The sequence below is a fragment of the Streptosporangium sp. H13245 genome, from assembly GCF_055690525.1.
Genome location: NZ_JBSZKT010000018.1, coordinates 57,672 through 115,342 on the forward strand (window position 1 = coordinate 57,672; position 57,671 = coordinate 115,342).

At 71.4% G+C, this 57,671-nt stretch carries 47 protein-coding genes; 26 read left to right on the forward strand and 21 right to left on the reverse strand.

The features are described 5' to 3' along the window. Nucleotides 1-2 precede the first annotated feature (2 nt). Nucleotides 3-1,037 (reverse strand): aldo/keto reductase, encoded by a 1,035-nt coding sequence (locus ACW9TB_RS23890; RefSeq protein WP_472750282.1) that lies wholly within the window; start codon nt 1,035-1,037, stop codon nt 3-5. 159 nt (nt 1,038-1,196) lie between these two features. Between ACW9TB_RS23890 and ACW9TB_RS23895 the strand changes: the two genes are divergently transcribed. Next, nucleotides 1,197-1,787: a phosphoribosylanthranilate isomerase gene (locus ACW9TB_RS23895; protein ID WP_472750283.1), complete on the forward strand. Its 591-nt coding sequence runs from the start codon at nt 1,197-1,199 to the stop codon at nt 1,785-1,787. Nucleotides 1,788-1,807: 20 nt separating this feature from the next. Here ACW9TB_RS23895 and ACW9TB_RS23900 read toward each other — a convergent pair whose 3' ends face one another. Beyond that, nucleotides 1,808-2,518, reverse strand: coding sequence for an SDR family oxidoreductase (locus tag ACW9TB_RS23900; RefSeq protein WP_472750284.1), 711 nt, complete (start codon nt 2,516-2,518; stop codon nt 1,808-1,810). 131 nt (nt 2,519-2,649) lie between these two features. Between ACW9TB_RS23900 and ACW9TB_RS23905 the strand changes: the two genes are divergently transcribed. From ACW9TB_RS23905 to ACW9TB_RS23915, 3 genes are all read left to right on the forward strand, one after another. Continuing rightward, nucleotides 2,650-3,105, forward strand: coding sequence for a winged helix-turn-helix transcriptional regulator (locus ACW9TB_RS23905; protein ID WP_472750285.1), 456 nt, complete (start codon nt 2,650-2,652; stop codon nt 3,103-3,105). 242 nt (nt 3,106-3,347) lie between these two features. Then, a complete protein-coding gene (locus ACW9TB_RS23910; RefSeq protein WP_472750286.1) occupies nt 3,348-3,920 on the forward strand; it encodes a carboxymuconolactone decarboxylase family protein in 573 nt (190 codons plus the stop codon). A gap of 283 nt (nt 3,921-4,203) precedes the next feature. Continuing rightward, a complete protein-coding gene (locus tag ACW9TB_RS23915) occupies nt 4,204-4,998 on the forward strand; it encodes an SDR family NAD(P)-dependent oxidoreductase (protein ID WP_472750287.1) in 795 nt (264 codons plus the stop codon). An 85-nt stretch (nt 4,999-5,083) separates the two neighbouring features. Here ACW9TB_RS23915 and ACW9TB_RS23920 read toward each other — a convergent pair whose 3' ends face one another. From ACW9TB_RS23920 to ACW9TB_RS23930, 3 genes are all read right to left on the reverse strand, one after another. Continuing rightward, complete coding sequence (locus tag ACW9TB_RS23920; protein WP_472750288.1) at nt 5,084-6,457, reverse strand: GntP family permease; 1,374 nt, start codon at nt 6,455-6,457, stop codon at nt 5,084-5,086. Beyond that, nucleotides 6,454-7,020 (reverse strand): gluconokinase, encoded by a 567-nt coding sequence (locus ACW9TB_RS23925; protein WP_472750289.1) that lies wholly within the window; start codon nt 7,018-7,020, stop codon nt 6,454-6,456. The genes ACW9TB_RS23920 and ACW9TB_RS23925 overlap by 4 nt, the downstream gene beginning before the upstream one ends. A gap of 611 nt (nt 7,021-7,631) precedes the next feature. After that, nucleotides 7,632-8,447: an SAM-dependent methyltransferase gene (locus ACW9TB_RS23930; RefSeq protein ID WP_472750290.1), complete on the reverse strand. Its 816-nt coding sequence runs from the start codon at nt 8,445-8,447 to the stop codon at nt 7,632-7,634. A 594-nt stretch (nt 8,448-9,041) separates the two neighbouring features. Between ACW9TB_RS23930 and ACW9TB_RS23935 the strand changes: the two genes are divergently transcribed. Continuing rightward, entirely contained in the window at nt 9,042-9,677 is a 636-nt protein-coding gene (locus tag ACW9TB_RS23935) for a DUF998 domain-containing protein (protein ID WP_472750291.1), read from the forward strand. Nucleotides 9,678-9,780: 103 nt separating this feature from the next. Here ACW9TB_RS23935 and ACW9TB_RS23940 read toward each other — a convergent pair whose 3' ends face one another. Next, nucleotides 9,781-10,452 (reverse strand): DUF998 domain-containing protein, encoded by a 672-nt coding sequence (locus ACW9TB_RS23940; protein ID WP_472750292.1) that lies wholly within the window; start codon nt 10,450-10,452, stop codon nt 9,781-9,783. Between the two features lie 287 nt (nt 10,453-10,739). On the opposite strand from ACW9TB_RS23940, the gene ACW9TB_RS23945 reads away from it, so the two are divergent. After that, nucleotides 10,740-11,072 carry a YciI family protein gene (locus ACW9TB_RS23945; RefSeq protein WP_472750293.1) on the forward strand — a complete coding sequence of 111 codons (333 nt, stop codon included), beginning with the start codon at nt 10,740-10,742 and terminating at the stop codon, nt 11,070-11,072. Between the two features lie 48 nt (nt 11,073-11,120). Beyond that, nucleotides 11,121-13,337 (forward strand): sigma-70 family RNA polymerase sigma factor, encoded by a 2,217-nt coding sequence (locus tag ACW9TB_RS23950; RefSeq protein ID WP_472750294.1) that lies wholly within the window; start codon nt 11,121-11,123, stop codon nt 13,335-13,337. Nucleotides 13,338-13,367: 30 nt separating this feature from the next. Here the strand turns inward: ACW9TB_RS23950 and ACW9TB_RS23955 are convergent, their stop codons facing one another. Next, nucleotides 13,368-14,450, reverse strand: a complete 1,083-nt coding sequence (locus ACW9TB_RS23955; protein ID WP_472750295.1) for a methyltransferase domain-containing protein — start codon at nt 14,448-14,450, stop codon at nt 13,368-13,370. Between the two features lie 659 nt (nt 14,451-15,109). Beyond that, on the reverse strand, nt 15,110-15,811 hold the full coding sequence (locus ACW9TB_RS23960; protein WP_472750296.1) for an SDR family oxidoreductase: 702 nt from the start codon (nt 15,809-15,811) through the stop codon (nt 15,110-15,112). 499 nt (nt 15,812-16,310) lie between these two features. Here ACW9TB_RS23960 and ACW9TB_RS23965 point away from each other — a divergent pair, with 499 nt between their 5' ends. Beyond that, nucleotides 16,311-17,624: a YncE family protein gene (locus ACW9TB_RS23965; protein ID WP_472750297.1), complete on the forward strand. Its 1,314-nt coding sequence runs from the start codon at nt 16,311-16,313 to the stop codon at nt 17,622-17,624. Nucleotides 17,625-17,833: 209 nt separating this feature from the next. On the opposite strand, the gene ACW9TB_RS23970 is transcribed toward ACW9TB_RS23965, so the two are convergent. Next, on the reverse strand, nt 17,834-19,063 hold the full coding sequence (locus ACW9TB_RS23970; RefSeq protein ID WP_472750298.1) for an alginate lyase family protein: 1,230 nt from the start codon (nt 19,061-19,063) through the stop codon (nt 17,834-17,836). Between the two features lie 193 nt (nt 19,064-19,256). Beyond that, a complete protein-coding gene (locus ACW9TB_RS23975) occupies nt 19,257-19,688 on the reverse strand; it encodes a MerR family transcriptional regulator (RefSeq protein ID WP_472750299.1) in 432 nt (143 codons plus the stop codon). Between the two features lie 100 nt (nt 19,689-19,788). Between ACW9TB_RS23975 and ACW9TB_RS23980 the strand changes: the two genes are divergently transcribed. From ACW9TB_RS23980 to ACW9TB_RS24010, 7 genes are all read left to right on the forward strand, one after another. Then, a complete protein-coding gene (locus ACW9TB_RS23980) occupies nt 19,789-20,838 on the forward strand; it encodes an aldo/keto reductase (RefSeq protein WP_472750300.1) in 1,050 nt (349 codons plus the stop codon). Between the two features lie 242 nt (nt 20,839-21,080). Beyond that, the gene (locus ACW9TB_RS23985; RefSeq protein WP_472750301.1) at nt 21,081-21,965 is read left to right on the forward strand and encodes an NAD-dependent epimerase/dehydratase family protein; all 885 of its coding nucleotides are present in this window, start codon (nt 21,081-21,083) and stop codon (nt 21,963-21,965) included. 25 nt (nt 21,966-21,990) lie between these two features. Next, nucleotides 21,991-23,256, forward strand: coding sequence for an enolase C-terminal domain-like protein (locus tag ACW9TB_RS23990; protein WP_472750302.1), 1,266 nt, complete (start codon nt 21,991-21,993; stop codon nt 23,254-23,256). 106 nt (nt 23,257-23,362) lie between these two features. Then, complete coding sequence (locus ACW9TB_RS23995; protein ID WP_472750303.1) at nt 23,363-25,276, forward strand: substrate-binding domain-containing protein; 1,914 nt, start codon at nt 23,363-23,365, stop codon at nt 25,274-25,276. Between the two features lie 514 nt (nt 25,277-25,790). Beyond that, on the forward strand, nt 25,791-27,182 hold the full coding sequence (locus ACW9TB_RS24000) for an ABC transporter substrate-binding protein (RefSeq protein ID WP_472750304.1): 1,392 nt from the start codon (nt 25,791-25,793) through the stop codon (nt 27,180-27,182). Further along, entirely contained in the window at nt 27,179-28,153 is a 975-nt protein-coding gene (locus ACW9TB_RS24005) for a carbohydrate ABC transporter permease (protein WP_472750305.1), read from the forward strand. Before ACW9TB_RS24000 ends, ACW9TB_RS24005 begins: the two co-directional genes overlap by 4 nt. Next, a complete protein-coding gene (locus tag ACW9TB_RS24010; protein WP_472750306.1) occupies nt 28,150-28,974 on the forward strand; it encodes a carbohydrate ABC transporter permease in 825 nt (274 codons plus the stop codon). Before ACW9TB_RS24005 ends, ACW9TB_RS24010 begins: the two co-directional genes overlap by 4 nt. 70 nt (nt 28,975-29,044) lie before the next feature. On the opposite strand, the gene ACW9TB_RS24015 is transcribed toward ACW9TB_RS24010, so the two are convergent. Both ACW9TB_RS24015 and ACW9TB_RS24020 read right to left on the reverse strand, forming a co-directional pair. Further along, nucleotides 29,045-30,574: a golvesin C-terminal-like domain-containing protein gene (locus ACW9TB_RS24015; protein WP_472750307.1), complete on the reverse strand. Its 1,530-nt coding sequence runs from the start codon at nt 30,572-30,574 to the stop codon at nt 29,045-29,047. A 599-nt stretch (nt 30,575-31,173) separates the two neighbouring features. Further along, nucleotides 31,174-31,974, reverse strand: a complete 801-nt coding sequence (locus ACW9TB_RS24020) for a collagen-like domain-containing protein (protein ID WP_472750308.1) — start codon at nt 31,972-31,974, stop codon at nt 31,174-31,176. Between the two features lie 2,299 nt (nt 31,975-34,273). Between ACW9TB_RS24020 and ACW9TB_RS24025 the strand changes: the two genes are divergently transcribed. Next, the gene (locus ACW9TB_RS24025; protein WP_472750309.1) at nt 34,274-34,414 is read left to right on the forward strand and encodes a hypothetical protein; all 141 of its coding nucleotides are present in this window, start codon (nt 34,274-34,276) and stop codon (nt 34,412-34,414) included. 203 nt (nt 34,415-34,617) lie between these two features. On the opposite strand, the gene ACW9TB_RS24030 is transcribed toward ACW9TB_RS24025, so the two are convergent. From ACW9TB_RS24030 to ACW9TB_RS24050, 5 genes are all read right to left on the reverse strand, one after another. Next, a complete protein-coding gene (locus tag ACW9TB_RS24030) occupies nt 34,618-34,848 on the reverse strand; it encodes a zinc-ribbon domain-containing protein (protein ID WP_472750310.1) in 231 nt (76 codons plus the stop codon). 44 nt (nt 34,849-34,892) lie between these two features. Then, nucleotides 34,893-35,780 carry a carbohydrate ABC transporter permease gene (locus ACW9TB_RS24035; RefSeq protein WP_472750311.1) on the reverse strand — a complete coding sequence of 296 codons (888 nt, stop codon included), beginning with the start codon at nt 35,778-35,780 and terminating at the stop codon, nt 34,893-34,895. Next, nucleotides 35,780-36,889, reverse strand: a complete 1,110-nt coding sequence (locus ACW9TB_RS24040; RefSeq protein WP_472750312.1) for a carbohydrate ABC transporter permease — start codon at nt 36,887-36,889, stop codon at nt 35,780-35,782. The genes ACW9TB_RS24035 and ACW9TB_RS24040 overlap by 1 nt, the downstream gene beginning before the upstream one ends. 65 nt (nt 36,890-36,954) lie before the next feature. Then, complete coding sequence (locus ACW9TB_RS24045) at nt 36,955-38,226, reverse strand: sugar ABC transporter substrate-binding protein (protein ID WP_472750313.1); 1,272 nt, start codon at nt 38,224-38,226, stop codon at nt 36,955-36,957. A gap of 73 nt (nt 38,227-38,299) precedes the next feature. Then, nucleotides 38,300-39,457, reverse strand: coding sequence for a LacI family DNA-binding transcriptional regulator (locus ACW9TB_RS24050; RefSeq protein WP_472750314.1), 1,158 nt, complete (start codon nt 39,455-39,457; stop codon nt 38,300-38,302). Between the two features lie 188 nt (nt 39,458-39,645). Here ACW9TB_RS24050 and ACW9TB_RS24055 point away from each other — a divergent pair, with 188 nt between their 5' ends. Next, nucleotides 39,646-41,784, forward strand: coding sequence for an amylo-alpha-1,6-glucosidase (locus tag ACW9TB_RS24055; RefSeq protein WP_472750315.1), 2,139 nt, complete (start codon nt 39,646-39,648; stop codon nt 41,782-41,784). 206 nt (nt 41,785-41,990) lie between these two features. On the opposite strand, the gene ACW9TB_RS24060 is transcribed toward ACW9TB_RS24055, so the two are convergent. Then, on the reverse strand, nt 41,991-43,040 hold the full coding sequence (locus ACW9TB_RS24060; RefSeq protein WP_472750316.1) for a dienelactone hydrolase family protein: 1,050 nt from the start codon (nt 43,038-43,040) through the stop codon (nt 41,991-41,993). A gap of 342 nt (nt 43,041-43,382) precedes the next feature. On the opposite strand from ACW9TB_RS24060, the gene ACW9TB_RS24065 reads away from it, so the two are divergent. The 9 genes from ACW9TB_RS24065 (at nt 43,383) to nrfD (ending at nt 56,047) form a co-directional block, all read left to right on the forward strand. After that, a complete protein-coding gene (locus ACW9TB_RS24065; protein ID WP_472750317.1) occupies nt 43,383-43,736 on the forward strand; it encodes a CU044_2847 family protein in 354 nt (117 codons plus the stop codon). Then, nucleotides 43,733-44,677 carry an AAA family ATPase gene (locus ACW9TB_RS24070; protein ID WP_472750318.1) on the forward strand — a complete coding sequence of 315 codons (945 nt, stop codon included), beginning with the start codon at nt 43,733-43,735 and terminating at the stop codon, nt 44,675-44,677. The genes ACW9TB_RS24065 and ACW9TB_RS24070 overlap by 4 nt, the downstream gene beginning before the upstream one ends. 2 nt (nt 44,678-44,679) lie before the next feature. Beyond that, nucleotides 44,680-46,452: a hypothetical protein gene (locus tag ACW9TB_RS24075; RefSeq protein ID WP_472750319.1), complete on the forward strand. Its 1,773-nt coding sequence runs from the start codon at nt 44,680-44,682 to the stop codon at nt 46,450-46,452. Beyond that, nucleotides 46,445-47,728, forward strand: a complete 1,284-nt coding sequence (locus tag ACW9TB_RS24080; protein WP_472750320.1) for a CHAT domain-containing protein — start codon at nt 46,445-46,447, stop codon at nt 47,726-47,728. Before ACW9TB_RS24075 ends, ACW9TB_RS24080 begins: the two co-directional genes overlap by 8 nt. Then, on the forward strand, nt 47,725-49,221 hold the full coding sequence (locus ACW9TB_RS24085) for a helix-turn-helix transcriptional regulator (protein ID WP_472750321.1): 1,497 nt from the start codon (nt 47,725-47,727) through the stop codon (nt 49,219-49,221). The genes ACW9TB_RS24080 and ACW9TB_RS24085 overlap by 4 nt, the downstream gene beginning before the upstream one ends. A gap of 36 nt (nt 49,222-49,257) precedes the next feature. Next, nucleotides 49,258-52,476 carry a formate dehydrogenase gene (fdh, locus tag ACW9TB_RS24090; RefSeq protein ID WP_472750322.1) on the forward strand — a complete coding sequence of 1,073 codons (3,219 nt, stop codon included), beginning with the start codon at nt 49,258-49,260 and terminating at the stop codon, nt 52,474-52,476. 232 nt (nt 52,477-52,708) lie between these two features. Beyond that, nucleotides 52,709-53,779: an alpha/beta fold hydrolase gene (locus ACW9TB_RS24095; protein WP_472750323.1), complete on the forward strand. Its 1,071-nt coding sequence runs from the start codon at nt 52,709-52,711 to the stop codon at nt 53,777-53,779. 281 nt (nt 53,780-54,060) lie between these two features. Continuing rightward, a complete protein-coding gene (locus ACW9TB_RS24100; protein WP_472750324.1) occupies nt 54,061-54,858 on the forward strand; it encodes a 4Fe-4S dicluster domain-containing protein in 798 nt (265 codons plus the stop codon). A gap of 49 nt (nt 54,859-54,907) precedes the next feature. Further along, nucleotides 54,908-56,047, forward strand: a complete 1,140-nt coding sequence (nrfD, locus tag ACW9TB_RS24105; protein ID WP_472750325.1) for an NrfD/PsrC family molybdoenzyme membrane anchor subunit — start codon at nt 54,908-54,910, stop codon at nt 56,045-56,047. 25 nt (nt 56,048-56,072) lie between these two features. Here nrfD and ACW9TB_RS24110 read toward each other — a convergent pair whose 3' ends face one another. The 3 genes from ACW9TB_RS24110 to ACW9TB_RS24120 are packed head-to-tail and all read right to left on the reverse strand — an operon-like array spanning nt 56,073 to nt 57,670. Then, complete coding sequence (locus ACW9TB_RS24110) at nt 56,073-56,375, reverse strand: hypothetical protein (protein ID WP_472750326.1); 303 nt, start codon at nt 56,373-56,375, stop codon at nt 56,073-56,075. Continuing rightward, nucleotides 56,362-56,763: a hypothetical protein gene (locus ACW9TB_RS24115; RefSeq protein ID WP_472750327.1), complete on the reverse strand. Its 402-nt coding sequence runs from the start codon at nt 56,761-56,763 to the stop codon at nt 56,362-56,364. The genes ACW9TB_RS24110 and ACW9TB_RS24115 overlap by 14 nt, the downstream gene beginning before the upstream one ends. Nucleotides 56,764-56,818: 55 nt before the next feature. Next, a complete protein-coding gene (locus ACW9TB_RS24120; RefSeq protein WP_472750328.1) occupies nt 56,819-57,670 on the reverse strand; it encodes a helix-turn-helix domain-containing protein in 852 nt (283 codons plus the stop codon). Between the last annotated feature and the right edge of the window lies 1 nt (nt 57,671).

Sequence of the window (57,671 nt, forward strand, 5' to 3'; positions counted from 1 at the left end):
GCTCAGGCGTCCGGGGAGGGCTCCTCGGCGAGGGGTTTCGCGTCGGGGGTGGTCCGCAGGTCCTTCAGCACCTCCTCCAGCTGGGCGAACTCGTCCGGGCTGAGCGGCCCGTACCGGAGCGCGCCCGCGTTCTCCTCGACCTGCGCGACGGTACGGCACCCGGGGATCGGGATCGTCGTCTCGCTGCGCGTCCACAGCCAGGCGAGGGCGCCCTGGGCGAGCGTACGGCCGCCGGAGGTGAGCAGCTCGCGCGCGGCCTCGATGCGGGGGAACCACTCCGGCACGGCGGCGCCGTCCCGCCCGAAGTAGATCTGCCAGTCGAAGCCCTGGCTGCGCACGTCGTCGCGGCCCACCGTACGGCCGTCGTTGTACTTGCCGCTGAGCAGGCCCATCGCCAGCGGCCCCCGGTTGACGCTCGCCTGGCCGGTCGCCTCGCACACCGCGATCACGTCGGCCGCGTCCCGCAGCACCGAGATGTCGTGCTGGATGGCGGTGCAGTGCGGGCCCGCGATCGCGAACGCCCTGGCGTGCTCGGCGTTGTCGGTGCTCCAGCCGTACGACCGGATCCGTCCGTCGGCCACCAGGTCCTCAAGTGTGTCGATCAGGTCGAGCGCCTCGGTAACCGGCAGCTCGTTGATGTGGAGCTGGTAGAGGTCGATGTAGTCGGTGCCGAGCCGCCGTAGCGATCCCTCAAGGCAGTCGCGCAGGTAGGCGGCGCTGCTGTCCGAGCCCCCGGCCTCGCGTGTCCGCTCGTCGAAGGTCCATCCCCACTTGCTGGCCACGACGACCTCCTCGCGGCGCCCGGCCAGCGCCCGGCCCAGTACCGACTCGCTGTGCCCGGCCCCGTAGTTGCTCGCGGTGTCGAAGAAGGTCACCCCGAGGTCGAGGGCCCGGTGGACGGTGCGGATCGACTCGTCGTCGTCCACCGGGCCCCAGCCGAACTGGTCGTCGCCGCCCTTCCACGGGCCGCCGATCGCCCAGCACCCCATGCCGAGCGCGCTGGTCTCGATACCGCTGCGACCGATGATCCGCCTCATAGTCCGCTCTCCAAGCTCGTCGGGATTCACGGCTCCCACTGTTCCCGCTGGAGTGGACTCCAGGTCAACCCCGTACCGGCAACAGGAGGGCGCGAAGGGGTCCGGGGGCGGGCCGTGACCGATGTCGCGCGGGCGGGGGAACCGGCTACCGTACACAGGGTGTACGTGAAGATCTGCGGGCTGCGCGAGCCCGGCCATGTGACGGCCGCCGTCGAGGCGGGAGCCGACGCCATCGGGTTCGTCCTCACCAGGAGCTCGCGGCGGGTCACCCCCGCGCGGGCGCGGGAGCTGGCCTCGGCGGTGCCCCCGCACGTGCTGACCGTGGGGGTGTTCGCCGGAGAGTCCTCCGACGAGGTCAGGGCGGTCACGCTGGAGGCGGGGCTGCGCGCCGTCCAGCTGCACGGCGACCACCCGCACGAGGACTTCACCGCGCTGAAGGACCTCGGTGTCACGCTGGTCCGCGCCGGGGCCGCGAGCACCGACCTGCGCTGCGGCGCCTTCGACGAGGACCTGCTCATCGTCGACGCGCCCAGGCCGGGCTCGGGGGAGCCGTGGGACTGGGCGGCCGTACGCGGGCGCCCGGCGGGCCGCTGGATGCTGGCCGGAGGGCTGGACCCGTCGAACGTGGCCGAGGCGATCGCCGCCGCCCGGCCGTGGGGGGTCGACGTGTCGAGCGGTGTGGAGGTCGCGCCCGGGGTGAAGGACTCCGGCCTCATCGGGGACTTCGTCACCGCCGCCCGTAACGCCTGAGCGGGGCGAACCGGCGCGGTTCAGCGGCTCCCGGATAGCTGAGGGTAGAGCGCGGTGAGATCGCCGGAGAGCGCGGCCCTGGCGCCCCTGCTGGTCCCGTCGGCGAGGACCTCGTACAGCCCGGCCTCCACACCGTCGAGGGCGGTGCGGGCGACGACCGCGGGATCGCTCTTGGGCGCGTCGACGTGCGCGGCCATGTCGGTGTCCATGTACCCGACGTGCAGGGCGGTGACCAGCGTCCTCTGCTCGGCGAGCTGCAGGCGCAGCGCGTTGGTCAGCGACCAGGCCGCCGACTTGGCCGCGGAGTAGGCCGCGGCGCCGGGGAAGGCGACCCAGGACAGCGCGGACAGGACGTTGAGGACGGCTCCGCCGCCGTTGCGGGCAAGGACGGGGGCGAAGGCCCTGCTCATGGCGAGCGTGCCGAAGTAGTGGGTCTCCATCTCAAGCCGGAAGGCGTCGACGTCCCCGTCGGGGAGCCCGGCCCCGGTGGAGCTTCCGGCGTTGTTGACCAGCAGGGTGACGTCCCGCGCCAGATCGGCCGCCGCGCGTACGGCCGCCGGGTCGGTGACGTCCAGCGCGATGGGCACCACGCCGGGAGTGGTGATCGCGCCGGGGTTGCGCGCGGCGGCGTAGACCTTCGACGCGCCGCCTTCGAGCAGCGCCTGGACGAACCGCTCGCCGAGCCCGCGATTGGCGCCGGTGACGAGGGCCACAGAACCGTTGATCCGCATGATGTTCCTTACGTGGTCGGTGGCGAGGACGCCGCGAGACGGTTTCCCCGTCACGGGTCGCCGGGGTCTGGGTTGTTATTTCAAACCTAGCACTCTGAGTTGGAAAACCCAACCTCGCATAGGATGGAACCATGCGTACGAAGACAGACCGCGACCTCGAACCGCGCTGCTCCATCGCCCGGAGCCTGCAGGTGCTGGGTGAGCGGTGGACGCTGCTGATCGTCCGGGACGCCCACCTCGGCCTGACCCGGTTCGCCGACTTCCGCGATTCCCTGGGGATCGCCTCCGACCTGCTCACCAGTCGGCTGAACACGCTGGTCGAGGCGGGCGTCATGGAGCGTCGCCCCTATCGCGAGCCAGGGGCCAGGGCCCGTCACAGCTACCACCTGACCCCGGCCGGAGAGGAGTTGACGACGGTGCTCGCCTCGCTCCAGCAGTGGGGTGACGCCAACCGGCCCCACGAGGCCGGGCCCTCGGTGCTGCGCCGCAGCCGGTCCTCCGGGCGCCCGCTGCGCGTCGCGTTCGTCGACGACGCCGGTACGCCCATTCCCCGGGAGGACGTCGCCTTCGTCGTCGCCGACACCTGAACCCATCGACGCCTGAGCCTTGCTGCCACCTGAGCCCGCTGGAGCCTGGGTCTGCTGGAGCCTGAGCCCGTCGACATCTGGGTCCGCCGATATCTGAGCCGCCGCTGAGGGGGGTCGTTGCCAAAGTCGTCAATCATGTTTACTATATAGACAACCTCATTGACGACATCGCCGTGACGCGCGACCGTCGAGCCCGCGTTCCGAGGGCTCCGAGGGCTCCCAGAACTCAGAGAGAAGGCCCCGTGTCCATCGACGTCCATGCCCTTTTCGTCACCCACACCGCGGAGAGCGCTCCGCCCGAGGCCCGCCCCACCGTCGAGGGCGTGGAGCGGAAGTTCGGCTACGTCCCCTCGGCGGTCGGCCGGATGGCCACCTCCCCGCAACTGCTCAAGGGGTTCCTGGCGGCCAGTGCCACCTTCGAGCAGAGCAGCCTCGACCCGGTCGACCGCGAGATCGTCGTCATGACGGTCGCCACCCGCAACGGCTGCCACGTCTGCGTGGCGATGCACACCGCCACGCTGGTCAGGCTGGAGGCCCCGTCCGAGGTCGTCGAGGCGCTCCGGGCGCGGAAGCCCCTCCCTGACGTGCGCGCGGAGGCGCTCCGGTCGTTCACCCTCGCCGTCATGGACCATCGCGGCGCGGTCGGCGACGAGGAGACGCGGGCGTTCCTCGAAGCGGGCTACAGCGTACGGAACGCCCTCGACGTCGTCCTCGGCGTCGGCGCGTACACGATCTCGACCTTCGCCAACCGGCTGATCGACGCCCCCCTCGACCCGCCGTTCCACGCCTTCGCCTGGGACGGTGACGACAGCTAGGCCCCGATCGTCGCCGGACACCCCCGTGAAGGAGTGAGGCGGCCCCGTTCCAGGAGGTGGGAGGCCGGTTTCGTCCCGGTACGCGTCGACGCTGACCGGGGACACGGGCGCGTTGCCGGGAAAACCGTCGTCCGGGCCCGTTCCCCAAAAAATGATCACCGCGTGTTCCACACCGGCGGGCGCGGGAACGAACACCTGATCAGCTGGACGACATATCACCAGGTCGTGAAGGGCTCGCCCGCACCGGCGGGCGGCTCCACGCCGGGTTCCAAGGACGTGACGCATGCACATCGATCTCACCGGCAAGACGGCGCTGGTCACCGGATCCACTCAGGGCATCGGGGCGGCCATCGCCACCGGCCTCGCGCGGGCGGGCGCGACGGTGGCCGTCAACGGCCGTAATCCCGACAAGGTCCAGGCCGCCGGAGACGCGCTGCGCGCGGAGGTCCCCGGCGCTCAGGTCGTCCCGCTCGCCGCCGACCTCGCCACCCAGGAGGGCGCGGACCGCGCCGTGGACCTCCTGCCGGAGGTCGACATCCTGGTCAACAACCTCGGGATCTTCGAGGCGAAGGACGCCCTGGAGGTCACCGACGACGAGTGGCGCCGCTACTTCGAGGTGAACGTCCTGTCGGCGGTCCGCCTCACCCGCGCCTACCTGCCGGGGATGGTGGCGCGCTCCTGGGGCCGCGTCCAGTACATCGCCAGTGACTCCGCGATCGTCACCCCCATCGAGATGATCCAGTACGGCATGTCCAAGACCGCGCTCCTGGCCGTCTCGCGCGGCTTCGCCAAGAAGGCCGCGGGCAGCGGCGTCACCGTGAACTCCGTCATCGCCGGGCCCACCCACACCGGCGGTGTGGAGGAGTTCGTCTACGAGCTCGTCGACCGGAACCTGCCCTGGGAGGAGGCCCAGCGCGCCTTCATGCGGGAGCACCGCCCGCAGTCGCTCCTGCAACGGCTGATCGAACCTGAGGAGATCGCCAACATGGTCGTCTACCTCAGCTCACCGCAGGCCTCCGCCACCACGGGGGGCGCCCTGCGCGTCGACGGGGGATACGTCGACGCCATCGTCCCCTGAGGCGCCGTTTTTTCCTGAGGCGCCGCCGTTTCCTGAGCGGTACGGCGGCGCCTCCCGGGTCGCGCGGAGGTCGAGAGGCCAGAGGCTATAGGAAGAGGCTCAGGATCAGGACGAAGACCAGGCCGGTCACCGAGATGATCGTCTCCATCACCGACCAGGTCTTGATGTTCTGGCCCACGGTGAGCCCGAAGTACTCCTTGACCAGCCAGAAGCCCGCGTCGTTGACGTGGGAGAAGAACAGCGAGCCCGCGCCGATGGCGAGCACGAGCAGCGAGGTCTCCCCGACGCTGAGGTTGGCGACCAGCGGGGCCAGGATCCCCGAGGCCGTGACGGTCGCGACGGTCGCCGAGCCCGTGGCCAGCCGGATGAGCACGGCGACCAGCCAGGCGAGCAGCAGCACCGACAGGCCGCTGTTCTCCACCCACGTGGCGATGAGGTCGCCGATCCCGGTGTCGATCAGCGTCTGCTTGAAACCGCCTCCGGCGGCCACGATCAGCAGGATGCCCGCGATCGGCGGCAACGACTGCTCCAGGGACTTCGCGATCGCCTTCCTGTCCATCCCGGCGCCGAGGCCCAGGGTGAACATCGCCACGATGACGGCGATGAGCAGCGCCACCAGCGGCGTACCGAGGAAGTCGAGCACGGTGCGCAGGACGTTGCCCTCGGGGGCGAGGATGTCGGCGAGGGCCTTGCCCATCATCAGCACGACCGGCAGCAGCACGGTGGCGAGGGTGACGCCGAACGACGGCCGCCGGGTGTCCTCCGCCGGGGGCCGGGTCTCGTAGAGCTCCGGTGCCGGTACGTCCACCCAGCGGGCCGCGTACTTGGAGAACAGCGGTCCGGCGATGGCGACCGTCGGGATGGCGACGAGCACGCCCAGGCCCAGCGTGATGCCGAGATCGGCCTTGAGGGCGTCGATGGCGACCAGCGGGCCCGGGTGCGGAGGGACGAGCCCGTGCATCACGGAAAGGCCCGCGAGCGCGGGGATGCCCACCCGGATCAGGGAGACGCCGGAGCGGCGCGAGACCAGGAAGATGACCGGCATCAGCAGTACGAGGCCGATCTCGAAGAACATCGGCAGGCCGATCAGCGCGCCCACGGCGGCCATCGCCCAGGGCAGGGACCGGGGGCTGGACCGGCCGACGATCGTGTCCACGATCTCGTCGGCCCCGCCGGAGTCGGCGAGCAGCTTGCCGAACATCGCACCGAGCGCGATGAGTGTGCCGACCCCGGCCGCGGTGCTGCCGAACCCGTCGGTGAAGGCGGCGATGGTGTCGGTCATCGCCAGCCCCGCGACGGCTCCGACCGCCAGCGAGCCGAGGGTCAGGCTCAGGAAGGGGTGCAGCCTGAAGTACGTGATCAGTACGACGATCAGCGCGATGCCGACGAGCGCCGCCGGGACGAGCCTGCCGGGGGAGGTGGCGGCGGGCTCGGCGAGGGCGGTCAGGAGGGGGCTCACCTCGCGCTCCCGGCCTCGCCCGCGGCCTGGTCCTCGGGTGCCGTCGCGGCGAGGTAGGCGTCCACGAGTTCGTCCACGGACATGGAGAAGTCGAGGACGATCCCTTGCTCGTCGGGCTCCAAGGGCTCCAGGGTCTTGTACTGCGACTCGACCAGCGAGGCGGGCATGAAGTGCCCCGGGCGGTCGGACACTCTCCGGCGTACGGCGTCCATCTCACCGTGAAGATGGACGAAGGTCACCGTCGGCGCGGACTCGCGCAGGATGTCGCGGTAGTTCCGTTTGAGCGCCGAGCAACTCGCCACGCCACCGGTAGTGGCATGTTCGCCGAGCCAGGCGCCGATCGCGCGCAGCCAGGGCAGCCGGTCCTCGTCGTCGAGGGGGATCCCGTCCGACATCTTGGCGATGTTGGCCTCGCTGTGGAAGTCGTCGGCGTCGGCGAACGGCACCCGTAACCGCTGGCTGAGGGCGGTGCCCACGGTGGTCTTGCCGGAACCGGTCACACCCATGACGACGAGCAGCGCGGCGCCGGGGGGCGGTGGGACGGGATCCTGAGCGGGGTTCATGGAGACGACCTCCCATGTCGATCTTCGCGGCAGCCTGACCGGATCAGTGACGCGCAACCCAGAGTTGATATTGAGGAATCATACTTTTGTGAAGATATGTCACTGTTTGTGGTGGTTTGCCGCTGTGGGCAGTCGGCAACCGGACGACTATGGGACTGCACCGGAGCGTCCTGAATAAACCCGGTTCGGGGACCGGATGGGGGTTCGCGGACCTGCTGGGGGTGCGGGGACCGAGTGGGGTTCGGGGACCGGGCGGGGTGGGTGCGCCGCCGGTCAGGTGCTGGAAGCCGGGGAGTTCGGCTCCGCTCGGGGGTGCCCCGGGCGACGACCGGTGCCCCGAGGCCGACGGGACCGGGCCGGTGGCGGCAGTGGTCGCGTCGGCGTCATCGTGGCGACGTCATCGTGGCGGCGCGGAGCGTTCGCGCGGCAGGGAGGCGGGGCGGCAGGGAGCCTGGGAGGCTCTGTGCCCCGCCGGGTGGGTACGGGGCTCGTCGCCCGCTCGGCGCGGTGATACGGGGTGGTTACCCCGGAGGAGCCGGATCGTGAGATCCGGAGGTCGTTTCGGGGAACCGGGCCGAGGGGAGTTCGGGGAGTTCGGGGAACTCGGGGTGTCAGGGTTTGCGGGCGATGCCGCAGAACTGGGACACCTCCGCCGCCTCGCCCCACGGGGTGTGCTCCGAACGCCAGCGGGAGCAGGAGACCACGCCGGGCTCCAGGAGTTCCAGGCCGTCGAAGAACGAGGTGAGGTGGTGGCGGTCGCGGGCCACGATCGGGGTGCCGCCCCGCTCCATGAACTGCCGCATCGCCTCGTGCATGGCGTCGCCGTGAACCTCGGCGGTGGCGTGCGCGATCACCAGGTAGCTGCCCGAGGGGACGGCGTCGACCAGTTCCCGTACGACCTTCCCGGCTTCCTCGTCATCGGTGATGTGGTGCAGGATGCCCAGCAGCATCAGCGCGACGGGCTTGGTGAAGTCGAGGGTCTCCGAGGCCGCCCGCAGGATGTGATGGGGATCTCGCAGGTCGGCGTCGATGTAGTTGGTGGCGCCCTGCGGGCTGCTGACGAGCAGGGCACGGGCGTGAACCAGGACCAGCGGGTCGTTGTCGACGTAGACGACCCGGGACTCCGGGGCGATCCGCTGCGCGACCTCGTGCGTGTTGTCGGCGGTGGGCAGGCCCGTGCCGATGTCGAGGAACTGGCGGATCCCGACCTCGGCGACGAGATGCTGGATGCAGCGACCGAGGAACGCCCGGTCGGCGCGGGCCGAGTCGACGATGCCCGGGATGAGATGCTCGACCATGTCCCCGGCCGCGCGGTCGGCGGGGTAGTTGTCCTTCCCGCCCAGCCAGTAGTTCCAGATGCGGGCCGAATGCGGCCGATCGGCATCGAGCTCCACGGGCTGCCAGTCGGATTCGCGAGGGGTGCTCATGGGGGTGAGGTCCGTTCATGAGGTATTCGCATCAAATGGGACAGGAGGTAGTTGATCACAACTGCGATGTTCACGGCAAATCATCTCGACACCCGTAGTGGTCGTTAAAACGATCCATGCGCGCGCTTCCGGGCGGTGGGCGATCCGGAGGCGGCCGGTGCCCCCGGGGTCACGGAAACGCGGCGAACGGGGCGGGAATTCGCTCGCCGTGGGACGTGCGTACCCGCTTCTCCTCCCGCCCGCTCCGCGATCCCGTGCCTCGCGCGGCGGGGGTGACGGGGTATCGAGGGGACGCTTTTTGGCGTTACGGGCATCCTGAAAATTACGCTTTTATGCTGATATTTCTGCTATTTCCGCTGAAAATAAATGCACGATTCAGGGGCGGGGAATCCCGATCACGGGAGGGACATTCGACTGGTGGCGTTCCGCGACGCGTGAAGGTGGCAAACCGGCGTTCTCCGAGGCCCCGGCTGAGCGCGTACGGCGGGTGGTGGCGTCCCGCGACCCGGGAAGGAGAGATGTCTGGAACAGGCCGGTGGCTTCGACGTCTCCGCTGAGGGGCGCCGCAGGGGTGTCCGGTGAGGAGACAGAGCCGTGAAGTACAAGTTGCTGGCGTGTGGCATCGTCGCGGGCCCGCTGTTCGTCGCGGTGGTGCTGATCCAGGCGTTCACCCGCGAGGGGTACGACCTGAGCCACCATCCGATCAGCCTGTTGAGCCTCGGGGACCGGGGGTGGATCCAGATCGCCAACTTCACCGTGACCGGTGTGCTGTACGTGGCCTGCGCCGTCGGCATGTGGCGGGCGCTACGTCCCGGCCGGAGCGGTACCTGGGGCCCGTTGCTGGTCGGCCTTCTCGGGGCCGGGCTGATCGTGGGCGGGGTCTTCGTCACCGACGCGGGCGCCGGGTTCCCGCCGGGCGCACCGGCCGGGGCACCCGAGATCAGCTGGCACGGTGCCCTGCACAGCCTCGGGCCCATGCTGGCGGTCGGCGGGATGACCGTGGGATGTCTGGTGTTCGCGCGCCGGTTCGCCGCGCTCAGGCGGTGGGGCTGGGTCGCGGTGTGCGTCGCGACCGCCGTGGCGGCCGTGGTGCTCACCGCGTGGCCCGACCCGGAGGGCCTCAGCGTGCGTCTGCTGCTCGCGTCGGCGGTCCTGTTCGCGTTCGTGGCGGCTCTGGCGGCCCGCGTGATGCGCGGCCTCCCGGACGCGGCCGTCGCCGCCCGTACCTAGATCCTGAGATCCCGCCCGTTACCCGATCACCCGTCACCCGGAACGGGACAGGCCGGGGCTCCCTCGCATTGCGAGGGAGCCCCGGCCTGCGCGGTACGTGGCCTTAGCCGAGTGTGGCCCGCTTGTCCGCCGCCACCACGGAGACCCACACCATCGCGGTGATCGCGCCGACGGCCAGGGTCAGGGAACCGGCGTGCCCGCCCGACATCGCCCAGCCGTTGCCGACGGCGAGGACCAGGCCGCTGAGCCGCGAGGCTGTGGCGAAACCGGGGCGACCGGCACGGGAGAAGTGGCGGCCCAGGACGAAGCAGGCGACGATGAGCGCGGTGAACGCGACGGACCCGGCGGCCATGTGCATGATGCCGTGCCAGCTCATCGTGGTCGGCTGGCCCAGCGGGGTACCCACGGGGAAGCCGTCGCCCGGGTCCATCACGAGGACACCGGCCGCCGCCGTCGCGACGCCGTTGACCAGGATCAGCCGGGGTGCCCACGTACCGCCGGGTGTGCCGCGCAGGACGCGGCGCAGGCCGACCGCCCCGGCGACCGTGAGGGCGCCGCTGAGCAGGAAGTTGGCGATCTGGAGCCAGCCGAGGTCGCCGGTGCTCAGCATGCTCAGGGGATGGCGCATCAGGTCGAAGCCCTCGCGGGTGAAGGCCTGCGTCAGCGACACGATCGCGAAGAGGGGCCCGGCGGCGACGGAGCAGGCGAGCAGGACGCGCGTCGCGGGGGTGACGGAGCCACTGACGGAAGCGGTGGCGGGCTGGATGGCGGTCATGTCTGTTTCCTCTCGGTGCGACGGGGGCCGTCGCCGTTCTCGGTCCGCCGGTTCGTCCGGCCTCGCTGACGCGTCGAACGAGAGGAGCGGGAATCGACGCCTCCCTCCTCAAGTCCCTGAGCTGCGAAAACCTGGAGCAGGTACGCATTCCCTGTCACATGCATTCCCTGTCGCATTGGGCTATCGTGCTGGTCAGGCGGTACGTGTCGATTTCCGCCCGCCTCATTCGACGCGTAACCGAGGACCGGCGAGGATCGGTCACCTGACCACCCGAAGGAGATATGGCGATGCGATTCCTGATGACGACCAAGGGCGGCGACACGGCACCCCCGAGCGAGACGATGCACGCCGAGATGGCCGCCCTCGTCGAGGAGATGACCCGGGCGGGAGTGCTGCTGGCGACCGGCGGCCTGGACCTGGCCGGTACTCACATCTCCTCCTCCGGAGGCAAGATCACCGTCACCGACGGGCCGTTCACCGAGGCGAAGGAGGCGATCGTCAGCTTCGCGCTCGTCGAGGCGCGCTCGAAGGAGGAGGTCGTCGAGCTGGCCCGGCGCTTCTGGGCGATCGTCGGTGACGGCGAGGGCGACATCCAGCAGGTCTTCGGCCCGGAGAGCTGACCGGATGTCCGCTCACCCGGCCGGGCGGGTGCTCCGATCGAGCACGTGATGTCCGGGGACGTCCACCGCGCGGTCGACGCGGTCTGGAAGATGGAGTCGGCGAGGATCGTCGCCGGGCTCGTCCGGATGGTGGGCGACGTGGGGCTGGCCGAGGAGCTCGCGCAGGACGCGCTCCTGGCCGCCCTCGAACAGTGGCCGGGGTCAGGTGTCCCGGACAATCCGGGCGCCTGGCTCATGGCCGTCGCCAAGCGCCGCGCCATCGACCACCTGCGCCGTGAGGAGCGGCTCGACCTCAGGCACGAGCAGCTCGCCCACGACCTCGCCACCCGGCAGGACACCGCCGGGGCCACCGAGGCCGAGATCGACGCGGCCCTCGACGACGAGGTGGGCGACGACGTTTTGCGCCTGATGTTCGTCTCCTGCCACCCGGCGCTGCCCGCCGAGTCCCGGGTGGCCCTGACGCTGCGCCTGCTCGGCGGCCTGCGTACCGATGAGATCGCGCGCGCGTTCCTCGTCTCCGAGCCGACCGTCGCGCAGCGCGTCGTCCGCGCCAAGCGCACCCTCGCCGCCCTCCGGATCCCGTTCGAGGTCCCGGAGGGCCCGGACCGGGCGGCCCGCCTGTCGTCGGTCCTCGGGGTCATCTACCTGGTGTTCAACGAGGGGTACGCGGCGAGCGCGGGCGGCGACCTGACGCGCCAGGATCTCTGCCAGGAGGCGCTGCGCCTGGGCCGCCTGCTGGCCGGGCTCGTGCCCGGCGAGGCCGAGGTGCACGGCCTGGTCGCGCTGATGGAGCTCCAGGCGTCGCGGCTGGCCGCCAGGACGGGGCCGTCGGGAGAGCCCGTCGCGCTGCACGAGCAGAACCGCGGGCGCTGGGACCAGCTCCTCATCCGCCGGGGCTTCGCGGCCCTGCTGAGCGCCGGGCGGTGCGGCGCGCCTCTGGGGCCGTACGTGCTGCAGGCCGCCATCGCCGCGTGCCACGCGCGGGCCCGTACGGCGGAGGAGACCGACTGGACGCAGATCACCGCCCTGTACGGGGCGCTCGCCCAGGTGCTGCCCACCCCGGTCGTGCAGCTCAACCGCGCGGTCGCGCTGGCCATGGCCAACGGCCCGGAGGCGGGCCTGGCGCTCGTCGACACCCTGCTCGGCGAACCGGCGCTCAAGGATTACCACCGCCTGCCCAGCGTACGAGGTGACCTGCTGGCCAGGCTCGGCCGCCACGGGGAGGCCAGGCGGGAGTTCGAACGCGCCGCGGCCCTCACTCTCAACGTGCCGGAACGCACGATCCTCATGGAACGCGCCGCGGCCTCCGCCGACATCGCCGCGCGAAGAACAGCCGTTCCCGGAGCAGTTGGTCCTGGGACAGCCGGGCCGGAGACGGTTGCGTCGGAAAGGGCCACATCCGGAAAGGTCGCACCGGGAAAGGACACACCGGCAAGGACCACGCCAGGAAAAGCCACGCTGGGGAAGGCCACACCCGGAAAGGCCACACCGGGAAGGGCCACGCCAGGAAAGGTGGTTGTCACTCTGGCCGAGGCCGCGACGGCCTTCCTCGCCCGTGACGACCTGGACGCCGCGACCGTCCGCTCCTACCGCCAGACAATGAACCGGCTGCGCCGCGATCTCGGAGACGACACGCCGCTGCCGGACGTGAGCGCCGCGCGGGTCGCGGAGGTGTTCGCCGCCGCGTGGGGAGACGCGGCCCCCGCCACGTGGAACCGCCACCGAGGGGCCGTCCGCTCCCTCTGCGCCTGGATCGCCGCCCAGGACCCGCCGCGGGGGCCGGTGGGCGGCCTGACCTGGGACGTGTCCCGTGACCTGGCCGCCGGGCTCGGGCGCAGGCCCGAGCCCAGGGGACGTACCCGCCCCATCGACCGGCCGTACGTCGAGGCGCTCTGGGAGCGCCCGGACATCGCCCCGCGCGAGCGAGCCCTGTGGCTGCTGCTCCACGAGAGCGCGGCCGGGGTGGGTTCGGCGCTCTCGCTCAACGTCGAGGATCTCGACCTGGCCGGGATGCGCGGGAGGGTGGCCGGTGGGTCCGGCTGGATCCACTGGCGCTCCGGTACCGCCGAGCTCATCCCGCACCTCGTCGCGGGCCGTGGCCGGGGCCCGCTGTTCCTGTCCGACCGCAGGCCCGGCCCCGGCCGACCTCCCGCACCCGCCGACCTGTGCCCGGAGACCGGCCGTCGCAGGCTCTCCTACGAACGGGCCGAATACCTGTTCAAACGGGCCACCGGCTACACCCTCAACCAGCTCAGGACCCGGTAGGGCCCCGTATGACCGGCGCGACCCGCGTCCTCATCTCGCGCGCCCCACTTGCTCGCCGGGCGCCGCGAACTGGACAAGGAACGGCTGCGCGCCGGAGACCCGGACACGCTGGACGCGCAGCGGGACGAACCGCCGCCGGATCCCGGCCGCGATGTCACCGGCGTCGGGAAGCAGGACCACGGCCATGCCGCCGGGCGCCAGGACGCGGCGCAGTTCCGTCCACCAGTGCGAGGAGGAGGCGGAGAGCCGACCCTGGGCGGCGACCTGACCACCCCAGGGAGGATTGCACAGGACGCGGTCGACGCCACCGCCCGGTAGCGGCAGGTGACCGGCGTCGGCCTGGTCGATGGAGATCGGCAGCCCGGCCGCGTTCTCCTTCGCCGCCCGTAACGACTCCGAGGCCAGGTCGAAGCCGTGGAAACGGGCCCGAGGCTGGTGGAGCCCGGCTTCGATCAGCAGGGTTCCGGCGCCACAGCAGGGGTCGAGGACCGTGTGGCCGGGGTGGATGTCGGCCATCCGCGCCATCGCGGCGGCCAGCGGAGGATGCAGGGTCCCCGGGATGGAGCGCCGTTTGTAGGCGCGCCGGTGCAGGGGCCGGTCGGTGATCCTCAGCATGAGGGTGGCCCGCGTGCCGTCGAGGGTCAGCCGCCACCCGCTGTGGGCGGGCGGGGGTCCGGCACCCGCCCGCCGCGAGTGGTAGCCGATCCCCAGCCGCCGCGCCAGGACCTGTCCGACGGCGTCCTCGGCGTCGTACCGGTTGAAGGTGCGCCTTCCGAGGAAGGACGCCGACACCTCGACGCCGGTGACCGCGCCGGAACCTCCCTGCTCCTCCCGTAGCCGCATCAGCGTGCCGATGTCGGCGGTGTCGGCGAGCTGGGCGAGTACGGCGAGATCCCTCCTGGTCGTGCCGATGTCGGGCCGTTGCGCGGCGAGCAGGAACACGTCGTCCGCAGTGCTCAGCCCGACGGCTCGCGGTCCCGTTCGAGACGAATGGAAGTGGACTTCGCGATGCCCCAGATGGGTGACCGTTCCGAGTCCGAGCTGGAGGATCTCGGCCGCGACCGTCGACTCCAGCCCGTGAACGCACCGCGCCACCAGGCGCGCCGCCGTCACGAGACGGCGAGAGCGCTGGGACGCGGTGCGGTGAGAAAACTCGCGCGAATGCGCATAGTGATCGTTCTTCTCCCACGTCAGCCCGGGACGGCGCCACGCCGCCCCGCGTCGTCGACGACGGGGTGTGCCTCGCTTCGCCGACGGGGGCTTAGCGCAGGTTGAAGAAGAACGAATACGTCATAACCGAGGATCATAGCGACCGAAGTCGCGTACGCAACCGGCGGGGAACGCCACAGGCCACGGGTGCTTCGGGAGGTGGTCTCGTGCTGTGGGGGCTGTTGCCGGATCCCGGCGTTGGAGTCTGGCGGGAGAGAACCGTCGGCGCGCCGGTGCCGGGGTCCGCCCCGTCGGGTCGCCGCGAAGTGCGCGGCGGGTGGCGAGGTCATCCAGCGTTCGCGCGACGTCGACTACGAAAAGATCGTGTTCACCGTTCCCCGGACAATCGTCTTTCTTGTTTCTCGCATGACGAGTGGGCCGTCAAGAAGCGGGCTCCCGGCGTATCGAGGATGTGACCTGATCAGATCGTCGCGTTCACGGGGCGGACATCGTGTCGGCTCGTGACGCGGATCGCGGAAAGGGCCGCCGGGAGTGCCCGGAAATCGACGATGGATGGAAAAGCTGTCATCACATTATTTTTGGATATTTACGACTTTTAGTGATTAAAGGGGTGACCCGATGGGGCGGACGGTCACGGTGTTGACGTCGACGCCGCTTGGCTGGTTGATCGCCCACGCGACGCAGTCGGCGAGCTGGTCGGCGGTCAGCATGGCGCGATCGGGGAGGCCCCCGCCGGCGTCGAAGAAATTGGTCTCCGTGGCTCCCGGGTTGATCAGGGTCACCCCGACGCCGTCGCCGGTCACCATGCGCCGCGTGTTCTCGGCGAGCCCGGTCACCGCCCATTTGGTCGCCCCGTAGATGTTGCCCGGACTGTAGACGACACCCGCGACGCTGCCGACGAGGACGATCCGCCCGCGTGTCTCCCTCAGGGCGGGCAGGGCGGCCCTGATGAGCAGCGCGGGGCCGAGAACGTTGGTGAGCACCATGTCGCGCCATCCGGCGGGGTCTCCGTCGGTGATGGTGTCAAAGGTGGCGAAACCGGCGTTGGCCACGACCGTGTCCAGCCGCCCGAACCTCGTGACGGTGGATTCGACGGCCGACCGGACGGTGTCGTCATCGGCCGCGTCCCCGGCGAGCGTCAACAGGCCGTCGGGTTCGCCGAGGGACTCGGCGAACCGGCGAAGGCGGTCGCCGCCCCGCCCGGTGACGGTCACCCGGTGCCCTTGGTCCAGCAACCGCCGGGCCGTCGCAGCCCCGATGCCGCTACCGCCGCCGGTGATCAATGTGACAGGAGAATCGATCATGCGTGGCATCGTAAATTCTAGAGTCGGCTCTAGGTCAAGTACGAACACCCCGCCAGGCGGGGCTGGGTCGAGCCGCCACAGAGCCGCTTGCCGAGGGCCGTGATGTGGAGGGGCCCGGCACCGTCAGCTCCGGTCGAACGGCTCCGGCCGAGCCCGCGGGGCGCGGCGACGACGACGCGGCCCGAGTTTGAGGGGGATCCCGGCTCGGCATCTGTGCCCCCGCCCCCGCCCCCGCCCCCGTCGTGTCGCCGGTCGCTACCACCGCTGGGGCTGCTTATCGCTTTATATATCGAAATGGTGTCATATCTTCTTTTCGCTCCCGCCGAGGTTTGGCCGCTTCCCGAAACCCGTTCACCGCTCTCGCGTGAGTGAAATTGACCTGCTTTCTTTACAAATTATACAATTCCTGGACTTATGGCGTCATAGGACTAAAAGTAGGAAACAGCTGCTCCGCAGGGATACGGGGAGACACTCCGGACGGAGCGGTTTGGGAGGGCTCATGGGGAAGTGGCGGGCCGTGGTCGTCGCGGTGCTGGCGCTGTTCGTGCTGGGTGCGGGAGTGTCGTCCGAGGTGGCGGCCAAGAAGTCGTACGAGGTGTGGCTGGTCGACCAGTCCAATACCAACGGGCTCGCCCACGGCGGCACCGTCAGCGTGTACTCCGGCCGTGACGTCACCCGCCGGTTGTCGGCCGCGCAACCCACCGACGTCATCGACCTGGGCGCCGCGACCTCGTCCCTGTGCCTGGCGAGGACCGGCAGTGTGCCCGTACGCCCCCATATGATCGTTTTCAACAAGGCCGACACCCACGCCGCGCTCGCCTTCGTCGCCAGCGGCCACGTGGTCGTCTTCGACGCCCGCACCCGGCAGCCGCTCACCTGCCTCATCACCGAGGCCGGGGTGGGAGGGGTACGGCAGGCCCACGCCCTCTGGCCCACCGAGGACGACAGGTACCTGATCATCTCCAACCAGAACGGCAAGAGGCTGGAGCGCATCAGCACCGACTACGCCTCGAACACCTTCGTCCAGCAGCCCTCGGCGACGATCGACCTGGCCGGGTGCACCACCCCGAACGGCGCACCGTGTCAGTCACCCCAGCTCCGCCCGGACAACGCGCCGATCTGCCCGTTCATCGCCTCGGACAACGGCCCGGTCTTCGTCAGCCTGCGGGGCGGCGGGATGCTCGTGGTCGACTGGCACACGACGCCGATGTCGATCGTGGCGGAGTACGACACGACCAGGATTCCCGCGAACGGGTGCGGGTTCATCGAGGCCAAGGGTGCCGTCTTCGGCAACGGGGGCGGGGGCACGCCCGCCAACCTCGACCAGTTCACCGTCTTCCGGCTGCCGATGGGCGGCTACTCGCCCGCCAACCCGCCGAACACACCGGCGGTCCAGCAGCTCTTCAACGACGACTCGCCGGAACGCGACGCCCACGGCGTCCTCGCGTCCGTCGGGGAGCGGTACGTGTGGGCCGGTGACCGTGACGCCAACGTCGCCGAGGTCTTCGACGGGACGAGCGGCGCCCGCGTCGGCACCGTCGACCTCGTCTCGCCGTTCAGCGCGGACCCGACGGTCGACCTCTTCGCCGTCTCCCCGGACCACAGATGGGCCTTCGCCTCGACGCGGGGGCCGAACCCGCTCTCCGGCGACCCGCACTCCTCCCACGGCAGCGACCCGGGGATGCTCATCCTCAAGCTGACCGGCAACGGCAAGAAGGGCAAGGTCGAGGGCCTGGTCCGGATCTCCAACGTGGACGCGGGCGGCGTCCAGCGGGCCGACGCCCACGGCATCCGCGTGCGACGTACGAACTGACCGAACAAGACGGCCGTGCGACGTACGAACTGACCGGACGAGACGGTGGTGCGGCGGCCCGCCTGGTGCACCGCCGTCTCGTCCGGTGGCGATCCTCCGGACATCCCCGAGTACGCCGGGATTCCCGATCGGGAACGGGACGTGACCGGAGAAGCGCGTCCGGGGGAGGTCTTCGCGCGGGAGGGCCCGGCCCCTCGGGAGCGCCGGTGTCAGTTGGGGTTGGCCGCGTGGGTCAGGGTCTCCCAGGCGACGAAGAGGACGTTCGTCCCGGCCGGGCGCTGCTGCTCGGTGAGACGCTGGGTGTTCGTCATGGCGATGCCCATCCGGTTGCCCAGGGCGTTGAAGCCGACCTCGGTGATCGGGCCCAGGCCGAGGTGGAGGGTGCCCCCGCACAGCGAGGACGGCACGGCGGCGCCGAGCTGGTACTTCGCCTGCATGCCCAGCGCGTGGCGCAGCCGCTCACCGATCTCCGGGTAGAGGTCCTGCCCCTGGATCCGGGTGGTCTCGGCGAAGTGCGAGATGGCCGACAGCCCGTATCCGGTGTGGGTGAAGTCGCGGCAGGTCTCCTGGGTGAGGCCGTCCATGAAGGTGGACTGGCCCTGCCAGTAGCTGATGATCTCGGCGCGGGTGTCGATACCGCTCCCCGGAGGTGCCTTGGGGAGCGCGCCGTCGGACGCGACGTAGATGAAGGCCGGGACCCGCCCGCGGAACTTGGCCACGGCCTTGTCGTAGCTCGCCCGGTCCTCAAGGAAGACGGAGATGCCGAGCGCGGCCTCCATCATGCTCAGTTCCCAGTTGCCGTTGCTGTTGGAACCGTTGATGATCTTCGGCAGGTAGACGGTGCGCAGCATGGTGGAGAAGCGGCTGACGGAGGCGGCGGACCAGCCGGTGTAGGTGTAGCGGATGATCTCGGCGGCCCTGGGCCACGAGGACCCGGCCCATCCGGTCTGCAGCGGGGCGTTGCTGTTGGTGTGATCCTTGATCACCGCGGACCAGGCGTCCATGATCTGGATCGCCTTCTGGGCGTACCTGCTGTCCTGCGTGATGTACCAGGCCAGCGCCATGGTGTACGCGGCGAGCGCGTCCTGGCGCTCGTCGGTGCAGCCGTTGTTGGGGTTGGAGTACGAGCCGCACTCCACGATCGCGCGCGGCTTGGGAGTCCGTGACAGCGACGCCAGGGAATGTCCCATCATCTGGTCGAAGGCGCCCTTCCACGGCTGCGCGCCCGCGTTGACCTTCGAGCGGATGAAGTCGAGCTGGGGCCTGCTGACCAGGACTCCCGGGTGGGTGAAGGTCGCCGGGGCGGCCTTCACCTGAGCCGTGCCCTTCGCCTGCGCGGGCAGTGGCGCGGCACCGGCCGCGGGGGCGGCGAGAGGGGTGACGGCGAGAGTCGCGGCACCCAGGATCGCGGCTGCCGTTGTTCGGATGCGTCTGAACATGTGGAGCTCCTCGCTGGCCTGACAGGCCAAGGGGGGTGGCGAGAGGACTCGGCCGAAGGTCTTGTTGACCGTCCATACAACCGACCTCGACAGCGATCCGTCAATATCTTTAGGAAAGTTTCCTAACTTTTAAACCTCTCATCGGGGGCCCTTATGGCGTTCACCTGGGGTGTTCCGGAGCCCCGTGGGCCTCCTAGCGCTCCGGCCCGTTCTCCGGTGACGGCGGTGCGACGCACTCGTGGCCGGGGGCGCCCCGGTCGAGGATGTCCTCGTACACCCCGACCTTGTGGTTGATCAGGTCCAGGCAGCGGGAGAGCTGGCCGATCTGGGCGGTCACCCGCTCCCGGTGCAGGCGCAGGAGGGCGAGCCGCTCCTCCTCGTTGCCGTCTCCCCGCCGGACCATGTCGGTGTACTGACGGATCGCGGGCAGGGGCATGCCGGAGGCGCGGAGGATGATGCACAGGTTCAGCCACTCCACGTCGCCCTCGTCGTAGACGCGGCGCCCGCCGGGATCGCGTCGTACGGGGTTGGCGAGGATGCCCTCGCGCTCGTAGAAGCGCAGCGCGTGAACGCTCAGCCCCGTGCGTTCGGCGACCTGTCCGATGCTCAGATCCGTCGTGTCCATGGCGCCCAGAATACGGGCTTGACCTAGAGTCGACTCTAGATCCTACGATGCGGGGCGTCGCGACATCACGTCAGCAACGATCATCAAGGGAGCACGACATATGCGTTATCGCGTCCTCGGCGGCACCGGTATCGAGGTGAGCGTCCACTGCCTCGGGGCCATGATGTTCGGTGCCGTCGGCAACCCCGACCACGACGACTGCGTCCGCATCATCCACGCCGCCCTCGACCAGGGTGTCAACTTCGTCGACACCGCGGACATGTACTCCGCCGGTGAGTCCGAGGAGATCGTGGGAAAGGCGCTCAAGGGCCGCCGCGACGACGTCGTGCTCGCCACCAAGGTGCACTTCCGGATGGGGGAGGGCCCCAACCGCAGCGGTAACTCGCGGCGCTGGATCGTCAAGGAGGTCGAGGAGAGCCTCAGGCGCCTGGGGACCGACTGGATCGACCTCTACCAGATCCACCGCCCCGACCACTCGACCGACATCGAGGAGACGCTCTCCGCGCTCAGCGACCTCGTACACCAGGGGAAGATCCGCGCCTTCGGCTGCTCGACCTTCCCGGCGGAGGAGATCGTCGAGGCGCACAACGTCGCCGAGCGCCGGGGCCTCCAGCGCTTCAGGACCGAGCAGCCGCCCTACTCGCTGATCGCCCGGGGAGTCGAGGCCGCCGTGCTCCCGGTCTGCCGACGGTACGGGATGGGAGTGCTGACCTGGAGCCCGCTCGCCTCGGGGTTCCTCACCGGCAAGTACCGGAAGGGGCAGCCCATCGACCTCTCCACCGGCCGCGCCTCGCTCACACCGGCGCGCTTCGACCCCTCGATCCCCGAGAACGCCGTCAAGCTCGACGTCGTCGAGAAGCTCATCGAGCTCGCGACGGACCTCGGCTGCTCGCTCCCCGAACTCGCCGTGGCCTTCGCCGCCGCGCACCCCGCCGTCACCTCGGTGATCACCGGGCCGCGGACCATGGACCAGCTGGAGGGGCTGCTGAAGGGCGCCTCGCTCACCCTCGACGACGCGACCCTCGACCGGATCGACGAGATCGTGCCGCCGGGGACCAACCTGTACCGCCCGGACGGCGCCTGGAGCCCGCCCTCGCTGACCGACACCGCACAGCGACGACGCCCGCTCGCGGAACGCGCCGCGGGCTGACCGGATCGCACCGGGTCGGACTACGGGAACTGCACCGGGTCGTGTCGCACCGGGCTGGGCTGGGCCGGGCCGCAGACCAGACCGGATCGGGTCTCGGGTGAACCCCGGTCGTACGCCGGGTGCGCCCGGGGCGGCCGGGGTGTGCCGCTATTGACACGGCAATGGCGGGGTAGCAAGCTGAACCCATATGTACAAATCGATTTGCGACACGAAAACGTCCTTTCCGCCGCAGGTGGTGACGCATGAGTGACGTTCCCGGACGGGTCCTGGTGACCGGGGCCGCGGGCAGGCTGGGGCGTCTGATGCTCGACCTGCTCGCGCACCGGGGGGTGGCCGTCACCGCCCTCGACCTGCACGACCCGGGCGGGGCGGTGGCGGACCGGGTGATCGTCGGGGACGTGGGAGACCCGGCGACGGTGCGCGACGCGCTCGACGGCGTGGACGCCGTCGCGCACTTCGCCGCCATCCCGGCCCCGGTCCTCGGCACCCCCGAGGAGGTCTTCTGCGGCAACACCCGGGCGACCTTCGTGGTCCTGGAGGAGGCGGGCCAGGCGGGGGTGCGCAGGGCCGCCATCGCGAGCAGTTACTCCGTGCTCGGCTTCCCCTGGGCCTCGCGCCTGCTGCACCCGGCCTACCTGCCGATCGACGAGGCGCTGCCCCTCCAGGTCGAGGACCCGTACGGGCTGTCGAAGCAGGCGGACGAGGCGACCGCGGCGATGATGGCGCGCCGCTACGGCATGACGGTCGTCGCGCTGCGCTTCCCCCTGCTCGGCGGGCCGGGGGACAAACTCGACAAGCGCGCGGAGGAGTACGCGGAGGACCCCGGCTCCGGTGCCGCCGAGCTGTGGACCTACCTCGACGGCAGGGACGCCGCCCTCGCCACCTGGCAGGCACTCACCCGGCCGATCGAGGGCTACCGCGCGATCTTCGTGACGGCCGAGGAGACGCTGGCCCCACAGCCCACCGAGGAGCTGCTCGACCGCTTCCACCCCGGGGTCGAGCGGCGGGCGCCGCTGCCGGGCAGGGCCGTCCCGATCGACCTGGGAGAGGCCCGCCGCCTGCTCGGCCTCACCGTCCGGCACCCCTTCCCCGTGCCGAACGTGCCGGACGTGCCGGAGACCGCGTGACCCCTCTTCCCGTACCGGAGGCCGCATGACATCCCTTCCCCTGCCCGAGACCCAGGCCCCCTGGCCCGCGAGAGACGCGCTCCGCGTCACGGGGGTGCGGCCGATCGTCACCGCCCCCGAGGGGGTGCCCCTCGTGGTGGTCCGCGTCGACACCAGCGACCCCGGCCTGTACGGCCTGGGCTGCGCGACCTTCACCCAGCGGTTCCACGCGGTGGCCGCCGCGGTGGAGCACCACGTCGGCCCCCTCCTGATCGGCCGCCACCCCGCCGACATCGAGGACATCACCAGGATGGTCCACTTCTCCTCCTACTGGAGGGGCGGCCCGGTCCTGAACAGCGCTCTCTCCGGGGTGGACCAGGCGCTCTGGGACATCGCGGGCAAGCGCGCGGGCATGCCGGTGTACGAGCTCCTCGGCGGGCGGGTGCGCGCCGCGGCCGACACCTACCTGCACGCGGGCGCGGCCACCGTGGAGGAGACGCTCGAGGAGGCCCAGGCGATCCTGGCGTCCGGATACCGCCACGTACGGCTCCAGACGGGGGCGCCGGGGCTCGGCCACTACGGCTCACCGGGCTCGCCGGGCGGCTACCCCGGCTCCCCGTACCCCGACGGGTGGGACGTGCAGCGCTACCTGCGCGACACCCCGAAGCTGTTCGAGCGGGCCCGCCGGGAGCTGGGGGAGGAGCCGGGCCTGATGCACGACGTGCACTCGCGGCTCACCCCCAAGCAGGCGATCGCCCTCGCGCGGGCGCTCGAACCGTACCGGCTGTTCTTCCTGGAGGACCCGATAGCGCCGGAGTTCTACGACCGGCTGCCCGAGGTCCGCGAGGCCGCCCCGATGCCCATCGCGGCGGGTGAGCAGATCAGCTCCGTCGCCGACGCGGCCAGAATCGTCCGCGAGGGCGGCGTCGACCTGCTGCGGCTGCACGTCTCGTCGGTGGGCGGGCTCACCCCCGCCCGCAAGCTGGTCGCGCTCTGCGAGCTGACCGGCGTGGGCACCGCCTGGCACTCGCCCGCGGACGTCTCGCCGGTGGGCGCCGCCGCCAACGTGGCGCTCGACGTGACCACCCCCGCCTTCCAGATCCAGGAGGGGCACCTCTATCCCGAGGCCGTCCACGAGGTCTTCCCCGGCACGATCGGGCCCGTCAACGGCTACCTCTACCCGAACGACGCGCCCGGCTGGGGGATCGACCTGGACGAGGCGCTGGCGGCCAAGTACCCGCCGCTGGAGCACCTCCACGAGCGCTGGTCGGCCCGGGTGCGCCGGCCCGACGGGGGTATCGAGCCGCCCTGAGAAACTTTTAGTGGGTGTAAGGAGTGTGTCGATGTAAGATCTGCCCATGGTCCCGGCACCCTCCGAGGAGCGACCCCCCACGCGGCGTGAGCGGAGGAAAGGGGAGATGCGGCGTGCCATCGCGGGCACGGCCCGCCGCCTGTTCGCCGAACGCGGCTTCGAGACCGTGACGGTGGCCGAGATCGCGGCGGTGGCCGACGTCTCGACCAAGACCGTCTTCAACCACTTCCCGGTCAAGGAGCAGATCTTCTTCGAGGCCGACCCGCTCGGGTGGCCCGCTCCCGAGCGGGCCCTGCGGGAGCGCGTGGCGGGGGAGCGGCCCGTCGACGCGATCCGCCGCGTCATGTCCCGGCCCAGGGCGGACACCGGGGAGGGGACGGCCGACGCGGGGGCGGTCGCCGTCCACGCGCGGGTCTACCGGGACAGCCCGGCACTGCGCTCGTACTCCCGGGAGATGTTCGCGGGACAGGAGCGCGCGCTGCGCGAGGCGATCGAGTCCGGCACCGGCACGGGCGAACCCGGCGCGGGAGGAGGGCTCGGGGCCGGGGTGGTGGCCGCGCTCGTCCTGGCGGCCGTCCGCGAGGTCTGGGAGTCCACCCTGCTCAGGATCGCCGCCGGTGCCGCCTTCGAGGACGCGGCGGCCCTCGGGCGCCGCGAGCTGGACGCGGCACTCGACCTCCTCTCCCACGACCGGCTCGGCCAAGGCTCACCGGACCGTGACATGCCCGGCCGCGACGTACCCGAAAGCGACCTGCCCGACCGTGACGTGCCTGACCACGACGTGCCCGAAAGCGAGCTACCCGGCCGCGACGTGCCCGGCCACGGCTCGACGGTCCGTGACTCGCCCGATCCCGACGTACCCGGAAGCGACTCGCCCGGTCCCGGTCCGGTGGCCCGCGATTCGCCGGACCTCCCGCGCAAGGCCCCGCCGGGTGAGCCCGCGCGCGGGGCGAGGGGGCGGGCTCCGGCGGGGGGCGGGGAGAGCGGTGCCGCAGGGCGGGACGTTCCCGTGCCGGTCCGCGGCGACCGTCCCAGCATCACCAGGGTCGCGCAGCTCGCCGGGGTGAGCGCGACCACGGTGTCGCACGCGCTGAACGGGCGGCGGCCGGTGGCCGAGGAGACGCGCCGCCGGGTGCTGGCGGCGATCGACCAGCTGGGGTATCGGCCCAACGTCCTCGCCCGGGGGTTGCGCACGAGCAGGAGCCAGACGATCGGGCTGATCATCCCGGACATCACCAACCCCTTCTACCCGGCGCTGGCGCGCGGGCTCCAGGACGTGCTGGGACCGGCGGGCTACGACGAGATCATCAGCAACACCGACGGCGACCGGGAGATGGAGCGCGCCGCGATCGAGCAGATGATCGCCCGGCAGGTGGACGGCCTCGCCTTCGCGGTCTTCCACACGCACGCCGAGGACCTGCTGCCCGTCATCGGGGCGGGCATCCCCGTCGTGCGGCTCGGGGGGCGCCTGGTCCAGGCCGGTGTCGACGTCGTCCACAGCGACGACGAGGGCGGGGCCGCCGAGGCCACCCGCTACCTGCTGGAACGCGGCTACCGCAGGATCGGCTTCGTCTGCGGCCCGCACGCGGAGGGGCCCGCGGCCGAGCGCGTCGCGGGCTACCGTTCCGCGCTGCTGGCCGCCGGAGCGGACGCCGACCCCCGGCTCGTGGCGCACACGCACTTCAGCCGGGCGGGCGGCTCCTCGGGCACCGCCCGCCTGCTCGACCTGCCGGAACCCCCGGAGGCCGTGCTGTGCGCGAACGACATCATGGCCATCGGCGCGCTCGACACGGCGGAGGAACGGGGGCTGCGCGTGCCTGCGGACCTGGCCGTCATGGGGTTCGACGACATCGAGGCGGCGAGCCTCGTCTCGCCGGGACTGACCACCATGGCCAACCCGGCCAGGGAGATCGGCCAGGCCTGTGCCCGCCGCCTGCTGGAGCGGCTGCGGGGCGAGACGGTGGAGCCCTCCGCCGAGACGGTCATCCCGGCGCGGCTGGTCCGCCGCCGGTCGGCCTGAACGGCCCGCCGCAGCCGGTCCGGAGGGTGTTTCGCCAGGTTGTCATATCGGTTTGGACAATTCGCGGTGTCGGCCCGGACACTCCACGGCGCGCCGAGCTCCTCGCCGGGGTACGGCGGCGTCGTCGGCCGGCCTCGCGGGGTTCCGTCACGTCCACATATATGCGTCTATGTCATCGGTGTCCGGCTGTGTCCGGTCGCGTCCCTCCTATCACTCCGGCGTGACCCTTGACACGCGCTGTGTTGCGTGTAAGTTTCGGAACCAATCTTAACGATTTGCGTGGACGTCGCCCCGTGATCCGGATCCCCGCCGGGGCACGGGTGTGAGCCCGGACTCATCCCCCGCGACCCCCCGAGGAAGTGACGATGCCGATGCCGATGCCAACCGGTCCATCCCGATCACCCGACCGCGCCCGCCGGGCGCCGGAGTCCGACAGAGGCGGGAGCACCGGGCCGTCGTACGCGGACCGTGCCGCCCGCGCCGCACGTACCGCACCGGTGGGGAAGGAAGCGACATGAGAGCAGGCAAGCGGGTCCTCGCCGCCGGTCTGGCGCTCGCGGTGGGACTCACCGCGAGCGCCTGCGCGGGCGGCGGGCAGAGCGGTGACCAGGGCGGCGGGCAGGCGGCCGGGCAGACGCTGAAGATGTGGACGTTCAAGCGGACCCACGCCGACGCCCTGACCAAGGCCGCCGAGCAGTTCAAGGCCGAGACGGGCATCTCCGTCACCATCGAGGCGGTCACCCCCGACGACGTGTTCGTCAGCAAGGTGCAGAGCGCCGCGCAGACCGGCGACCTGCCGGACGTGCTGGAGATGCACGCGGGCGGCGAGGACCTTGAGATGGGCTCCTCGGGGCTGCTGGTCGACCTGGCCGCCGACGTCTCCGACGCCTGGAAGCAGCGGCTGCTGCCGACCACCCGCGACGCCGGGCTGATGACCCAGCAGCGGATCGACCTCGCGGCCAACGACTCGCCGTACAAGCAGGTCAAGGCGGGCACCCTGTTCAGCGTGCCGTTCACGGCCGGTGCGTTCGGCATCGTCTACGCCAACAAGGAGAAGCTGAAGGCCGCCGGGCTCGACGCGGAGACGCCGCCGAAGACGTGGGAGGACTTCCTCGCCGCGCTCAAGACGACCACGGACAAGGATCCCAAGCAGGGCGGTCTCTCCCTGGGCCTGAAGGTGAGCCAGACCGGCTACAACTGGGCCTACCAGCCGCTGGCCCACTCCTACCTGGGCCAGGAGAGGTTCCACGCGCTGTTCGCCAAGGGCGCCGCGCAGGGCTTCGGCTCGCCCGACGGGATCAAGACGCTGGAGCTGTACAGCAGGCTCACCCCGTACTGGATGCCCGGTACGACGTCGCTCGGCATCGACGAGGCCGACATCGCCTTCGCACAGGGCAAGTCCGCCTTCAACGTCGGCGGCACCTTCACCCTGGCGTTCCTCGCGCAGAACGGGATGACCCCCGACAAGGTGCTCGCCTTCCCGATCCCGCCGTCGTCCGAGGGGGTCAACAAGGAGATCGTGATGGCGCCCCTGGCGCTCACCTCCCTCGGCGTCACCGCCACCAGCAAGAACCGGGAGGCGGCGGTCAAGTGGCTGGACTTCGTGACCTCGCCCAAGGGCGCGGGCGTCGTCGCGAAGACCTCGCTCGACCTGCCCGCGACCGACCTGGGCACGGAGGCCGAGGCCCTGCTCGGGCCCGACCTCGCGTCGCTGCAGAAGTACTTCACCGGTGCCCCGGAGGCCACCTACGACGCCGGTGACACCACCTTCTTCCCCTCCGACTACGACCAGGTCAAGCCCGGGGACCTGATGGTCAGGCTGACGCCGCTCAAGGAGGTCACCCCGCAGCAGGCCGGGCCGGAGATGGACAAGGTCATGGGCTCCATGTGGAAGTCCACCAAGTGAGCACCCTCACCACCGAGGATCGTGCCGGGCGGCTCCCCGCGGAGTCGCCCGGCCGTGACCGCAGGCGCGGCCGGAGCCGCTGGGGGCGGTGGCTGACCGGGTGGGCCTTCGTCCTGCCCGCGGTGGCGCTGTTCCTGCTGATGGGCGTCTACACCATCGGCACCGGCCTGGCGCTGAGCCTCGCCAAGTGGAACGGGCTCACCCCCGAGTGGAGGTGGGTCGGCTTCCAGAACTACCTCGACCTGCTGTACGCCGACCCGGTGCTCGCCCCCGAGCTGCGCCGGGCCGCCTGGAACACCTTCCAGGTCATGGTGGCCGTCCCGGCGCTCACGGTGGCCATCTCGCTTCCCCTCGCGGTCGCGCTGAACTCCGTCAAGCGGCTGCGCGGGGTGCTCCGCTCGGTGTACTTCCTGCCCTACGTCACCACCGGCATCGCGGTCTACTACGCCTGGCGCTACGTGCTGGAGCCCGACGGGGCGATCAACGTGTTCCTGCGGTCGGTCGGCCTGGGCAGCCTGTCGCAGCCGCAGGGCTTCCTCGGCAACCCGGACACCGCGCTTCCCACGCTGATCCTGGTCCTGGTCTGGTCGAGCGTCCCCGTCGCGACCCTGCTGTACCTCAGCGGGCTGCAGGGCATCGATCCCAACGTGATCGAGGCCGCCCACATCGACGGGGCCGCGCCGCGCCAGGTGATGCGCCGCATCGTCTGGCCGCTGCTGACGCCCCTCACCGCGGCCATCGTGCTGCTCGGCGTGCGGGACGCGCTGCACGGCTTCCAGATCTTCCTGATCATGACGAACGGCGGGCCCGGCGGGCACACCGACGTGCTCGGCCTCCAGGTCTACCGGCTCTCGTTCATGAAGGAACTCGCCCAGACCCTGGGGATGGCCAGCGCGCTGGGCTGGCTGCTCTTCGCCGGAGCCCTGCTGCTCACCCTGGTCAACGCGCGCCTGCTCAGGAGGATCCGATGATCGGGTCACGCATCGTGAGGACCATCGCCCGCACCGCCCTGGTGGCGTACGCGCTCATCAGCCTGTACCCCTTCCTGTGGATGCTGTCCGGCGCCTTCAAGACCAGGGAGGAGATCCTCCAGGGCGGCAACCTCATCCCGGTCAACCCCACCCTGGACACCCTGGTGACCACGTGGAGCCGCCTGCACTTCTTCGACTACTTCCTCAACAGCCTCCAGGTCACCGCGCTGACCGTCGCCGGTGTCCTGGTGGTCTACAGCCTCGCCTCGTACGCCTTCGCGGTGCTGGACTTCCCCGGCAGGAAGGTGCTCTTCTGGTTCTTCGTCTCGCTGCTGTTCGTCCCGGGCATCACGGTGCTGCTCCCCGTGGTGATCCTGGAGAAGGACCTCGGCATCCTGGGCTCGCACCTGGGCCTGGTCCTGCCGTTCGTCAACGGCACCGCCCCGCTGACGGTGTTGCTGCTCACCAACGGTTTCGGCTCGATCCCCAGGGAGCTGCGCGAGGCCGCCCGCGCGGACGGGGCGCGGGAGTTCCGGATCTTCTGGTCGGTCTATCTGCCGCTCGCCCGTCCCACCCTCATCACGGTCGCGGTGCTGACCGCGGTGCCGACCTGGAACGAGTACGTCCTGACGCGGGTGTCCCTCAACGACCCCTCTCTCTACACCCTGCCGCTCGGGCTGGAGACCCTGCTGTCGGTCAACGTCCCGCACTACAACGAGGTCATGGCCGCGTCCCTGATCATCGTCATCCCGGTCATCGCGCTCTTCCTGCTCCTGCAGCGCTACTTCGTCAACGGCCTCGTGGGAGCGGTCAAGGGATGAACCCCCTGGCAGGGCGGCCCGCCTTCGGCGGGGTGGGGCGGGCCGCCCGTATGTCCGGGGGAGCGAAAGGTCAGAGCCGGGTGAGGCGTACGGCGTCGGCGACGACGAGTCCCGTGCCGGAGGTCCACCGGCTGACGCCGACGGCGTTGTACGTCCCGGCCTTCAGCGCGAACGTCCCGATACTTCGCCAGGCTCCACCACCGGCCCGCTGGTCGGCGTACACCGTCCTGCTCCCCGAGGAGGTGGCGACGATGTACGGCGCGGAGCTGTTGTGGCCGGGGGCGGCCGGATACCAGACCTCGACCTGGTAGGTGGCCGAGGCGGGGACGGCGAACCGGTACCAGGCGACGTCGCTCGCGGTCACCGGCCTGGCCTGGCGGTGGTCGGGGCCGTGGCGCCCGGCGGCGGAGGTGGAGGCGGTCCAGTTCGCGCTCGCGGTGAACGCGCCGGAGGTGGAGTTGTCGACGGTCGCGGACCAGGGGGCGGTGCTCCCCGTGACGTACCGCATGTACTTGGCCCAGTCCCAGTGGGAGCCCGGGTCGGTGTGCGTGGCGCCGGGGACCTGGTTGTGCCCGATGATGTGCGAGCGGTCCTTGGGGATGCCGTACTTGTCGCAGAGGGCGCGGGTCAGGGCCGCCGAGGCGCGGTACATCGCGTCGGTGAACCAGGAGGCGTTGTTGACGAACCCCTCGTGCTCGATGCCGATCGACCTGGTGTTGTAGGACCAGTTCCCGGCGTGCCAGGCGATGTCCTTGTCGCGGACCATCTGGGTGACGTCGCCGTCGGAGGAGCGGACGACGTAGTGCGCGGAGACCTTCGCGGCGGGGTTCTGGAACCAGGAGATCGTGCCCGCGTACGCCCCCTGGGTGACGTGGATGACGACCCGGTCTATCTTGTGGCTTCCCGGCCTGGTCGCGGCGGTCCGGTTACCGGCGTTGGCGGCCACCCAGCTCGCGGCCGGGTAGTCCTGGCTCGGGGCCTTGGCGGCCAGTTCCCGCACGCCCTCGTAGACGCCGCGGTCCGCCTGCAGTTCCACCGGCGTGACGGTGACGACCTCGCCGCCCGCGACGGTGGCCCGGACACCCCTGCCGAGGAGGTCGTAGACGGTGTCGGCGTACAGCCTGGCCGTCTCGGAACCGGAGGCGTTGCCGTACTTGGCCACGGCCGGGTACCACCGCCCGGCGTCCTTCCTGGCGGCGGCGTCGAGGCCGAGCGCGTCGGCGTGGGAACGCAGCACCGCGGCACCGCCGAGGACGTTGGCCGTGTCGTCCGTCTTCAGCGTCGCCGCCGGTGTGCCGGTCAGCTGGGCCGCGCGTTCCAGGGCGCGCACGGTGGGGTTGCTGACCAGGTGCATGACCCCGTACCCGCCGCTCGCGCTCGGCTCGCCGTCGTGCCCGTCGAGGTGCGTCTCCGCGTACGCGAGCGCCACGAGCAGGTCGCGCGGCACGTCGTACGCGGCGGAGGCGCGAGCGAAGGCGTCCGCCAGGGGACCCGCCGACCGGGCGCTCACGGCCTGGGCGGGCGCGAGGAGCAGGACGGCGAGAACGGCGGACAGGATCGCGGCTGACCGGCGGTGCGAGCGCGGCCGGGCGTTCTGCACGGAGTCTCCTTGGGAATCGGGAATCCGGCCCCGTCCGGGCACCGGCTGATTCGGCACCGTAAAGGACAATTACGATAAATGTAAATAATTAACACTCCTTTGTTTGTTGGCGACAATTGTTCCCTTTGATCTGATAGGCCGCTGTATTCGCTGGTCGGAGGGTCGCGCGGAGCCGCACGGGAGGAGCGGGGGCGGGGACGGGGGCAGAACAGGGGGATCGGGGGAGAGGAGCGGGATCGGCGACTCCGTGACCGCCCGGACGGTGCCGGGACGCCGGAGGGTGGATGCCCCGGCCGGTTCCGCCGTGAAGTCGGGGTCCAATGTGAGGCCGGGGGTCCGCTGTGAAGCCAGGGTTGGCTGTGAGGCTGGAGTTCGCTGTGAGGCCGGGTTCCGTCATGAGCCGGGGGCTGCTGTGAGCCTGCTGTGAGGCCAGGGTTCGCCGTGAGGCCGGGGTCCACTGTGAGGCCGGGTTCCGTCGTGAAGCCGAGGTCCGCTGTGAAGCCGGGGCCCGCTGTGAGGCCGGGGCGGAAAAAGGGGCGTGCCGTGCCCGGGGGTCCCGGGCACGGCACGTGCCTGTTCTCGAAAGGTCCCGCCGTCCCTCAGTTGGGCGGGGTCAGGTTGACGAAGGCACTGCAGTTGGCAGGCCACGCCGGGATCAGCAGCGTTCCCGGTGTGGGGAACGCGGTGCAGGTCGTCCGGGCGATCGTGCCCGCCGGGTTCGCCACCGTGACGTAGAGGTTGGTCAGGTCCTGCTCAAGCGAGACCCTGTTCACGCCCGTGGGATAACCGGTCACCCCGGAGATGTTGTTCCAGGTGGGAGTCGTCCGAGGGTCCCGGATCGAGGTCGCTCCCACAGTGGAGACGTACGCGGTGAACTCGGTGACGCCGCCACGCGAGGTCGCGAGGTCGTTGGCGGATCCCGCCGGGCCCGTGGGCCCCGCCGGTCCGACCGGTCCCGCCGGTCCCGCGGGACCGGTGGAGCCCGTCTGGCCGGTCGGTCCCGCCGGTCCCGCCGTACCGGACGGTCCGATCGGGCCGGTCAGTCCCTGCGGGCCGGTCGCGCCCGCCGGTCCCGCCGGTCCCGCCGGTCCCGCGGGACCGATGGTGCCGATGGGTCCCGCCGGTCCCGCCGGACCTGTCTGGCCCGTCTGGCCGGTCGGTCCCGGAGGCCCCGCCGCGCCGACCGGGCCGATGGCGCCCGCGGGTCCCGCGGGCCCGATGAGGCCCGCCGGTCCGATCGGTCCCGCCGGTCCGATCGCGCCCGCGGGTCCTGCCGGACCCGCCGCTCCGGTCTGGCCGGTCAGTCCTGTCTGGCCCGTCTGCCCTGCCGGTCCCGCGGGTCCGATCGGACCGGCCAGTCCGGGCAGGCCGATGAGACCCGCCGGTCCCGCCGGTCCCACCGGTCCGATGAGGCCCGTGGGTCCCGCCGGTCCCGCGGGACCGATGAGGCCCGCGGGTCCCACGGGACCCACCGGTCCCACGGCGCCCACCGCGCCCGCGGGGCCGATCGCTCCCGCCGGTCCCACGGGTCCCGCCGGGCCCGTCAGGCCGGTCGGACCCGCCGCCCCGACCGGACCGGTGGCACCTGTCTGGCCGGTTTGCCCGGTGGCACCCGTCTGACCGGTGCGGCCCACGGCGCCCGCGGGTCCTGCCGGACCCACCGCTCCCACGGGGCCGATGGGACCCGCCGGGCCCGTCGCCCCGACGAGGCCGGCCGCTCCGGCGGGCCCTGCGGGCCCGATCGGGCCGATGGAACCCGTCTGGCCGGTGGCACCTGTCTGTCCGGTCTGTCCTGCAGGCCCGATCGGGCCGATGGGGCCCGCCGGACCCGCGGATCCGATCGGACCCGCCGGTCCGATCGGCCCGACAAGGCCCGTCGGGCCCGCGGGTCCGACGGGTCCCGCGACGCCCGTCGGCCCGGAGGGGCCGATGGGGCCCACCGGCCCCACGGGTCCGGCCGCGCCGACGGGGCCGATCAGCCCCTGCGGTCCCGCCGCGCCGGCCGGTCCGGCCGGGCCGGAGGGCCCCAGCGGGCCGATCGGGCCCACGGGGCCCACGGGGCCGGTCTGCCCGCTCTGTCCTGTCTGACCGGTGGGTCCCGCGGGACCCAACTGCCCGATGGGCCCGGTGGGACCCGCGGGGCCCGCCGGTCCGGCCAGGCCCTCGGGGCCCACGGGGCCTTCTGGCCCGATCAGACCCTGCGGTCCGACGGGGCCCGTCTGCCCGGTCTCCCCTGTCTGTCCGGTCGCTCCTACGGGACCCTCCGGTCCGGCCAGCCCTGTCGGCCCGATCGGGCCGATGGGCCCGGCGGGACCTGCCTCACCGATCGGGCCGCGCAGCCCGTCGGCACCGGCCGGACCAGTCAAGCCCTGGGGACCCTCCGGTCCGCTGGGGCCGGGCAGGCCGTCGAGACCTGCCGGTCCCGCCGGTCCCACGGGTCCCAGCGCACCGGCGGGGCCGACCAGCCCCTGCGGTCCCGCCGGACCGTCGGCGCCGACCGGTCCGGCCGGTCCTTGGAGGCCGGTTGCTCCGATGGGTCCGGGTATGCCGTCGGCTCCGACGGGTCCCGTGGGACCGACCGGTCCTTGGAGGCCGGTTGCTCCGATGGGTCCGGCTACGCCGTCGGCTCCGATGGGTCCCGTGGGACCGACCGGGCCCTGCGGACCCTCGGCTCCCGCGGGTCCCGAAGGTCCGGGCAGCCCGTCCAGCCCGTCGAGACCGGCGGCTCCCTCCGCTCCCGGCGCGCCGTCCGCGCCAGCCGGACCGGCCGGACCGGGGAGGCCCGGCGCACCGTCGGCGCCCGCGAGGCCGGAGGGACCTTGAGGACCCTGGGGACCTTCCGGCCCGGTGGGTCCGGGTGAGCCGTCGGCGCCCGTGGGTCCCGTGGGCCCGGCCGGTCCCTGGCGGCCTTCCGGTCCGACGGGGCCGGGCGCGCCGTCGGCGCCGTCCGCGCAGGAGGGGCCGCGCTGCCCCTGGGGACCCTCCGGCCCGGCCGGGCCCTGCGCGCCGTCGGCGCCTTTCGCGCCCTCGGGGCCGGGAGGCCCCTGGGGGCCCTGGCCACCCGTGGGGCCGGACAGGCCGGGCGCGCCGTCGAGGCCCGCGAGGCCCGCCGCACCGGGCACGCCCTGAGGGCCTGCCGGGCCCGCCGGACCCGGGGCGCCTCCCGCACCCGCGGGGCCCGCCGCTCCGGCCGCACCCTGGGCGCCCGGAGGTCCGGGCAGACCGGCAGGACCGGGTGCGCCGTTGGCGCCCGCCGGGCCCGTCCGGCCCGCCGGGCCCTGGACACCGGCCGGTCCCATGGGTCCGGTGGGGCCCGGCGCTCCCGCCGGACCGGCCGGTCCCTGGGGCCCGGGGGGACCCGGGATGTCGATCAGAGGGCGCGACCCCTTGGGCGCGGACGTCCCGCTGGGCGCTCCCGCCGGATCCGGCGGATCGGCGGACCTCGTCGCGACCCGTTTGCTCACCGGCTCTTTCGGCTCCGCGAGGTCGCCCGGCCACGCCGTGCCTTTCGCGGTGGCCTGGCCGCGAGGCTCGGACCGGGCGCGCGGGCATCCCCAGTGGCCGAGCCGGCACGCGCATCGCGCGCCCCGGAGGCCGGAACAGGTGCTCCCCGTCCGAAGGCGCGGTTTTCCGAGGGCGTCGGCGAGATGGCGGCCAACGAGGGCGGTGACGAGGTCCGACGGCGGGTTGAGCCGGGCGGTGTTCGTCTCCATGGTCGAGGCACCGGCGGGTGTCTGGCACGATGCCGCCAGAAAGGCTCCGGCGATCGTCGCCATGGCCGCCCACGCCTGGGCGCGCCCGCCGGGCTTCGAGAAAGAAATCCTTTTATTGCCGCTGTGAGTCATCTTTTCCGTTTTACTCGCTGTTCTGAGGAGTTGGGATATCAACACCAAAATGGTGACCAGCGGTAATTACCCAGTGGAATAAAAGATGACGCGGCGGCTTTTCCAGTAAATCTTAAATTGAGATAAAGGTGACTCCAAATGCGCGGCCATCGCTTTTGGGGAGTAGTGCGCTGATTCGCGCCCGGTGCCGTCCAGGGGTCAGCGGGCCGCCAGCCGGTTCGCCTCGTCCTTGGAGACGGTGTACGAGGCCCCGCAGAAGGTGCACTGCATTTCGTGCCTCGTCCGTACCGGGAACAGCGGGATGAAGAACAGGCTGAACTTGGTGACCCGCCGTGACAGCACCTGTGCCGCCGCGTTGCCGCAGTTGCGGCAGACCAGGGTGACGACCCCGAGCCGGTGGGCCACCGTACGCAAACCGAAGATGAGCATCATCCAGACATACCCGATACGGGGCCGCTATTCCCCGTGCTTCATCACCCCTTGTCCGCGCCCTCGTTGGCGCCTCGGATGAAGTAGCGCTGGAAGATCACGAAGATGATCGCGACCGGGATGGTCGCGAGCACCGCCGCGCCGAGCTTGAGCGGATACTGGGTGCCGCCCCCGAGGGAGCCGCTGACCAGGTCGGCCAGGCCGCGCGGCAGGGTGAAGAGGCTGGGATCCTGGACGGCGACCAGGGTGTGCGGGAACTCGTTCCAGCTGCTCTGGAAGGAGATGATCGTCAGGGTGATGACGGCGGGGCGTCCCATCGGCAGCACCACCGACCAGAAGATGCGGAAACGGCCCGCCCCGTCGATCCGCGCCGCCTCCTCCACGCTCACCGGGATCGACTCGAAGAACTGCTTCATGATGAACACCCCGGCCGCGTCCGCGATGATCGGCAGGATCAGCGCGGTGTAGCTGTCGTAGATGCCGAGCTGGTTCAGCACCAGGAACTTCGGGATGAACAGCACCACCCCCGGGACCGCGATGATCGCGACGATCGAGGTGAAGAGCGCCTTGCGCCCCCGGAAGCGCAGCCGGGCGAGCGCGTACCCGGCGAGGGAGTCGAGGAACACCCGGCCGACGGTGATGACGACGGTCACCAGCACCGAGTTGGCCAGCCACAGCGGCATGCCGGTGTCGACGAAGACGCGCTCGAAACCGGCGAGCGTCGCCGGGTGCGGGATCGGCGAGAGCGGGTTGGCCGTGGCGTCGGGCTCGGTCTTGAACGAGTTGGCGACCTGGATGACGAACGGATAGAGGAAGACCAGCGAGAAGAAGACCAGGACGGCGTACCCGCCGAAAGTGGAGAACAGTGAGCGGATGCCCCCGCCCGCCCCCTCCGGACGGGCGGGGGCGGGACGGGTCTTGGCCGCGGACATCATGCCCTCCTCTGGCGTGGCGCGCGGGGTTTCGCGGACCCGCCGTCCTTGGTGTCCCTGTCGCGCATGACCCACCGCTGGAACGCCGCCAGCACCACGATGAGCACGAACAGGACGAACGAGATGGCGGCGCCGGAGCCGTAGTCCAGCTCCTTGAAAGCCGTCTGGTACGACAGGAAGGCCGGGGTCAGGGTTGTCTTGGCGGGTTTGCCCTGACTCATCACGTACACCTGGTCGAAGACCTGCCAGGTGGCGATCAGGCCGAGGGTGAGGACGAGGAACATGGTCGGCTTGAGCATCGGCAGCGTCACGTAGCGCAGACGCTGGCGGGAGGTGGCGCCGTCCAGCATGCTCGCCTCCTCCAGGGTCACCGGGATGTCCTGGAGGGCGGCGAGGAACATCAGCATGAACGTGCCCGAGGTGGTCCAGACGACCAGGATGATGATCGTGCACATGGCCACGCTGGGACCGGACAGCCAGTCCCACCACGACAGCCCGAACGGGCCGCCGCCGGTCAGCGCGTCGGGGGGCGCCTCGGGATCGACCAGTCCGACGGAGCCCAGCAGCAGGTGCAGCACGCCCCGCGCGTCGGAGAACCATGGGGGCCCGTGGACGCCGACCATCGCGAGCAGCTTGTTGACCGCGCCCGCGTTGCTGAAGATGAACAGGAACAGGACGCTGATCGCCACCGAGCTGGTCACCGAGGGAAAGAAGAACGCGGTGCGGAAGAAGGTCTTGCCCTTCAGCATCCGGCGGTTGACGATCAGCGCCAGGCCGAGTGCCAGGACCGTCTGGGCGGGCACCACGACCAGCACGTAGTAGAAGTTGTTGCGAAGGCTCGTCATGAAGTTCAGGCGGCTCAGGTCGTCCTTGGTGAACAGCTCGGTGTAGTTGTCCACGCCGACGAACGGCACCTGCGCCCGGAACGGGCTGCCCTGCCCGTTCCAGTCGGTGAGGCTCACCCACAGCGCCATCAGGATCGGCAGCACCATGAACAGGGTGAGGATCACCACCACCGGCGCCACGAAGAGCCAGCCCGCGATGTTCTCCCTGGCCTTGTCGCCAAGACGGCGCGCGGGACGCCGGGGTGCGGTCGTTGTCTCGGCCACGTCAGTCTCCCTTGCGTCCGGCGCGCGGCCCCCGAAACGTTCCAGGGGCCGCGCGCCGGTCTGACCTAGTTGCCGAGCGCGGCCTGTGTGTTCTTCTGCAGGTTCGCCAGGATCTTCTTGGGGTCACCCGCGGGCAACTGCTGGATCGCGGTGTCGAAGTCGGCCAGCACGCTGTCCATCTTGGGGGCGTTGACCGGCCCCTGGGCGTACTCGGCGCTGTCGACGAACGGCGCGTCCTCGGGGAAGGCCTGGACGAAGGCGTCCTTGGCCGACTGGCGCGAGGGCATCACGCCGAACGCCTTGGCGAAGGCCATCTGCTGGTCGGCCTTGGTCATCGCCTCGACGAAGGCGATCGCCTGCTCCTTGTACTTGCTCTTGGCGGCGATGCCCCAGCAGGTGGTGAAGGACAGGGTGCCCTTGCCCTTGGGACCGGCCGGAAGCTCGTGGGCGCTGTACTTGACGTCCGGGTAGTCGGCCTTCATCGCGCCCTTGATCCAGTTGCCCTCGATGGTCATCACGGCCTTGGCCTTGCCGAAGGCCTCCCCGCCCCAGCCCGCGTCCACCTGCTTGGGGAACTGGGCGAGCTTCTCCTTCAGCAGGCCCTGCACGTAGCTCAGGCCCGCGACGTTCTCCGGGGTGTCGGCGGTCGCCTTCTTGCCGTCGGGGCTGACGATCCAGCCACCGGCCTCCACCATGAACGCGCCGACCCGGTCGCGCGTGTCGCCGATGACCAGCGGGGTGACGTCCGGCTCCTTCTCCTTGAGCTTCTTGGAGACCGCGGTGAGCTGCTCCCAGGTGGTCGGCACGTCGGCGTCGGTGAGCCCGGCCTTCGCCCACAGGTCGTCGTTGACGATCAGCGACAGCGTGGAGAAGTCCTTGGGCGCGCAGTAGAAGGTGCCGTTGTAGGTGAACGTCTCGCGCAGGCCGGGGTAGAAGTCGGCGGCTTCGGAGATCTTGTCCGCGTACGGCTCCAGCGCGCCGACGCTCGCGTAGTCGGCGAAGCGCGCGGCGTCGACGTAGAACACGTCCGGCGGGTTGCTCCCGGCGAAGGCCTGGCCGAGCTGCTGGGTCAGGTCCTGGGCGGGGGTGATCGTCGCGGTGCTGCCCGAGGACGCCGACCACGTCTTGGCGGCCTCGCGCAGCGCGTTCGTCTCCGCGTCACCGGAGGAGCCGATGAGCACCTGCAGGCTGGCGGGCCCGCTGCTCTGCGGGGCGGCGCTCTGCCCGGCGGAGTCGTCGAAACCGCTGCCGCAGGCGGCCGTGGTCGCCAGGGTGCCCGCGGCGAGCGCGGCGAGTGCCGCGGTACGGAGGCTGTGCTGCTTGGTCGGCTGTTTCATCGTGCTTTTCCAATCTTCCCGGGGGGTGATCTGAAGGGTGGTCAGGTGGTCGTACGGTCGTGCGGCTACGTGGTCATGACGACTGCCGGAGAACCAGGGACGGCTGGAGCAATACGTGCGTGCGGGGCCCACCGGCCTCGGGGTCGCCGAGGGCGCCGGGGGCGCGGGAGGTACCGGGGTCGCCGGAGTCACCGCCGGGGGAGGGCGGGTCGAACAGCCGGGTGAGCAGGCCGACGCAGCCGGACGCGGCCTCGGCCAGCGGCTGGCTGACGCTGCTGAGCCCCACCGCCTTCGCCACCGGCGTGTCGTCGAAGCCGATCACGCTGACCGGGAGGCCCTCCTCGCCGCCCGCCTGCCCCGCGACCGTGAGACGCCCCTCGGCCGTCAGGCGTCCCGAGGCGGTCAGCCGCCCCGAGGCCGTGAGGGAGCGGACGGCGTGCAGCGCGCCGAGGGCGAGCGAGTCGCTGGCGCAGACCAGCGCGGTGATCGGCCGCTCGGCGCGCAGCAGGTCGCGGGCCGCCTTCTCGCCGTCGGCCACCCCGTCGTCGGTGGCCTGGTCCAGGCCGGCCGGGTCGATCCCGGCGGCGACGAGGGTCCTGGCCCAGCCGGACCTGCGGTCGTCGCCCACGCCGGAGCCGGGCGGCCAGCCGAGGAACCCGATCCGCCGGTGACCGGTGTCGAGCAGGTGGCGGGTGGCCGCCGCGGTGCCCGCCGCGCCGTCCACGTCGACCCACGGGTGCCACGGATCACCGGGGGCGTCCGGGATTCCCGGCTCCCCCCAGGGCCGCCCGAACGTGACGAACGGCAGCCGCCGCTCGCGCAGCCACGCGGGACGGCCGTCGCCGTAGTAGGTGCTGGCGAGCACGAAGGCGTCCGGCTCGTGGCTTCCGACCAGCTCGTCGAAGGTGTCGATCTCCGCACGCTCGTCGTCCGCGGCGTAGAGCAGGATCCGGTATCCGGCTCGGGCGGCCGAGGCGGTGAGCCCGTGCAGGAACCGGTCCAGCACCGAGCCGTTGATCCCGTCCCGGTCCGGCTGGATGCGCGTGGCGATCAGCCGCGAGCGGCCGGTCCGCATCTGCCGCGCGGCCTGGCTGGCCCGGTAGCCGAGCGCCTCGATGGCCTCCCGCACCCGGTCGCGGGTCTCCTCGCGGACCAGCTCGGGGCTGTTGAGCACGTTCGACACCGTCTGGCGCGACACCCGGGCACGACGTGCGACGTCGGTAATCGTCACCTTCGTGGCCATATGTACCTTTCCGAGGGTTTGAACGTTCAAAGGGGGATGAGGCATGATTGGATCGTTCAAGTAAACGGAGCGTAATGGTTGGATCGTTCAAGTAAAGAGAGTGTTTCGCAATGTGCACCCCCCGGCCGTCGTCTGTCAAGGCGTCACCGGCCCGACACGATCCCAGGGAGCCAGTCGTGTTCGACGACGCCTCATCCCCCACCACCCGGGTGGACACGGTGGCCGGTTCCACCGCGGCCTACCGCCTCCAGCCACTGCTGCACGACCTCGTCAGCACCGTGCTGGCGCCGACCGTCGCGCTGAGCGACGGCGACGGGCAGATCCGCCCGGCCGGTGTCCAGGGCGTGTTCCACGCGGACTCCCGCGCCCTGTCGCAGGCCACCCTGACGATCGACGGCCGCGAGCTTGAGGCCGTCGGCCACGCCCCGCAGGGGCCGGGCGCCACCAGGTTCGTCCTGCTGGCCCGCTGGCTGGGTGATCCCGTCCCCGATCCCACTGTACGGATCGAGCGGTTCCGGCAGGTGATACCGGGTGGCCTGGAAGAACGTGTCGAGATCGTCTCCAGCGCGACCGTACCCGTCACCGCCGTCGTGAGCCTGGAACTGGGCTGCGACTTCGCCCCCATCGAGGTGGTGAAGTCCGGCGGCGACACCGCCGAGGCCGCGCCGGAGCGCACCGCGCCCGGCGAGATCTCCTGGACCTCCGGCGGCGTCCGGGTCGTGGCGACCGGCACGGACGCGCGGGCCGAGTCCACCGGGTACGCCCGCACGGGTTTCCTGCACTGGCCGGTCGAGCTGGCACCCCGCGGCCGGGTCACCCTCTCCTGGCGGGTCGAGGTGCACGACCCCCAGGCCGTGGTGACCGCGCCCGACCACCCCGCCGAGTGGGCGGCGGGGGAGGCGGCCCCCCGGGTCGTCGCCACCGACCACCGGCTGAGCAGGCTCTTCGAGCAGTCCATGGACGACCTGCGCGCGCTGCGGCTGGCCGAGACCTCCGCCCCCGGCGACACCTTCCTCGGCGCGGGGGTGCCCTGGTTCCTCACCCTCTTCGGCCGCGACAGCATCTGGGCCGCCCGCATGCTCCTGCCGCTCGGCACGGACCTGGCCATGGGCACCCTGCGGGTACTGGCCCGCAGGCAGGGAACCAAGATCGACCCAGGCTCCGGCGAGGCCCCCGGGAAGATCCTGCACGAGCTGCGCCGCCACGAGTTCGCGGTCGAGGGCAACGGCCTGCACCTGCCCGCCGCCTACTACGGCACGATCGACGCCACCCCGCTGTGGATCAGCCTGCTGCACGACGCCTGGCGCTGGGGCGCCCCCGCCGAGGAGATCGCCGCGCTGCTGCCCCACCTGGAGGCCGCCCTCGGCTGGCTCGGCGGGCACGCCGACCCCGACGGGGACGGTTTCATCGAGTACGTCGACACCAGCGGCCGGGGCCTGGCCAACCAGGGCTGGAAGGACTCCGGCGACGCGCTGCGCTTCCACGACGGCCGCCAGGCCCAGCCGCCGATCGCCCTGGTCGAGGTGCAGGGCTACGCCCACCAGGCGGCCCGGCAGGGCGCCGACCTGCTGGAGGCGTTCGGCCGTCCCGGCGCGGACCGCTGGCGCGAGCACGCCTCGGCACTGGCCGAGCGCTTCCGGGCCCGCTTCTGGGTGGAGGGGCCGAGGGGGAGGTTCCCCGCCCTGGCCCTGGACCGGGACAAGCGCCCGGTCGACGCGCTGACCAGCAACATCGGGCACCTGCTCGGCACCGGCCTGCTCACCGGGGAGGAAGAGGCCGGGATCGCCGACCTCCTCGTCTCCCCGGAGATGGCCGGTGGCTTCGGCCTGCGCACGATGTCGGCGGACGCGGGCGGCTTCAGCCCGCTGTCGTACCACTGCGGGTCGATCTGGGCGCACGACACCGCGATCGTGGTCGCCGGGCTGGCCCGCGCCGGGTTCGCCACGCACGCGGCGACCCTCGCCGAGGGACTGCTCGCGGCGGGCGAGACGTTCGGCTACCGGCTGCCGGAGCTGTACGGCGGCGACGACCGCTCGGCGCTCGGGCGCCCGGTGCCCTACCCCGCCGCCTGCCGCCCGCAGGCGTGGTCCGCCGCCGCCGCGGTGACCGTCGTGCACGCGGCCCTCGGCCTCTACCCCGACGTGCCCGGGGGCCGGATGCTGCTGCGCCCGCTCGCCGGTGCCCCCCTGGGCGCGGTCTCCGTACGCGGCCTGCGGGTCGCCGGGGCGGAGGTGAGCGCGGCCGTCGACCGGGACGGCGAGGTCGTCGTGACCGGCCTGCCCGGGGGAATCTCCACCGAGCGGTCCTCGACCTGAGCCGGACGCGCCCACCGGACCGCCGGGGCGGGGGCGTCCGGGCCTTCCCGGGGTGGCCGCCGCGCGGGGTGCCGGTCGTCCGGCGACGGGACACCCGGGCCGGGCTCGGGGCGGGTGACCGCTGACGCCACGGCGCGCGTCGTCTGCCGTCGGCGGCGGGTCGGCGGGTCGGCGGTGGGCCAGCGATGGGTCAGCGGTGGGACGCCTCAGCCCAGGTGGCGGCCGAACCAGTCCAGGACGCGCCGGTACGCCTCGGTGGCGGCACCGGCGTCGTAGCGAGGGCCGGTGTCGTTGAAGAAGGCGTGGTCGACGCCGGGAAACGTCACGATCTCGTGCTCCAGGCCCGCCCTCTCCAGGGCGGTCCCGGCCTCGTCGCGGGTGGCGTTGACCCGGTCGTCCCGCTCGGCGTAGATCGCGAGGACGGCGGCCCTCGACCCGGAGAGGTCGGCGTTGTCGGGGAGCGGGCCGTAGAACGGGACGGCCGCCGACAGGCGAGGCTCGTCCGAGGAGAGCAGCAGCCAGGTCATGGCGCCGCCGAAGCAGAAACCGGTGACGCCGAGCCCCTTGCCGGGGGCGCCCCGCTCCAGCTCGCCCAGGGCGGCCTTCATGTCCGAGACGAAGCGTTCGGACGAGATGCTCCCCAGTGCCGCGGTGGCTCGCGCCGGGTCCTCGAAGGAGGCGGTCCCGCCCTCGCGGGAGAGCAGGTCGACGGCGAGCGCGCAGTAGCCGTCGGCCGCCAGGCGCCCGGCCACCGACCGGATGTGGTCGGTGAGCCCTCGGTTCTCGTGGATGACCAGCACCGCGCCCCGAGGGTCCGCGGGCGCCGCCCAGGCGCCCCGGAGGGTGACACCGCTCTCGGCGCCGGGAAAGATGATCTCCTCGGTCGGCAGGGGAGGCGGGTCCGCGGGCGAGGCCCCGTCTGAGGGCGCGGCGGACGCCGTCGCCGTACCGGATCCCGTGGCGGCCGGTGTGCCGGGTCCTGCGCTGAGCCTCGTACCGGATCCTGTGGCGGGTCCCGCGGTGGCCGGTGTGCCGGGTCCCGTGGTGGGGCTCGTACCGGATCCCGTTATGGGTCCCGTGGTGGCCGGTTTGGTCGTGTTCCCTCCACCGGCTCCCCAGGCCGTGAGCAACGCGCCCGCGGCGGGGGCCGCCAGTCCGAGCAGGGTCAGGCGGTGCAGCGCCTCGCGCCGGGGGATGAGCCCTTCCGCGTGGTCGACCGCGACCTCCTCCGCGAGGTACCGGTGAAAAGACGTCACCAGCACACGGTAGGACCGGCCGGTGAAAGCCACGGCAAAGCCGGGCCACGCGCCGTCACCCGGTGGAGACCCTCGTGACGACGGTCCACGCGCCCGTGCGCGTACCGAGGGCCATGTGACCGACACCCTCGCTCCCCCGACAATCCACGTGCCCGTGAACATACCTTTTGTCGCCGCCCGGCAGGTTCGCCGGTGTGGAGACCCTTCTCGCCCCGGCGGGAGGTCGTTATTTCGGATGAATACCATTCCCATAAATAGTTGTGTCCTTTATTTGAGGTCAGAAATTTCCCGCCTTTCTGGTGCACACTGAGCGCGTCACATCAGGTGGGCGAGAGGACGGGAATGGTCATTGTCGAGGTCGAGGGACGTGCCGGTTCGACGCCGATCCAGATCGCCGTCGAGGAGGCGCCACGATCGGACCTGTCCGACGTCTACGGCGGGGAGTCGACGCGCGACGTGCGGGAGAAGGTCCTCAAGCTCGCACGACCGCTCTTCTCCGAGGCCATCGACCTCGTGGGTTCGTGCGCGGAGGAGGTGAAGCGGCGGCTGGACTCGATGCCGGAGGAAACCCGCCCGGACGAGCTGGAGACGCGGTTCGCGGTGAAACCGGACGCGAAGTTCGGGGCGGCCATCGTGGAGACCGCGAGCGGGGCCCGGCTTCAGGTGATTCTCCGCTGGAAGGGCCGAAGTTCGTGAGCGACCGGCCTTTCTTTCCTCTTCTTCCCTGCGCTTACATCGTCGGCCAGGACCGGTTTCGCCGGATGCTGGAGATCGCCTATGTGATGCCGTCCATCGGCGGGGTGCTGGTCAGCGGAGAACGGGGTACGGCGAAGTCGACGATGGTGCGCGCCTTCGCCCGGATGATGTACGGCGAGCTGCCGGTGACGCTGCCCATCAACGCGACCGACGACCGGGTGCTCGGCGGCTGGCAGATCGACGCCCTGATGAGAGGCGAGCCCCGCCCGCAGCCGGGACTGCTGGAGAGCGCGGACCGGAAGCTGCTCTACATCGACGAGGTCAACCTGCTGGACGACCACGTCGTCAACATCATCCTCGACGTGGTCTCGACGGGCCTGCTGGTCGTCCAGCGCGACGGCCTGGACCGGCCGGAGATACCGGTCTCGTTCACCCTCGTCGGCACCATGAACCCCGAGGAGGGCGGGCTGCGCCCGCAGCTGCTCGACCGGTTCGGCCTGCTGGTGCCGATCCACGCGGAGTCCGACCCGGACGTACGCCGCGACATCCTCATGACCGTGCTGCGGTTCGACGAGGAGCGCCAGCGCCCGGACTCGGCGTGGCTGGATCGCGGCGCCGAGCTGGATCGCGAGCGCCGCCTTCAGGTCGAGGCCGCGCGCCTGGCCGTCACGGACGTGCCGTTCACCGGGGAGGACGCGTCCCTGTGCGCCCGGATCGCCACGGAGTTCGAGATCGCTGGTCACCGCGGGGAGATCGTGATGGCGCAGGCCGCGCGGGCGGCGGTCGCCCTCGAAGGCCGTACGGAGGTCACCCCCGGCGACATCGGCGCGGTCGCGCCGTACGCGATCATGCATCGGCGCCCCGAGGCCGCCTACGGCGAGAGCATCGCCTGGAGCGACAAGGACGTGGAGCGGCTCGACCGGATTCTCGCGAAGGGATAGCCGTGGACGTCCGCGAACGGGTGGCCACCGCGCTGGCGTGCGCGGCCCTGGACCGCGGGCTGTCCGGGGTCCTGCTGTTCGACCTGGATCCCGAACTCGCCACGCCGCTGGCCCGGTGGCTCGCCGATCTGCTGGGCCGTGCCGACGGCGTCAGCGTGCTCGGCTCCACGACGTCCGAGGACGACCTGTGGACCCGGATCCGCCCCGGGCCCGTGGACGGAACGGGGTTTCGCTGGGCCCCCGGCCCGCTGATGGACGAGGAGGGTCGGCCCGGCGTGATCCTGGTCCCCGATCTCGCGAGGCTCAGCCAGGCCGGTGTCCGTGCCGCCGTCACCACGGTCGCCGCCGACGTCGCCCACCTGGAACGCACCGGACGGCACCTGTCCTGGATGCCGGAGAGCCGGTGGCTGGCCTGCTGCCGCCGGGACGACGTCGGACGGCTCTCGCCCCACCTGCTGGACCGCTTCGCCGTACGGGTCGACGCCGAGGGGCTGCGTGGCCCGCTGGACGACGCCGACCCCCTCTGGCGCCGGGCGCTTCGCTCGGCCCGCTCGGGCCGGTCGCCGGGCCTCTCGCTCGCCGCCGCCGACCGGGTCCTGCACCGTTTTCCCCAGACCGGAGCCGGGACGCGCCGTGAGCTCGCCCTCGCCAGGACCGGCCGGGCACTGGCGGCGCTGCGTGGAGCGTCCGTGGTCGAGGCGGAGCACGTCGACGACGCCGCCCGGCTCATCGGGCTGCTCGCGGCGGCGCCCGGCGACGACCCCGAGACCGCACGGCCGGGTAGGGACGGAGACCCCGTCACGCGTGACCGGGCGGGATCCGGCCTCGCCGGGCAGGTCGTGCGGGAGGTGGGCGCCGCACCGGCCGGGCCCGAGATCCTGGCCGCCGTCCCGCTCGGGGAGACACCGGCGACCGGCGACCCGTACCCGGAGGACCGCGCGGATCCGCAGCACGACGGTGAGTCCCTGCGCTCGCCCCGGCGGCGCCGTGCCGAGGACGGCCCCGCGCGCGGGCACGCGATCGGCGCCGGGCCTGCCCGCACGGTGCGCGACATCGCCCTCGTCCCGACCCTGCTGGTGTCGGCGAAGTTCCAGACGGTGCGCTGCCGGGACCACTACGCCCTCGCCCGCGCCGGAACGGCCCACCCGCTGCACATCCTGCCCGCCGACCTGCACAGCCACCGCCGGGCACCCCGCCCTGGACGGCTGCTGGTGCTGCTGCTCGACCACACCTGCCGGGGCGGCTGGGACTGGCACGCCACCCTCGCGCCCTACCTGAGCTGGGGCTATGCCGCGCGGGCCGCCGTCGGCGTGGTCGAGGTGGGGGCGGCGGACGCCCCCGACGAGGTCCGCGCACAGTGCTTCTCGGCGCGCAACCTGCTCGATCCCCGGGTCGAGGAGGCCCTGGAACGCCCACCGGGCCTGGCCACGCCGCTCGCGCACGGGCTCGCCCTCGCCACGCGGCTGCTGCGGCACGACACCCAGCACGGCGACGCGACCGTGGACGAGGCGCTACTGCTCGTCGTCACCGACGGACGCGCCAACGTACCGCTCGACGCCAGCCGGACGCGGCGCCCACCGGCCGGGCGGGTCGGCCGCCAGGGTGTCGAGGACGCCCTCGCGGCGGCGGCGGACATCGGCAGGCTGCGCCGGGTACGCAGCGTCGTGGTCGACCCGGGCCCCCGGCCGTACGCCCACCTCACCGCGGAGCTGGCCCGGGCTCTCGGCGGTTCGGTCGTGCCCGGCCCGGGGGGCGAGGGGGCGGTCGATGGCTGAGCGACACCGCCGCTTCGTCGACGCGATCTTCCGCGGCCCCCGTACCACCCCGGCCGCCCACGGCCCGCCCGCCCCGTCGCGGCCGGTCCCTCCCGTACGGGAGACACCGGGGACGCCGGGGACGCCGGAGACAGGGCAGGGGCAGGTCTTCGACGCCTTCGCCACCGATCTCGGCGAGGGGCTCCCGACCGCGATGGCGCTGCTCGTGGTCATCCCGGTCCGGCGACCGGAGGGCGCGGGCTTCCGGCTGCGCGCGGTCTGCTGCTGCGGCGGGCCGGTGGAGTTCGGCGACGTCCACGGCCGCCCCGACCTGGCACTCGGGTCCATGGTCTCGGCGAACGGCCTGCTGCCCGTGGACGTGCTGAGCTCGATGCGGACCTGGTCGCGGACGAAGGTCGAGCTGATCCGCTGGCTCGACGCGCGGCGCGCGGCACACGGCGAGGACCTCCAGCTGGTCATCTGGGACCAGACCGGGTACGGCATCCCGTGGGAGCTGTTCTGGCTGGAACGGGCACCGAGATCGGGCAGGAGCGAGGGGTGGCTGGGCGGGCTGGTGACCGTCACCCGCTGGCTGTCCATCGCGACCGCCTGGGGCGAGGTGGTGCGGGACTACCGCTCGGAACACGACTGCAGGGGACCGGTCGCGGCCTACATCGCCGCCGGGATGGAGCACGACCACTCCGTGCTCGGCTCCTACCACGTCGAGCGCAGCGACAGCCTGCCCGGCCTCGCCAAGACCCTCCAGTCGTACGGCGACGCCCTGGCCATGGTGTACATCGCCTGCCACGGGACGTACGGCACGCGGCTGGCCGACTGCGTCCTGGACGGGGTCCCGCTGGACCGCTTCGATCCCCGGAGGTTCGACCGGCTGGAACCGGCGGCCACGTTCGTCTTCCTCAACGCCTGCCACTCCGGGGCCCTGGTCGACGACGAGGGACGGTTCAAGGACCGCACCCTCCGAGGGTTCGCCGAGGTCTTCCTGAGGTCCGGGGCGGCGGGAGTCCTCGCCACGAGCGGCGCCGTGGGCGACCGCGAGGCGCACGAGATGGCCGACCAGCTTCTGCGCCACCTCCGGGCCCATCCCGGCCGGTCGGTGGCGCGGGCGGTACGGGACCTGCGTGCCGAGATGGCCAGGCTGACCCCCGACGACCTGCTGGACGTCGAGGGGGCGGAGGCGAACAAGAGGCTGCTCCCCTTCCTGTACCGATTCATGTACGTCCTCTACGGAAGCCCGCGCACCGTCGTCTCCCCGGCCGGGAACGGAGGGAGCGAGTGACCCCCGCCGTCGTGATGCTGGAACCGGTCGTCACCTGGGCGCGCACGATGACACCCGGGCGCCCCTACCTGGTCGCGGTCGACCTGCGGCTCGCCGACCCACCCGGAGGGGACTGGCCGTACGAGAAGGAGGAGTTCGCCTTCACCTGCGTGCTCGACGGCTCGGAGTCGTTCACCGTGAACGCCGTTCACGACGCCAGCGTCGTGCTCCACCGTTTCGGCGGGTCGTACGGCCCCGCCGAGTTCGTCGTCACCCCGCTCGCCGAGCCCGGCCGCCACCCGCTCATGCTCACGATCGTCACCTCGCGCGGTGTTCCGGTCCGGACGATCGAACTCCCGGTGGACGTGGGGCGGGCCGACGAGGAGCGAGAACCGACGACGTCCCGCCCGGTCCCCGTCCCGGAACGGCCGGGCGCGGATTCCCCACCGGCCGAGGACTCCGTGCCCAGCCGGAGGCTCTGCTTCGCCATGGACATCGCGTATTTCAGCATCCGCGACGCCGTGCTGCAGGGGCTGGCGCATGTGCGGTTGTCCCAGGTGGTGGCCATGGCATGCGAGGAGGCGGGAGTCGATCCCGCCGCGATCGATCGTCAGGATATGGGGGACGGGCTGCTGGCCGTCATGCCGCCGGACACCGACGAGGCGGTCGTACCGGGCCTCATCCGGGGATTCGAGCGGGCGCTTGGGAAGGTCAACAAGGGGGCCGACACGGCCGAGAGGCTCCAGTTGCGTGTCGCGTTCGACGAAGGGCCGGTTCTCAGCGGAGCCTCGGGGTACGCCGGGTCGGCCGTCGTGCGTGTGACGCGGTTGCTCGACTCCGCCGAACTGAGGGAATCCCTGGAGTCCAGCCCGTGGAGCGACCTCGCGGTCATCGTCTCCGAAGCGCTCGGCCGGGCCGTACCGCTGGACCGCCATCAGAGCCGAAGATCCACCCAAGTGCGTGTCGAACGGCCCTCCAAGGGTTTCTCGGCGTCGGCCTTGCTGCTGGTGCCGGAGGTCCGGGAGGAGATCGTGGAGGTGTTCGCCAGGCTTCTTCCCTCCCAGGATGACGTGGTGCGAATCCTTGACCAGCTTGGGTTCTCCCGCGCCAGGATTCCCTTCAGGATCTCCCAACCGGCGGAGTTCTGGAGGGAGGTCATAGAGGATCTCAACAGCGGGAACGTCCGGGAGGGCCTCAGACGGCTGGTGGGCGAGGTAAGCCGGTGGTTTCCCCTCAACGAAGACCTGAGGCGGCTGCGTGCCGAGTTCGGCGACGCCCCTCCGGAGGAGGAGCCGGTGGACGAGGATCGCCTCCGGTGGATCTCGAACCGGGAACGGGAGATCCTCCGGCTCGTTGTGGTGGGGCTCAGCAATCGGGAGATCTCCCACAGGCTGTCGATCTCCCAAAGAATCGTCGATTCGCGCCTGAGCACCATCTACAGGAAACTCGGGGTCTCCAATCGGAGGCAGGCGATCGACCTCGCCCGAAGAGAGGGCCTCCACCCCCCACCGTGAATGATTGGCGCAGGTGGGGAGGGGTAGGGGCCGGGTGTGACGTGGGGGAGGAAGATCTCCCGCTGGCCGGTGATCCGGCAGCTCAGGGGAGAGGACGCCAGGGGCGACGCCGCGCGGTCGGCGCGTACCGACGCGTTGCGGCCCCGCACCGAGGAGGCTGACAGCGTCGCGCGGTCGATCTGCCCGTACTGCGCGGTCGGCTGCGGCCAGCTGGTCTACGTCAAGGACGGCCGGGTCACCCAGATCGAGGGCGACCCCGACTCGCCCATCTCGCGCGGGCGCCTCTGCCCCAAGGGCTCGGCGAGCAAGCAGCTCGTCACCCACCCCGGCCGTCAGACGCGCGTCCTCTACCGGCGGCCGTACGGCACCGACTGGGAGCCGCTCGATCTTGAGACGGCGATGGACATGATCGCCGACCGGGTGGTGCGGACCCGCAGGGAGACCTGGGAGCAGGAGCACGAGGGCAGGCCGGTCCGGCGCACCATGGGCATCGCGAGCCTGGGCGGGGCGACGCTGGACAACGAAGAGAACTACCTGATGAAGAAGCTCTACACCGCCCTCGGCGCGATCCAGGTGGAGAACCAGGCCCGTATTTGACACTCCTCCACCGTCCCCGGTCTGGGGACCAGCTTCGGGCGTGGCGGTGCCACGGACTTCCAGCAGGACCTGGCCGAGTCCGACTGCATCGTCATCCAGGGCTCCAACATGGCCGAATGCCACCCGGTGGGATTCCAGTGGGTGGTGGAGGCCAGGGCGCGCGGGGCGAAGGTGTTCCACGTCGACCCGCGTTTCACCCGCACCAGCGCGATCGCCGACCGCCACCTGCCGATCCGCGCGGGAAGTGACATCGTCCTGCTCGGCGCGCTGATCAACCACGTGCTCGTCAACGAGCTGGACTTCCGCGAGTACGTGCTCGCCTACACCAACGCCTCGGCGATCATCTCCGAGGACTTCAGGGACACCGAGGACCTGGACGGGCTGTTCTCCGGCTTCGACCCGGAGACACGCGCGTACGACCCGTCAAGCTGGGCGTACGAGGGAACGGAGCATGCGGCGTACGAAGGAACCGAGCGTGCGGGGCGTGTGGCGGGGGAGCACCTGGAGGGCGGCGCCCAGCACGCCGAGGCGGCGGGTCCCGAGGCGTACGGCTCCGGCGGGGCCGCCGCGCCGTCGAGGCCGCCCACCGACCCGACGCTGCGCCACCCGCGCTGCGTCTACCGGATCCTGCGGCGGCACTTCGCCCGCTACACCCCGGAGATGGTGTCGGAGCTGTGCGGCATCCCCCCGGAGGACTTCGCCGAGCTGGCCGGGGCGATCACCTCGAACTCGGGCAGGGAGCGCACCACCGCCTGGGTGTACGCGGTCGGCTGGACCCAGCACAGCGTGGGCGCGCAGTACATCCGCACGGCCGCGATCCTGCAGCTGCTGCTGGGAAACATCGGCCGTCCCGGCGGCGGCATCATGGCGCTGCGCGGCCACGCCAGCATCCAGGGCTCCACCGACATCCCCACCCTGTTCAACCTGCTGCCCGGATACCTGCCGATGCCCCACGCCCACCGGCACGAGGGGCTCGACGACTACCTGGCCAAGGCCGGGGCCGACACCGGCTTCTGGGGCAGGAAGCGCGGCTACATGGTGAGCCTGCTCAAAGCCTGGTGGGGCGACGCCGCCACCGAGGAGAACGACTTCCGCTTCGACAACCTGCCCCGCCTGACCGGCGACCACGGCCACTTCACCACCGTGATGGGACAGATCGACGGCACCGTCAAGGGCTACTTCGTGGTGGGCGAGAACCCGGCGGTCGGCTCCTCGGGCGGCCGGGCGCAGCGCCTGGGCCTGGCGAACCTCGACTGGCTGGTCGTCCGCGACCTCACGCTGGTGGAGACGGCCACGTTCTGGAAGGACGGCCCCGAGCTCGAAACCGGGGAGACGCGCACCGAGGACATCGCCACCGAGGTGTTCTTCCTGCCCGCCGCGAGCCACGTGGAGAAGGACGGCACCTTCACCAACACCCAGCGGCTGCTGCAGTGGCGGGAGAAGGCGCTGGAGCCGCCGGGCGACTGCCGCAGCGACCTGGCGTTCTACTACCACCTGGGCAAGCGGATCAGGGAGCGGATGACCGACGACGAGATCGACCGGCCGGTCCGCGAGCTGACCTGGGACTACCCGGAGGAGGGCGAGCACGCCGACCCGTCGGCGCGGGCCGTGCTGCGCGAGATCAACGGCACAGGCCCCGACGGGCGGACCCTGTCGGCGTACACCGACCTCAGGTCCGACGGCTCCACCCGGTGCGGCTGCTGGATCTACTGCGGGGTGTACGCCGACGAGGTCAACCAGGCGGCCCGGCGCAGGCCAGGGAGCGAGCAGAGCAGGGTCGCGCCCGAGTGGGGCTGGGCATGGCCCGCCAACCGGCGCATCCTCTACAACCGGGCCTCCGCCGACCCCGAGGGCCGCCCGTGGAGCGAGCGCAAGGCCTACGTGTGGTGGGACCCCGACAAGGGAGAGAAGGGGGAGTGGACCGGCCTCGACGTGCCGGACTTCGAGCGGGACAAGCCGCCCGGCTACCTGCCGCCCGAGGGCGCCCTGGCCGAGGCCGCGCTGGCCGGGACCGACCCGTTCGTCATGCAGCCCGACGGCAAGGGCTGGCTGTTCGCCCCGGCGGGCCTGGCGGACGGGCCGCTGCCCACCCACTACGAGCCGCACGAGTCGCCGGTGCGCAACACGCTGTACGGGCGGCAGGCCAACCCGGCGCGCCGGACCTACCCGCGTCCCGAGAGCCCCTACAACCCGCCGGAGTCGCCGCGCTTCCCGTACGTGCTCACGACCTACCGGCTCACCGAGCACCACACCGCGGGAGGCATGAGCAGGCCGCTGGCCCACCTCGCCGAGCTGCAGCCGGAGCTGTTCTGCGAGGTGTCGACGGAGCTCGCCGCCGAGCTGGGACTCGTCAACGGGGGCTGGGCGACGATCGTGACGTCCCGCACCGCGATCGAGGCCCGCGTCCTGGTGACCGGTCGCGTACGCCCGCTGCGCGTGCAGGGCAGGACGATCCACCAGATCGGCCTCCCCTACCACTGGGGCTGGGGCGGCGGCGGCCTGGTGACCGGCGACGTCGTCAACGACCTGATGCCCCTCGTGCTCGACCCGAACGTCTTCATCCAGGAGGGCAAGGCCATGACCTGCGACCTGCGGCCCGGCAGGCGTCCTACGGGCAGGGCGCTGCTCGACCTGATCGAGGAGTACCGCGACGGCTGAGCGGACCGGGTTCCCCACCGAGGAACCCGATCACGAACGCACTGGATTCTGCAATCTTGTGCAATCTCCTGGCCCTCCGTTCCCGGCCCTCGCCACGCTGAGGTCATGACCTCGGTGGCCACCGAGACCGCCGGTGCCGGTGAGATCGGCGTTCTCATCGCGGACGAGGAGTATCGGGTGGGCCCGCACCGGGGAATCGTCTACGTGTACGACGCGAACGAGAAGGGACGACATGACTCCTCGCTGGACCACCCTCGCCGTCGCGGCCGCCACCGCCGCCGTCGCGGCGGGCGCCGTCAGCGCTCTCTACCAGAAGGCGGCCGAGCGTGCCGACATCCGGCGCTTCCCTCCCCCCGGCCGCCTCGTCACCGTCCGGGGCCGCCGCCTGCACGTACGGGCCGAGGGCGAGGGCGGCCCGACCGTCGTCATCCTGCCCGGCATGACCGACAACGGCCTGGGCTGGGCCGACGTCCGGCAGGGGCTGGCGCCCGGCCGGAGGGTGTGGCAGTACGACCGGGCGGGACTCGGCTGGAGCGAGGCCGCCCCCTGGTGGGAATGGCGCGACGCCTCGGCGCTCGCCGACGAGCTGCACGAGGTCCTGGAGGCCTCCGGAGAGCCCGGCCCCTACCTGATCGTCGGCCACTCGATGGGCGGGGAGATCGCCCGTTTCTACGCCGCCCGCCACCGCGACCGGGTCGCGGGGATGGTGCTGGTCGACGCGCCTTCCGAGCGCATGACCTGGATGGCCGAGGAGTTCGGCCAGGGGGAGTACGGGCCCCTGCGGTACTGGAAGCAAGCCTTCGGCTACGCCCTGACGCCGTGCGGCCTGGTCCGCGCCCGGCTGCGCCTGGCGATCCGGAACGGCCGGGAACCCAGCCTGCTGCGCCGGATCCGGCAGCGCGTCCCGGCCGAACCGGTCGAGCTGGCCCTGGCGCTGGAACTAACCAGCGGGCAGCGCCGCGCGGAGGTCCAGGAGGACCTGGGCCGGACCGGAGCCGTCACGGCACTGGAGGCCGAACGCACGCACTTCGGCGACATGCCGCTGACGGTCATCTCCAAGGCCCCGCACCCGGCCCCCGGCACCTACTACTACGAGTACTTCGCCAACCGGCCGCCGGACGTGGCCGAGCGCTACAACCGCGTCTGGGCGCGCATCCAGGCCGACCTGGCCGGTCTGTCCGACGACAGCACGCTGATCGTCGCCGAGCGGGCCGCGCACAACATCCAGGTCGACGAGCCCGAGCTGATCGTGAAGGCCGTCACCGACATGTGGCACAAGATCCGCGACCACCGGCAGCCGTAAACGGCGAACCAGGCCGACCAAGGCGCCCGGACCGACCGGGTCGATCAGCGAGACACGGGTTCTCTCCCGGTTGACGCGGGTGGGGGATCAAGGCCCCGAGCAGGTGGTCCAGTACCGGCTCGGGGTCGTTCGCGGTGTCGGGGGGATGCGCGGCCGGGCCCGCCACGATGGCCGCCGAGAGGTTTGCCCCGCTCGGGCTCGGGCAAGCCGCTCAGAGACGCCTCAGCGTTCTTCCAGGTCAGGGCGGCAAAACCCGGACACTCATCATTCGAGGGCTTCCCGTGACGGACGCGGCACCACGCAGGTACGGCTTCTTCACCGACACGAGCATCTGCATCGGGTGCAAAGCCTGCGAGGTCGCCTGCAAGGAGTGGAACGACGTCCCCGACGACGGGTTCGTCTTCCGGGCCACCTCGTACGACAACACGGGGAGCCTGGGGGCCGACACCTGGCGCCACGTGGCCTTCATCGAGCAGCCCGGCGGCGGCGGGAACGGCCGGGAGGGCGTCGAGGGATGGCTGATGTCCTCGGACGTGTGCAAGCACTGCACGCACGCCGCCTGCCTGGACGTCTGCCCGACCGGGGCGCTGTTCCGCACCGAGTTCGGCACGGTGGTGGTACAGGCCGACGTCTGCAACGGCTGCGGCTACTGCGTGCCCGCCTGCCCGTACGGCGTGATCGACCGCCGGGAGCGCGACGGCCGGGCGTTCAAGTGCACCATGTGCTACGACCGCCAGCGCGGCGGGCTAGAACCGGCCTGCGCCAAGGCCTGCCCCACCGACTCGATCCAGTTCGGGCCGCTGGACGAACTGCGGGACCGCGCCCGGGAACGGGTGGCGACGCTGCACGGCGAGGGCAGGCCGGAGGCCCGCCTGTACGGGGCCGACCCCGGCGACGGCGTGGGCGGGGACGGGGCCTTCTTCCTACTGCTCGACGAGCCCGAGGTGTACGGCCTGCCGCCCGACCCGGTGGTCACCACGAGGGACCTGCCCGCCATGTGGCGCTGGGCGGCCGGGGCCGCGCTCTCCATGGTCGGGGTGGTGGCGCTGTCCTCCCTGGGCGGAGGGGGGAGGCGGTGACGCGCCGGTACGGGGTCTTTCGAGGTGTTTCCGCAGTGGTGGCGTGTTCGTGCGGGAGGCGCGTGGACGGCTGTGGACAGGGGCGGGGGTGGTCGCGGTGAGGCGCGGCGAGGAGACGATGGTGCCCGAGGCCGAGTTCCGCTCCTACTACGGGCAACCAATTATCAAAGCCCCGATCTGGCACGAACCCCATATGCCGCTCTACCTCTACCTGGGCGGGACGTCCGGTGCCGCGTCGGTGATCTCCGCCGTGGCGACGCTCACCGGACGTGACCGGCTCGCGCTCACCGCCAGGGTCACCGCGACCGCCGGTGCCGTGGCCGGTGCCGGGTTCCTGGTCGCCGAACTCGGCAGGCCGGAGCGGTTCCTCAACATGCTGCGCGTGTTCAAGCCCACCTCGCCGATGAGCGTCGGCTCCTGGCTCCTGGCCGTCCACAGCGGCCTGACGACCGTCGCGACCGTCTCCGCGCTCGTCACCGCTCCGTCCGGCGTACGGCCCTCCGCCCGGCCTGGTTTGCGGATTCCCGCCTGGTCTGGCCTGCGGATTCCCGCTTCGTCCGTTCTGCGGAACCCCGCCCGGCCCGTTCTGCGGATCGCCCTCCCGGTGAGGGTCGCCCGTACCCTGCCCGTCATCGGGGACGCGGCTGCCCTGGCGGCCGTGGTGACCGGGCCGCTGATGTCGACCTACACCGCCGTGCTCGTCGCCGACACCGCCGTGCCCGCCTGGCACGAGGCCCACCGCGAGCTGCCGTTCCTGTTCGCCGGGAGTGCGCTGGCCGGGGCGGGCGCCGTGGGCATGCTGGCCACCCCGCGCCGCGAGGCGGGCCCGGCCCGCGCCGTCGCCGTGCTGGGCGCCGCCGTCGAGACGGTCGCGGGCGCGGTGATGGAACACCGGCTCGGCCTGGTCGGCGAGCCGTACCGGCTGGGCAGGTCGGGCCGCCTGATGCGGACGGCCCGCGCCCTCACGGTGGGCGGCGCCCTGCTCGCCACGGTCGCCGGGCGCGGCCGTGCCCCCGGCGCCCTCGGCGTGCTGTCCGGCCTCGCCCTCACCGCCGGTGCCCTCTGCACCCGCTTCGGCGTCCTGGCCGCGGGCAAGGCCTCGGCCGCCGACCCGAAGTACACGGTGGTGCCCCAGCGGGAGCGCCTGGAGGCCGCCGCCGAGTCCCGTACGAAGGAGCGGGCGGTTTAGCGCGGGACGACGGGGCGGCCGGTGATCACCGCAGGTCCCTCCCGTTCGGTGTCGACCGGCCCTTCCCGTTCGGCGTCGGCTCGCTTCGACCGTTCGGCGTCGGGCCGTCCTGACCGGTGCCGTGGTGCCCTTGTAGCCGGGCTATCGCGCCGTCCACGAGCCTGCTGAGCTCTCTCAGGTCGCGGGCCTGACGTGCTCGCTCCCTGGCCTCCCAGTCCTCGATGGCCGCGTGGATGGTGGAGAAGGTGCCGGTCGTGATCCTGATGTCCCGGCCGTTGGCCTCGCGGGTGGCCATGTCGCCGAAGATCTGCCAGTCACCTACGGCCACGGTCGTCTCCCCGCGTCGCCGCGAGAACCAGGTCCACCACCGCGTGCGGCTGGTCGGCGTTCACCGTCTGGGCCGCGACACCCGTCGCGGGCAGGCAGACCAGGTAGCAGCCGGAGCGTGGCCCAATGGTCACCGTCGCGATCACCTGCCCGTCGTCGTACGCGACCAGCACCGGCGCGTGGTGCCCGCGCTCCGCCAGGGACAGCGGCCTGCCGTCCTGGGACAGCTTCAGGGTGATCGTGTGAACGGTACGGGAGCGAACTCGCTTCGCCGTCAGCAGCCGCTGCACGAGAGTCAGGGCCCTGTCGTGCCTCTCCGCCGTCGCACCCGTCACCGGCTCGGCTGAGTGTTCCCCGGTGAACCGCGCGGTCGTCTGTCCGAGTGTCATAGTGATAACGGTAAGTAGCGAACGCCAGGGGGCCAAGAAGTTTTCTTGAGTTTGCTCACTCTGAGGGCTTGCTGGCCAGCCGTGAGACTTCCTGGGTGATCAAGGAGTTTGCCTCGCGGCCGTAGACGGCAGATCTGGAAAACGCCTCGAACGCCTTTATGTACAGCTCTATCTCGCGGGGCTGTGTTATCTTCAGCTCGGCTGACTGGGTCTCGACCAACACCATTCGTTCGTCGAAGATCCAATACCCGTGCAGTGGTGTAACCTCAAACACCGCATGGGCGGGAACGATGCCGATCCGAAGCCTCGGCAGGGTCATAAGGGTCAGCAGGCGCTCAAGCTGGCCGATCATTATTTCGCGCTCCGCGCCGTGGGTCTGCATGGCCGCATGGCCGATGATCATATGAAAGCGCCGGTCTCCTCGATAGAGGACCTTCTGGCGCTCCATGCGTGCCTGGACTCCGCTCTCCAGGTCATCTGGAATATCGTAGAAATCTATCACTTTAGAAAAAATCAACCGAGCATATTCGGCCGTCTGGAGCAGGCCGGGGATCATGATGGGCTGGAAAACCCGGAACAGGTATGTCTCCTCCTCCCAGGCGATCGAGCCCTCTTGGCGGCGCTTGGTTCCGGATCGGAGTTGGCGTCGCCACTCAACATACTGGGTCTCAATATTCCTTACGGCGGCTATCAGGTCTGGAACGTGACGTTCAAAACCGGTATGCAGGCACCACGCGTGAATATCCGCCTCGCTTGGTGCCTGCTTTCCGTACTCTATCTTCGACACCTTGCTGGACTGCCATCCCGCAAGAGACGCCAGCTCGCGACCGGTCAGTCCTGCGTCTTTCCGTAGGTCGCGGAGCCGTGCCCCGAGGGCCTCGCGGGCCTGGTTCGCATTGCCTGCCAAG

What these genes read in the sequence shown, in the direction of transcription:
- ACW9TB_RS23890 (WP_472750282.1), bottom strand. Translation starts at nt 1,037, where the DNA reads ATGAGGCGGATCATCGGTCGCAGCGGTATCGAGACCAGCGCGCTCGGC.
- ACW9TB_RS23900 (WP_472750284.1), bottom strand. Translation starts at nt 2,518, where the DNA reads ATGCGGATCAACGGTTCTGTGGCCCTCGTCACCGGCGCCAATCGCGGG.
- ACW9TB_RS23905 (WP_472750285.1), top strand. Translation starts at nt 2,650, where the DNA reads ATGCGTACGAAGACAGACCGCGACCTCGAACCGCGCTGCTCCATCGCC.
- ACW9TB_RS23915 (WP_472750287.1), top strand. Translation starts at nt 4,204, where the DNA reads ATGCACATCGATCTCACCGGCAAGACGGCGCTGGTCACCGGATCCACT.
- ACW9TB_RS23925 (WP_472750289.1), bottom strand. Translation starts at nt 7,020, where the DNA reads ATGAACCCCGCTCAGGATCCCGTCCCACCGCCCCCCGGCGCCGCGCTG.
- ACW9TB_RS23930 (WP_472750290.1), bottom strand. Translation starts at nt 8,447, where the DNA reads ATGAGCACCCCTCGCGAATCCGACTGGCAGCCCGTGGAGCTCGATGCC.
- ACW9TB_RS23940 (WP_472750292.1), bottom strand. Translation starts at nt 10,452, where the DNA reads ATGACCGCCATCCAGCCCGCCACCGCTTCCGTCAGTGGCTCCGTCACC.
- ACW9TB_RS23945 (WP_472750293.1), top strand. Translation starts at nt 10,740, where the DNA reads ATGCGATTCCTGATGACGACCAAGGGCGGCGACACGGCACCCCCGAGC.
- ACW9TB_RS23950 (WP_472750294.1), top strand. Translation starts at nt 11,121, where the DNA reads ATGTCCGGGGACGTCCACCGCGCGGTCGACGCGGTCTGGAAGATGGAG.
- ACW9TB_RS23960 (WP_472750296.1), bottom strand. Translation starts at nt 15,811, where the DNA reads ATGATCGATTCTCCTGTCACATTGATCACCGGCGGCGGTAGCGGCATC.
- ACW9TB_RS23965 (WP_472750297.1), top strand. Translation starts at nt 16,311, where the DNA reads ATGGGGAAGTGGCGGGCCGTGGTCGTCGCGGTGCTGGCGCTGTTCGTG.
- ACW9TB_RS23970 (WP_472750298.1), bottom strand. Translation starts at nt 19,063, where the DNA reads ATGTTCAGACGCATCCGAACAACGGCAGCCGCGATCCTGGGTGCCGCG.
- ACW9TB_RS23975 (WP_472750299.1), bottom strand. Translation starts at nt 19,688, where the DNA reads ATGGACACGACGGATCTGAGCATCGGACAGGTCGCCGAACGCACGGGG.
- ACW9TB_RS23980 (WP_472750300.1), top strand. Translation starts at nt 19,789, where the DNA reads ATGCGTTATCGCGTCCTCGGCGGCACCGGTATCGAGGTGAGCGTCCAC.
- ACW9TB_RS23985 (WP_472750301.1), top strand. Translation starts at nt 21,081, where the DNA reads ATGAGTGACGTTCCCGGACGGGTCCTGGTGACCGGGGCCGCGGGCAGG.
- ACW9TB_RS23990 (WP_472750302.1), top strand. Translation starts at nt 21,991, where the DNA reads ATGACATCCCTTCCCCTGCCCGAGACCCAGGCCCCCTGGCCCGCGAGA.
- ACW9TB_RS23995 (WP_472750303.1), top strand. Translation starts at nt 23,363, where the DNA reads ATGCGGCGTGCCATCGCGGGCACGGCCCGCCGCCTGTTCGCCGAACGC.
- ACW9TB_RS24000 (WP_472750304.1), top strand. Translation starts at nt 25,791, where the DNA reads ATGAGAGCAGGCAAGCGGGTCCTCGCCGCCGGTCTGGCGCTCGCGGTG.
- ACW9TB_RS24010 (WP_472750306.1), top strand. Translation starts at nt 28,150, where the DNA reads ATGATCGGGTCACGCATCGTGAGGACCATCGCCCGCACCGCCCTGGTG.
- ACW9TB_RS24030 (WP_472750310.1), bottom strand. Translation starts at nt 34,848, where the DNA reads ATGCTCATCTTCGGTTTGCGTACGGTGGCCCACCGGCTCGGGGTCGTC.
- ACW9TB_RS24035 (WP_472750311.1), bottom strand. Translation starts at nt 35,780, where the DNA reads ATGTCCGCGGCCAAGACCCGTCCCGCCCCCGCCCGTCCGGAGGGGGCG.
- ACW9TB_RS24045 (WP_472750313.1), bottom strand. Translation starts at nt 38,226, where the DNA reads ATGAAACAGCCGACCAAGCAGCACAGCCTCCGTACCGCGGCACTCGCC.
- ACW9TB_RS24065 (WP_472750317.1), top strand. Translation starts at nt 43,383, where the DNA reads ATGGTCATTGTCGAGGTCGAGGGACGTGCCGGTTCGACGCCGATCCAG.
- ACW9TB_RS24080 (WP_472750320.1), top strand. Translation starts at nt 46,445, where the DNA reads ATGGCTGAGCGACACCGCCGCTTCGTCGACGCGATCTTCCGCGGCCCC.
- ACW9TB_RS24095 (WP_472750323.1), top strand. Translation starts at nt 52,709, where the DNA reads ATGACTCCTCGCTGGACCACCCTCGCCGTCGCGGCCGCCACCGCCGCC.
- ACW9TB_RS24115 (WP_472750327.1), bottom strand. Translation starts at nt 56,763, where the DNA reads ATGACACTCGGACAGACGACCGCGCGGTTCACCGGGGAACACTCAGCC.